The organism is Bacillus sp. 22475, assembly GCF_052044835.1.
GTDB lineage: Bacteria > Bacillota > Bacilli > Bacillales > Bacillaceae_G > Bacillus_A > Bacillus_A cereus.
In genome coordinates, this window is record NZ_JBQENW010000007.1 from 115,344 (window position 1) to 173,014 (window position 57,671).

Below are 57,671 nucleotides of genomic sequence, written 5' to 3' on the forward strand. Positions count from 1 at the left end.
GAACAAGCTGGTAGTTCTTTAACACTTTATACAAATAAATTTGTAGATCGTACAATTTTCGGTTGGGAAGTTCCAACATCTTGGTTCCAATCCGTTAATCCAGCATTCATCGTACTACTTGCACCATTTGTATCTATGCTATGGTTAAAACTTTCTAAAACAAAACGCGGTGATTTAAACGTGCCAACAAAAATGGCATTTGGTATGATTTTACTAGGTATAGGTTATCTTGTTTTAACATTAGCAGTTCTAAAAACTGGAAGTAGTGAAGCAGATATAACTGTAAAAGCGAATTTATTATTCATCGTTATCACTTATCTCTTCCATACAATTGGTGAGTTATTCTTATCACCAATCGGTCTATCAATGGTAAGTGCAATCGCTCCTGTAAAATTAGCATCATTACTAATGGGGGTATGGTTAGCTGGTACGGGTATGGCTAACTGGTTAGCAGGTAAACTTGCTTCCTTTACACAATCATTAGGATACCTTGAAGTATTTGCAAGTATCGGTATTATCGTTATCGTCTTAGGACTTGTACTCCTTCTCTTCTCTAAAAAAGTTGCGAGTATGATGGAATAACACACAAAAAGACGCTTCTAAAATTAGAAGCGTCTTTTTTATTATTTCTCCTCTAAAGCTGTCACGTCCACATGAACGCTCTCACCAGGATTAGATACATCATACACTTGAGCACTCCCCTTCTGCTCATCACAGCTCTCAATCCATACTGGTACGCCCTCATATGTAACGTCAATTCTACTTGAAGAAGATAAGATTTGTTTCACACGTTTCACATCCATACTAATATCCCTCCTTTTGCTTACTACACTCCTTTCTATTTTTTCTTTTCCTTTTAGAATATATTCCGTAAAGCAGCATGTTGATTAATAGTCATTTCTTCCTCACATGCTAATATTTACTCTCTCGCTACCTTTCTGACAAATAAAAAAAGACGTATATTCTACACGTCTTTTTCCATAATATTCAAATTTTAAGAAAATAATGTTTTTACTACCGCACTTACTTTATCATTATGGATTTGATAATACACTTCTAATCCTCGTCTTTCAAAGCGCACTACTTTATTTTGCTTTAACTTCGTTAAATGTTGTGAAACCGTTGATTGCGGAATTTCTAACACTTCCTGTAGTTGTGTTACATTACATGTCCCTCTTTGCATAAGTTCCATTACTAGACGTAGACGAAGTGGGTGAGCTAACGCTCTTAACATTTGTACATCTTCTTCTGAAATACGACATTCGAATTGATTTTGGCTCATAAAGTTCCCCTCATTTTCGTTTTTATTTGCGTTTTTATGTTCTTTTTATTTATTTATATATCTGTTCTTATATTTCCTGTTACGACATAACTTTATCAACCTATAAAGCCGAAAAATTTTTCCATTTTCATCAACAAAAATTCAGGAAAAAATCCTTGTTGATTTTGAATATTATACTATATGATATAACGAAAAAGCAAAATAATGGCCTACGAATACTTTGCCTGCAAACGTTGTTTTATCAGGCTTTTTGTTATATTTTCACCTCATTGAAATGCACAGTAACGGTATTGTAAAATACCGTCTATAATTGATAACCTATCGTAATGTAGCTGAACTATACTTAACCTCTTTGTTACGCTAAAAGGAATTTTCAGTAAAAAGAGATGATGTGGTATTAAAAATTTGTTTCTAATTTTTTATTCGTATTGCAAGCGGTTGGACTGTTGTGCAAAACTTCCTATTAAATCCACTCGCCATTCCTCCCTCACTAGATCAAACAGGACAGATCAGTTCATATATCAAACTTTATACTCGATATAAAAGATGGCATCTAATATACGCCTATAAGGAACATGCCATCTGAATAAGCAAAATAATATGCAAATAGTTTATACAGCACACTTAAATTCATTTGAGTGTGTTTTTTGTCTACTTTATGAACAAAGCTTTTCTTTTAACACTATTATGGAATAATTATACTTTTTTACGTTGACAATAGTGTTGAAGGAGAATATACTAAGCATGTAAGTTGATTGTGAATAGTTTCACAAATAATGTGAATTTCTTCACATATAATAGATAGGAGTTGTCATTATTATGAGTACTTGGACACAAATTTATGACCCATTAAACAATATTTGGTTATCTGCACTAATCGCAGCACTTCCAATCTTTTGTTTCATCATTTGTTTAATGGGATTCAAAATGAAAAGTTACATGGCTGGTCTTTATAGTGTGATTGTCGCTATTATCCTTGCAATATTTGTTTATAAAATGCCAGCAACAGTAGCTGTAGCATCTGCCGGGTTCGGTGTTTTATCTGGATTTTATCCAATTTGTACTATCGTTATCGCCGCAATTTTCCTTTACAAATTAACTGTTAAAACAGAGCAATTCAATATTATTCGCGATAGTATTTCAAGCATTACAAATGATCAACGTTTACAAGTATTATTAATCGCTTATTCTTTCGGTGCTTTCTTAGAAGGCGCAGCTGGTTTAGGGGTTCCAGTTGCTATTACAGCTGCACTACTTGTAGGTATGGGATTTAACCCATTAAAAGCAGCAGGTATTTGTTTAGTAGCTAATATCGCTGGTGGTGCTATGGGTGCTATGGGTATTCCAGTTACAGTACCAGCACAATTAACTGAACTTGACGCATTAACTATCGGTCGTCAAACTGTTCTTATTTTACCTTTCATTAGTATCATCTTACCTTTCTTACTTGTTTCAATGGTCGATGGAATTAAAGGTATTAAAGAAACTTGGCAAGGTATTCTTGTAAGTGGTGTTTCTTTCGCAATTACTCAGTTCCTTGTAACTTACTTCTTAGGCGCAGAACTTACTAACATTTTCGCAGCCGTTGTAAGTATGATTGCTCTTGCATTATTCTTACGTGTTTGGCAACCAAAATCTTCTACTAAAGAAGAAAAACAAGAAACTAAAGTATCACATACATTCAATCAAATTTTATATGCTTGGTCTCCATTCGTATTCTTAACTGCATTTGTAACAATCTTTAACTTAAAACCGATTAAAGCTTTATTTGCTCCAGATGGTGCGTTAGCAAACTTAGTATTTAACATTCAGTTCCCTGGTCTTCATAATGCTGTTATGAAAACTACACCAATTACAAAAGCTGATACACCTTTCGCAGCTGTTTTCAAATTCGATGTATTCTCTTCTACAACTACTGCGATTGTACTAGCAATTATCGTTTCACTTATCGTTTACCGCGTAAAAGGTAAAATGGTTAAAGAATTAATGATTGAAACAATGAAAGAATTAAAAGCTCCAGTATATACAATTTGTAGCGTTATCGCTTTAGCTTACGTAGAAAACTACTCTGGTATGTCATCTACACTTGGACTTGCATTCTCTTCTACTGGTAATGCATTCCCAGTTCTTTCTCCAATCTTAGGATGGATTGGCGTATTCATTACAGGTTCAGTAGTTTCAAGTGGTTCTTTATTTGCACCACTTCAAGCAGTAACAGCAGACCAGTTAAACATCGTTCCTTCTACACTCGTTGCCTTAAACGTAGTAGGTGGTACAATGGCAAAAATGGTTTCACCACAATCTGTAGCAGTTGCTTGTGCCGCAGTTGGACTAGTTGGTAAAGAATCTGCTCTATTTAAAACAGCAATGAAATACAGTTTAATCTTCTTAGCTGTTATTAGCTTACTTCAATTAAACGCTGTATTTAATATCTTTTAAAAATAAAACACCGATCCAAATGGATCGGTGTTTTTCACATTACATTTTTTTATTTTTTAATAAAGAAGCTCCAGCAATTTCAGGGTGAGTCATTTCGAATGGATCTAAAATAATATCCAATTCCTCTTCTGTCAGTACACCATGTTCTAAACATAACTCTCTAACAGATTTTCCTGTTTCAATTGCTTCACGTGCAATACGAGATGCTGCTTCATAACCAATATGAGGATTAACTGCTGTAATAATGCCAACACTTTTCTCAACATATTGCTTCAGTAATTCTTCATTTGCTGTAATTCCTTCAATACAATATTCACGGAATACACGGAATCCATTATTCATAATACTTATAGATTGAATTAAATTAAATACAAGCACAGGCTCCATTACGTTTAACTCTAATTGTCCTGCTTCTGATGCTAAGCAAATTGTATGATCGTTTCCGATTACTTGGAATGCGACTTGGTTAATCACTTCTGCCATAACTGGATTTACTTTACCTGGCATAATCGATGAACCCGGCTGACGTGCTGGCAATTGAATTTCAGCTAACCCAACACGTGGCCCAGATGCCATAATACGAAGATCGTTTGCAATTTTAGACATGTTCATCATACATACTTTAAGTGCTGCAGATACTTCTGTATATGCATCTGTATTTTGCGTTGCATCAACTAAATGCTCTGCACCAACAAGTGGGAATCCACTAAACGTTCTTAAATGTTTTACTACTTGTTCAATATACGTAGGATTTGCATTTAATCCTGTACCAACAGCTGTCGCCCCCATATTCACTTCATATAAATGTTGACGAGACTGTTTAATTCTTTTTATATCACGCGCAAGCACTCGGCTATACGCTTCAAATTCTTGTCCAAGGCGAATTGGAACTGCATCTTGTAAATGTGTGCGTCCCATTTTAATAACGTGATCAAACTCTTTTGCTTTTTTACGAAAAGCAGAATGGAGTTCTTCCATTGTAATAAGAAGCTTTTCTAACATCATAAGAGTTGCAATATGAATCCCTGTTGGAAACGCATCGTTCGTTGATTGGGCCATGTTCACATGAGTGTTTGGGCTAATTTTCGCGTACGCCCCTTTTTCATATCCCATACGTTCTAAAGCTCTATTCGCAATTACTTCATTTGTATTCATATTAATAGAAGTTCCGGCTCCGCCTTGAATAGGATCCACGATAAATTGATCATGAAACTTTCCATCAACAATTTCTTGCGCTGCTTCTGCAATTTCATGTCCAATGTCTTTAGCTAAGTAACCAGTATCTATATTCGCAAGTGCCGCCGCTTTTTTCACAATTGCCATTGCTGTAATGAGTGATGGATGAATGCGATATCCTGTAATTGGGAAGTTTTCTACGGCACGTAATGTTTGTACACCATAATAAGCTGCATTTGGTACTTCTTTTTCACCTAAAAAATCTTTTTCTATACGTATATCCTTCGTTGCTATCATTTTTATCACCTATACTTTTTCATTCTAAATCCTTATCCAAAAAATCCACCCTCTAAAAACACGAGTATCATTCAGAAGAATTTTTCAGTATCCACCTTCACTATATAGCACCTTTTTTGAAAGCGCAAACATTTATTTTTCTGTATATCCTTTTTATTAAAGTTTATAGAACATCATTCTTCTACTTTCCTTATTTCCACTCGTTTAATTTGATGCATATCCTTTTCAAGGACTCTAAAATAAAAACCGTGTTTCTCAATAACATCTCCTTCAGCAACGATTTGTTTTTGTACCATAATCCAGCCACCAATTGTATCTACATCATCAGCAATTAAATGTATGCCAAGCAAATCATTTACTTCACTAATAAGCACTTTTCCCTCTACGATTTTATACCCTTCACTTACATGCTCTATAGGCGGGTGTTCATCTTCATCGTATTCATCTCGAATTTCTCCAACAATTTCTTCTAAAATATCCTCTAGTGTAACAATCCCTGCTGTACCACCATATTCATCATACAATACAGCTAATGGTATGTGTTTTCTTTGCATTTGTAATAGTAAATCATGAATTGGAATATTTTCTAGCACTTCAATAACTGGCCTTGTATATGGCATAATCGAGCACTCCTCGTCCCGATTCCCATCCATATAACGAATAAATAAATCTTTTACATTAACCATCCCAATAATTTCATCTTTATCTTCACCAAATACAGGATATCTCGTGTACTTTTCTTGTGCGATTACTTTAATATGTGTTTCGAATGGTTCGTCCTCATATAAGCCTACAACTTCCGTACGAGGTACCATAATTTCTTTTGCTACTCTATTATCAAATTCAAAAATATTATTTACATATTTAAATTCCCTTTGGTTAATCTCTCCGCTCTCATAGCTCTCAGATAAGATTAACCTTAATTCTTCTTCTGAATGAGCTACTTCATGTTCAGAAGCTGGATGTAATCCGAATAAACCAGTTACAACCCTCGCTGAACCATTCAAAGCCCAAATAAACGGATACATAACTCGGTAAAAATAAATAAGTGGTTTCGATAACAATAAGCTAACTTGTTCTGCTTTTTGTATAGCAAATGTCTTTGGAGCAAGTTCCCCAATGACAACATGTAAAAATGTAATTACTGCAAAGGCAATAATAAATGAAACTGTACTGGAAATTGCAGGTGAGAATTGTAATTTTAAAAACAACGGCTCGAGTAAATGTTTAATAGTTGGTTCCCCTAACCACCCGAGCCCTAAAGCAGTAATTGTAATACCTAGCTGACAGGCCGATAAATATTCATCTAAGTTTGAAGTTACCTTTTTAGCTGCCAGTGCACCTCGTCTTTTTTCGCTAACGAGTTGATCAATACGACTGCTACGTACCTTAATAATTGCAAACTCAACAGCCACAAAAAATGCTGTTAACCCAATAAGAATGACTACCATCAATAATTTTAAAATATCCACATATGTCCTTTAGCTTTCTTAGCTAAAGTTACACCTCCTTTTAAAAAGAAGTTTCACTTTAGTTTCTTCAATTATTGGAAAGCAACTCTATATAAAATCCACCAATTTTCAAACCTCATACAATTCTAAAGGTAAACCATCGGGATCTTGGAAAAAGACGAATTTCTTCTCTGTTATTTCATCAATACGGATCGATTCTGTCTCAACACCACATTGATTTAAATGCTTCACAGCTTCTTCTATATTTGTAACAGCAAATGCTAAATGTCTAAGACCTGCTGCTTCTGGAAAACTTTTGCGCTCAGGCGGATTTGGAAATGAAAATAATTCGATTTGATACTCTTCTCCTACACATAAATCTAATTTATAAGAATCTCGTTCCTTTCTATATACTTCATTCAGTTCTTTAAATCCTAATATTCTAGTATAAAAATACTTTGACGTCTCATAATTCGAACAAATAATTGCAACGTGATGCACTCTACATATATTCATACTCTCTCTATTCCTTTCTTTACCAAAGATGCATATTCTCTCTTGAAATGAAAAACATATATAGCAGAATATCTCTTTTAGGGGGCTTATCATGAAATTCATTACTTTTTTCGTCGGACTAATTGTTGTTTTCTTGCTCGCTTATATTGCTAGCAATAATAAGAAGCATATTAAATTTAAACCAATTTTTATCATGCTTATTATACAGTTAATTTTAACCTATTTACTACTAAATACAGAAGTCGGCCTCATACTAATTAGAATCATTTCCAGTTTGTTTACCAAGCTACTCGAGTATGCTGCTGATGGAATAAATTTCGTATTTGGTGGTCTTGCAAATAAAGGTGAAATGCCATTTTTCCTTAATGTATTATTACCAATCGTCTTTATTTCTGTTTTAATTGGCATATTACAACATTTCAAAATACTACCATTTTTTATTCATTGGATCGGGTACTTTCTTAGTAAAATAAATGGTCTTGGGAAATTAGAATCTTACAACGCTATCGCCTCTGCCATTGTCGGTCAATCAGAAGTTTTTATTACAGTGAAAAAGCAATTAGCTCAAATTCCAAAACACCGTCTTTATACACTTTGTGCCTCTGCTATGTCAACCGTATCTATGTCTATCGTAGGTGCCTATATGACAATGATTGAACCTAAATATGTAGTAACTGCACTCGTTCTCAATTTATTTAGCGGTTTTATTATCGTACTCATCATTAACCCTTACGACGTTAAAGATGACGAAGATATTTTAGAAATCAAAGGTGAAAAACAAAGCTTTTTTGAAATGCTTGGAGAATACATTCTTGATGGTTTTCGTGTAGCCATTGTTGTCGGCGCTATGCTCATCGGATTCGTCGCATTAATTAGTTGTATTAATGACCTGTTCCTCATTATATTCGGTATTACGTTCCAACAATTAATCGGCTATGTATTTGCACCTATCGCATTCCTTATCGGTGTACCAAGTTCTGAAATTGTCGCAGCTGGCAGCATTATGGCAACGAAGCTTGTAACGAATGAATTTGTTGCAATGATGGACCTCAGTAAAATTTCTAATAGCCTTTCTCCCCGTACAGTTGGTATTATTTCTGTTTTCCTTGTGTCTTTTGCCAATTTCTCTTCCATTGGTATTATTTCAGGTGCGGTAAAAGGACTAAACGAGGAACAAGGAAACGTTGTTGCGAGGTTTGGCCTTAAATTACTATATGGAGCTACTCTCGTTAGCATTTTATCTGCAATTATCGTAAGCATTATGTTGTAATTAGGTAAAATTTTATCATTTTCTTATCCCTATCTTTTGTATACAATAACGAATAGATGTCTTATAAATAATCAAGACATCTATTTTTTATACATGTACAATCGCTTTTATTTAGCGTAAAATATTTTTTATGTGTTTGAATACACTTCTAAATGTATACACTTTGATAGTTTTAAAGGAGAAAAAATGATGAAATCCGACACGAACAACAATACGCGAGCCAAAAAAGGACGCTCAAAGAAAAAACGCCTACTTTGGTTCCTTCTTATTCCATTACTAATTGTAGCACTTGGAGCAGGAGGCTACTCCTTCCATATATACAGTAAAGCAAAGTCCGTCTTAAATAATGCTTATGCTGAACTAGGTCGAGGAGATAAGTCCAGTAAACGTGAAAAAGCTGTTAAACCTATGACCGACAACATTTCCGTACTTATTATGGGTGTTGATGAAAGTGAAATTAGGGAAAAAGGTTATGGAAAAGCGACTCGAACAGATGCGTTATTACTTGCAACAATTAATAAAAACGATAAATCCGTTAAACTTGTAAGCATTCCACGTGACTCACGCGTCTACATTAAATCACGTGATAAATACGATAAAATTACACATGCGCACGTATTCGGTGGTGTAGACAGCACAATTGATACGGTAGAGAACTTTTTAGATGTTCCAGTTGATTATTATGTAAAATTCAACTTTAAATCCTTTATCAAAATTGTTGATTCTCTTGGTGGTATTACTGTGGACGTTCCAGTTGAGTTCACAGAGCAAAATAGTAAAGATGAAGCAGATGCAATTCATCTAAAAAAAGGACGTCAACATTTAAATGGAGAAGAGGCACTGGCACTAGCTAGAACTCGTCATATCGATAGTGATTATATGCGTGGCCAACGACAACAGCTTGTATTAGAGGCCATTGCTGAAAAGGCACTATCTCTTAATTCCATTAATAAAATCGGTGGCCTACTAGACGCTGTCGATAAAGACTTAAAAACCAATTTAACGTTTGATGATATGATGACAATTACAAAAAATTCAATGGATTCAAATTTAAAGATGGAAAAAATGCAAGTAGAAGGTACAGATAAGTATATAGGTGGTATTTATTATTACGTTCCAAATGAAAAAAGCGTCGATACTATTTCAACTACCCTTCAAAAACATCTCGGTGTTACGAATAAAAATGAACATAAAAAATTATAATAAAAAGGCTGCTAGATCTTTCTAGACAGCCTTTTTATTATATTTTTCAACATATTTTTCATACACATTGTGACAAGAAGTGACAATTATTACAGCAATGTAACATTTTTTATGAAAACATTACACACACAGTAAAAATAATAGTATACTAGTACGTACATAATGTTATTTTCATGATTTTTATACAAAAAATGTAATACATATATTTATACATAAATTTCTGGGGGGAAATAAATGAAGCTAAGTAAAATACTGATTGGTTCTGCAATTGCTGGGGGCATATTACTTTGTGTAGGCGGTGTTGGGGGATATCAATATGTCTCCAAATTAAATAATCAATTAGATACTACTGCATTACCAAATACTACATTTGAAGGTATTTCTCTCGATGGAAAAAATAAGAAAGATATTCAAGCCATTATTAATCAAAAGGTAACTGAATTAGATCAAAAATCCCTTACCTACATATTCCAAAACGATAAACAAACTTACACATGGAAAGATTTAGGGATAAATTATAAAGAGAAAGATATTATTGACAAAATCTTTAAAGAACAAGAAGGAAACGTAATGAATCGTTACAAAATGCGTAAGCAAGCTGAAAACGGTGAATTAAAACGGGACTATAAATTAACACCACAATTAAATGCAACTGCTTATGAAACCTTTATAAAAGATAAATATAATGAAACATTAAAAAATCCTGTTAATGCAGAATTAAGTATTGAAGGCTCAACAGTAAATGTTAGCCAAAGCCAAAACGGAGAAAAAATTGATAAAGGGAAACTAAACGGTTTAACAAACGAAGCTATTACTACTGGTAAATTAGATGTTACATTGCCAGTTACATTCATAAAACCAGAACGTTCTACAGAAGACATACAGAAAATGGGGATTAAAGAAGTCATTGCTGAATATTCTACGCCAATGGCTGGCCGTAACGGAAATCAATCATTTAACGTAAATAAGTCAGCCAATACTTTAAGTGGGGTTATTGTCGCACCTGATGAAACATTTAGTTTTAATGGCCGCGTTGGCGTAACTGACGCTGCACATGGTTATAAATCTGCAGCAGTATATTCACAAGGTAAAGTAATACAAAGTGCAGGCGGAGGAGTTTGCCAAGTCAGTAGTACTTTATACAGCGCAGCTTTAAGGGCAGATTTAGGCATTGTTTCTCGAAGCAATCATTCTATGCCGGTAAATTATTTACCACTTGGGCAAGATGCAGCAGTAGCAGATTATGGTCCAGATTTAAAATTTAAAAATAATACGGGCAATCATATTTATATTCAAGCATTTTCAAATGGAGGTAGTATTACTACACGCATTTTCGGTACAAATACTGGTAAAAATGTTGAAGTTTCTTCTCAAGTAATTAGTAGGACTAGTGATAAAATCACAGCGGTTACGTATAAAAAAGTAACACAAAACGGGGCAGTAATATCAAATGGACAAATTTCAAAAAGCGTATATAAAAGCGCTCCAAAAGAATAGATAATATCAACCGAATAGCATAAAGAAAAAGGCGTGATTTAATCACGCCTTTTTCTTTTGCAGTAATAGTAAAAAAGTTTCAAGATGGTCTTTCGTTTCTTCTAAAGACCACATACGATTCCCTTCCTTCGCAGCTAATACACACGCCTCTTCCCACACGTTCTTTTTCTTCATATTTATTAATTCATCACGTAATTTCAAAACGATTTCTTCGTCTTCTTGTTCAATAAACTCTTCCATCACGCTTACTATTTCATCCTCATGAATACTTAACGTACAGTACGATTTAAGAAAGTATTGTAATGTCGTATACATAATGTACTCCCCCTTCTTATTTATCAGATGGATAAGAAGTAATAATCTTAAACCCTAATTCTCCTGACTTATCTCTTGCTAAAACAGTAACAGTTTTTACCAACTTGTCTTTTACACTCATATTTTTCTTTATTACCGTTTTTCCAACCGGGAATGAATGTGTTGTATTTAATACGAGACGAGCCTCTTTAGAACTTTTTAACCAGTCTTGAATTTCCTTATCATGCTGCTTCAAACTATCTTTTACAGCTTTCGTTGCTGTTTCCTTGTCATAGTATGTACTTGCTGCTGATACTTTATCTGTCTTCAAGCGATTCTTCAAATCTTCTTCTGATTTGCCTACATGTCTTTCAATCGTATGACCATTTTTAGGTGGCCCTTCCATTTCATCTAAAATATTATCACTAATTTTTTCTACTGATGTCGATTGATTCCCTGTTTGTTTCTCTGTTTTTTGTTCTTTTCCTGCACATCCACTTAAGATCAGCATTAGTGCCAATAAACCACTCAAGAAAAGACTACTTATTCGTTTCATCATATCACCTCTTTCATGATTATTATCGCAACTTCACTAAAAGTCAATTTCACAACGAAAAAATCTATCAGTTTTCATTTTTTTCATCTATTTTTCCATATTTACCCGCGCAATTTCATCAACCCTCTATTTTTCTACTTTTATAATATATACCCCCTATATTTTATGATTATTTCCCAGATGAAAACACTGATAATATAACTATAGAACTCTTTTATATAAAGGTTTTCATAGTGTTTTTCAAAATAATTTAAAATACCCCTGTTTTTATATACCCAATACCTATATAAGGTATAAAGACACCTTCTTATCAACATTTTTCTACATTATGTAAATTTACCCTTGCCTATACAAACGAAATATGGTGTAATGCAAAAAAAGATAAAGGATTTTAAACAATGGCTGAAACGATTCAAAATTTCTTAACAGAATACTATTCAATCGCAATTCCACTTAGTATCTTAATTAACATCATCATTAGTCTTTTAGGTGTTATTCCTAGCATCTTTTTAACCGCCATTAACATACAGCTCTTCGGTGTAACAAATGGCACAATCATTTCAATCGCAGGTGAGGCCTTAGGGGCTATTATCTCGTTTTATATTTATCGTATAGGCCTTCAAAAGTTCACTCACGATAAAGTAAATAAGTACCCAAAGGTAGAGCGTCTTCTTTATGTAGAAGGTAGAGAGGCCTTTCTACTCGTTCTATCGTTCCGACTGATACCTTTCATCCCATCAAGTATCGTGACTTTATTTGCAGCTCTAGGGAAAATGTCATTACTCTCCTTCAGTATTGCCAGTACAATAGGTAAAATACCGGCCTTATTGATTGAAGTATATTCGGCATACCAAGTCATGAACGGAACAAATGAAGCGAAGTGGGTTGTAACGATCGCCGGTTGCATTGGATTGTTTTATTTGTGGAAAAAATGGAGAAAAAAATAAAGAAGGAGCATAGGCTCCTTCTTTATTTTTGAGGTATTTTATTAATAACTATCCCTTAAAACCTTAGTTTACACCAACAGCACTAAATGATTGCTTAACTGCTGCTACTTCAGCAGAATTTGCACCATATAAGTCTGCAGCAGCTTGTACCGCACCAGCACGAGCTTGACTAAATGTAGTAGATTGTGTGAAATACTGTGTATTTGCACGGTAGTAAATCGCACCTAATTTATCTTTTCCGATACCAGTTACAGTTACACCAAAATGCGTACCGCCATTTGCTAATAAATAAGCTTGTTTATTAATAATGCCGCTGTTTGTATGAACGCCACCGTTATCACTTGAACCCGTGTAACGCTTAGAATAATGGTCTGGATCACCATACTTCGTAGGATCACTCATAGAGCGAAGCGCGTCTCCTGCTTTACCAGGTGTGTAAATATCTTCACCAATCTCCCAATCTGGGTTACGGTTATCATAGAATTCTACTAAAGTACCAAAGATATCAGAAATCGCTTCATTTAACGCTCCTGATTCATTTTGATAAATTAGATTTGAACTATTTTCCGTAACAGCATGCGTTAATTCGTGACCAATTACATCAATACCACCAGATAATGAAGTGAATGTTACACCATCACCATCTCCGTATACCATTTGTGATCCGTTCCAGAATGCATTATTATAATTACTTCCGTAATGAACTGTTGATTTTAACGGCGCTCCTGCATCATTAATAGAATTTCTATTAAATGTAGCTTTATAGTAATCATATGTTTTACCTGCATAGTAATGAGCATCTACTGCCGCTGCATCATACGCTGCATTGAAAACATTATCCGCATCTGCCCATAATGTCCCTGGTAATGTTGAACGGTTTTTCGCATCATATGTGAAAATCGTTGCCCCACGCGTATTATCTTGTAAGTAGTAAGATGATCCAGATAACGTTGTATTAAGCGACTTCGTATCTCCTAATACACCTTTACCAGTTCCAACTTTATTTGTTCCTGTTACAGGCTTTATAACAGCTTTCGCATCCTGTTTAGGAGCCTCTTGCTTAACTGGTGACTTATCATCATTCGTCACATGATCAATTGTATTAAACTTATTTAATACTTTACCGCTGTCTGCCTCAATGAAATAGTAGTAGTTTCCTGGACTTGGGTCTAGGAAGTTTAAATTCACAACATATGCATATGTTGTTTCCTCACCATTTTGATATACATATAAGTCCGCTTTTGGTTCTACCTCATATTTCGGTGTTACGCCTAAATCTTGCTGCGCAATTTCAATCGCTTTTGTGCCTTCAATCTTATTTTTATTTTTCAACTTTTCCTTTTTGTCTAAATCAGGTGCAACTGTTCCAGACAACACTTTTAAAGAACCGTCTTTACTTACGTGAGCTACTTGAGTAGAACCCCATACAGGTACTCCTTCGTAAACTTGTTGCATACGTACTACTGTTGAATCAGTTACAGCATCTTTCTTCACTTGTTTCACTTTGAAAGAATCTTGCGCACTCTTTTCCCCTAGCTTGTAATCACCTTTTGCTGCGTTTAAGTAATCAAACACAACAGATTCTGCTTTCTTACCAGTCGCTCCAGTTAAATCACCAGAAATAAACTCAGGTGACTGTACTGTCTCATTGTACTTCTTCGTAGAGAGTACATTTTTAGAATCCGCAAACGCAGAGCCTGTCCCTCCAAACGTTGTAACTGCCATTCCTGTCGCTAACACTAATGCTAAACTCTTCTTTTTCATATAACCTTCCCCCTAATAAAAAATTTTTTGAAAAAGAGTAGTTTCATATTAGCATTATGTTTCCACTATTAATATACTAAAAATTCAAATAATTTTTTTCTCAAGTTTTGTAGAATTTTGAGGAACAAATATTGAAAAAACCCTTTCCGATTGGAAAGGGGTTTTTCAATATTTTCTTAACCATAAATATCTGGATTAGAGTAATTTATAACCTTTTCTTCTGAAAATTTAAAACCGTAAATATCTGGGTTAGAATATTTTATACTACTTTCTTTTAAAGCGTTTAATCCATAAATATCTGGATTAGAGTAATTTACTGAGCCTTCTTTTAAAGACTTTACCCCATATATGTCTGGATTTGAATAATTAACGCCTAAAGAAAGAATCGCTACTATTCCAAGCCCTACTGCACCATAAATGCGCTTTTTCAATTCAATTCCTCCTTTTCTTCTAAAACTTTAATAACTTCTTTATAATATTTATTACTTTCCTCATACTTAAATTCATTCTCTAAATACATAGCTAATTCTAAATAAGCATTTTTTAATTCCTTCATACTACCTACACTCTTAAAAAACGGAATAGCCTCATTCTCTAAAAATCTCTTAAATTCTTGAGATTCTCCAAAATATTTATACTTAAATATACAGAATGAATAAATCATTTTATTGTATTTCTCATCACTCCGTGAGCAATCAATTCCTTTTTCTATCCATTCCTGCGCTTCTTCATAACGTTTAAGATGAATGTATTGCTTAGCCAGTCCATAAATTGTTTCAATATAATTCATATTGACAGTCTTCTGCAATTCGAAACTTTGAAGAAAATAGTCTTTAGATTTATCATGCTCATTTTTATAATGGTATAATTCCCCCATATTATTTAAAGTCATAGCTTTAATCATATCTTTTTCCGCAAAAGAATCTACTTCTCTTAATATACTCTCATAAATCTTTAGAGCTTCTTCATATTGTGCTTTTTCAACATAACTTAAAGCAATAATCGTTTGACAATTTATTACATAACGGAATTTATATTCGTTACGGAACCCCTCCATGGCAATATGAGCAAAATGCATGGCTAAATGTGGTATATTTAGATGACTATACGCAAGACTTAGGTTATAATATATCCCCGTTTCATAATATCCTTGCTCTTTAGCCATTTCTTCTGTTTCAATTAAATATTTTAAACTTTCCTTATGCTTATATTGCAAACTAAGTAATAATGCCTTACTGTACGTATACAATAACTTTTGAAAGGGTGAGTATTTCTTGTACACTTTCTTCAATCTGTCCAATTCTTCTTCAAGAGCAGGTAGATCTCGCTTCATCATTAAATAACGTGTATACAGCAGTTTATAATAATTTATAATTTCAAAATCCAACACATGCTTCATTTCACCTTGTAACTCTTCATATATACGTTCTACTTGTTGCTTGTCCAAATGAACTAGTGCATTCAGCCATTCATCCAGCTTCCCCTTCACATCTTCTTCTACATCTCTCAAATCCGTCACGGCAATTTCTAGTCTTGTGCAGAGCAATTGTAGAATTTCTTCTGATGCTTCGATCTTTCCATTTTCAATCTTACTTAAGTATGAGACAGAACAAATGCCCTGACATAATTCTTCTTGTGTCATTTTTTGCTGTAGCCGTTTATAAAAGACTTGTTTGCCTATTTTTTCTAATGTTTGTTGCATTGTCCTCCTCCATTCTCATTACCCCCATTACTCTAATAATACATAAAATCTGGAGAAATATAAATTGATAAATATAAATTTTCTAAAAAATATGCATAATTTCATTTTTTTCTCTCTTGACTTCACTTCAATATCTCTTCTTTGCTACGAATGGTGAAAAATTGGTATACTATAACCAAATTATGGAGGTGTTCTCGCGATGACTCATTATAAAGACGATAGTTATGCCTTACATACAGACCTATATCAAATCAACATGGCTTATACATATTGGAAAGATGGTATTCATAATCGCCGTTCCGTGTTTGATTTATACTTTCGAAAGCTTCCATTCGAGAACGGTTATGCTGTTTTTGCTGGCCTTGAGAAAATTGTAGAGTACATAGAAAATTTCAGTTTTACTGAAAGCGATATCGCTTATTTAGCAGAATTACAATTTGAAGAAGAATTCCTTCATTATTTACAAAATATGAAATTCACTGGGACGATTCGCAGTATGCAAGAAGGTGAAGTTGTATTTAATAACGAGCCTTTATTACGTGTTGATGCACCACTGGGTGAAGCACAAATTATTGAAACCGCCCTCTTAAATATTGTGAATTACCAAACATTAATTGCAACAAAAGCTGCTCGTATGAAACATGCTGCAAGTAATGATGAGCTTTTAGAGTTCGGCACAAGACGCGCCCATGAGTTCGATGCTGCCCTTTGGGGGACACGCGCTGCCTTTATTGGTGGTTTCTCCTCTACAAGCAACGTTCGTGCTGGAAAACGCTTCGGGATCCCTGTAGCTGGCACACATGCGCACTCGTTCGTTCAAGCATATCGCGATGAATACGTCGCATTTAAGAAATACGCTGAAACTCATAAAAAATGCGTCTTTCTCGTTGATACATATGACACATTGAAATCTGGTGTTCCAAATGCGATTCGTGTCGCCAAAGAATTTGGAGATCGTATTGATTTCTATGGTATACGTCTTGATAGTGGTGATATGGCTTATTTATCTAAAAAGGCAAGAAAACTACTAGATGAAGCAGGATTTACAAATACAAAAATTATCGCTTCTAGCGATTTAGATGAATACACAATTATGCACCTTAAATCTCAAGGAGCAAAAATTGACGTATGGGGCGTTGGGACGAAATTAATTACGTCCTTTGAGCAACCTGCATTAGGGGCTGTTTACAAACTAGTTGCGATTGAAGATACTGACGGAAAATTAAATGATACGATTAAAATTTCATCTAATCCTGAAAAAATTACCACTCCAGGACTGAAACGAATTTATCGTATTATCAATCGGGTTAACGATCATGCAGAAGGCGATTATATTGCGTTAGATTCTGAAGAACCTGGAAAAGAAGAGCGCTTAAAAATGTTCCATCCAGTTCACACATATATAAGTAAATTCGTAACAAACTTTGAAGCCCGTGAACTCCATAAAGACATTTTCGTTAACGGTGAAAGAACATATGAACTACCAAGTATATTAGATATTCAACAATATAATGAACAGAGTCTCGCTCTATTTTGGGAAGAATACATGCGAACTTTAAATCCCGAAGAGTATCCTGTCGATTTAAGCCAAGAATGTTGGGATCATAAAATGAATTACATTCAAACTGTTCGAGAACAAGTTGAAAAAAACATACAAAAGTAAACAGAGAAGTTTCTCCTTCTCTGTTTTTTTCAATACTATATGGATATTTGTAAAAAATATATTAAAATAATAAGACGAATGTTTTTTATTTGTAAATTTTAATATTATACTATTCAAAAGTAAAATAATATTTGATATTATTTTATTGAATCAATTTCAACAAAATCACTAGTAAAAAAGAGGACGCAGGTTACGTCCTCTTTTTTATAAATCCTTCACTCGTAATACACGCATTGCATTTAACACTGCAAGTAGTGTCACACCAACATCTGAGAAAACAGCTTCCCACATTGTTGCAATACCAAAGGCACCAAGTAATAGAACGATCCCTTTTACACCTAAAGCAAAGATGATATTCTGCCACACTATACTTCTTGTGCGTTTTGCAATTTTTACAGCTGTCGCAATTTTCGAAGGCTCATCAGTCATAATAACGATGTCTGCCGCTTCAATCGCTGCATCTGATCCTAAACCACCCATCGCAATACCAACGTCTGCACGGGCTAATACTGGTGTATCATTAATACCGTCACCAACGAAGGCAATTTTTTCTTTTCCGTGCTTCGCTGCATCAATTTTTTCAATCTCTTCTACTTTTTGTTGCGGTAGTAATTCCGCATGAACTTCATCTAAGCCTAATTCTTTACCGACAGCTTCACCAACTGTTTTTGCATCACCAGTTAACATTACTGTCTTTTTAATACCTAGTTCTTTTAACTTTTGAATCGCTTGTTTCGAATCCTCTTTCACCTCATCAGAGATAACAATATAACCTGCATATTTTCCATCTACAGCAACGTGAACTAATGTACCTACTGTTTCTGGTTGTTTAAATTCAATATTTTCTTTTCTCATTAATTTTGCATTACCTGCAAAAATTTCTTTTCCTTGTACTTTTACGACTGTACCGTGACCAGAAATTTCGTTATAATCATCGATTATTTTTTCATCAATTGATTTTCCATATGCCTTTCGAATAGATTGGGCAATCGGATGGTTAGAATACACTTCAGCAAATGCCGCATACTCTAATAACTCTTCGCTTGTAGTACCTTCACTCGGTTCCATTTTTGTAACTTTGAAAACACCTTTTGTTAATGTTCCTGTTTTGTCAAAAACAATATATTTTACATCATTTAAAGCTTCTAAATAGTTACTACCTTTTACTAACACACCACTTTTAGATGCACCACCGATACCTCCAAAGAATCCAAGGGGAATGGATACAACTAACGCACATGGACAAGAGATTACTAAGAACACTAAAGCTCTATAAATCCAATCAGAGAATGTAGCCCCTTCTAAAATAAGCGGTGGAATAAACGCCATGATAGCAGCTGTAATAACTACAACTGGAGTGTAGTAACGCGCAAACTTCGTAATAAAGTTTTCTGTTGGTGCTTTTTTACTGCTTGCATTTTGAACTAAATCTAAAATTTTCGATACAGTTGATTCACCAAATTCTTTTGTAACTTCAATTGTCAACACGCCGTTTTGGTTCACAAAGCCACTTAATACATCATTTCCAACTTCAACTTCACGTGGTACAGATTCACCAGTTAATGCTGAAGTATCTACCATTGATGTTCCTTCAATTACTTTTCCGTCTAATGGTACTTTCTCACCTGGCTTAACGATAATATAATCGCCAATTTGTACATCTTCTGGTGATACTTGTTTCGTTTCATTTCCAACCTTTACATTCGCATAATCAGGACGAATATCCATTAATGAAGTAATGGATTTTCGAGAGCGGTTTACCGCAATGCTTTGGAATAGTTCTCCTACTTGATAAAATAGCATTACTGCTACAGCTTCTGAATATTGCTGAATTGCAAAAGCTCCTACAGTTGCAATTGCCATTAAGAAGTTTTCATCAAATACTTGGCCACGAGTTATGTTTCTTACCGCTCTCCAAACGATATCTCCACCTATTAATAAATAAGCAAGGACGAATAACGGAATTGTTACCATTTGTGGTAAGCCCGCTAATGCAGCAATTGCTGTCAAAATTCCGCCGACCACTAATCTCCCTACCACCTTTTTCACGTTTGCTTCACCATGATCGTGACTATGTCCGTGGTCATGACCGTTCTTCTCTTCACGAACAACTTTCACATCTGGCTCTAACTTTTGAACGACATTTGTTATATTTGCTACAGTCGCTTCTAGTTCTCTTTTATTCGCAACTTCTACTCGTAGTTTCTTCGATACGAAATCAACAGTTGCTTCTGAGACAGCTGGCATTTCCTTAACTTTATTTTCAATTTTCATTGCACAGTTCGCGCAATCTAAACCTTCTAATATAAATACTTCTTTAGCAATTTTATTTTTTTGTTCTTCTTGTACTTTAATATGCGGTTCTAATTTTGTAACGAGTTGTTTTGCTTCCGTAACAACTTCGTTTTCTTTATTTTGTGCTGTTTCTAAGATCATTGTCTTTGTTGCGAAGTTTACAGAGCAAGAATTTACTCCTTCTATATTCCCAACACCTTTTTCAATTTTCATTGCACAATTCGCACAATCTAAACCTTCTAACATCAGTTTCTTTTTCACTAATGCTTCAGCCATCGTTCTCCCTCCTCGCGTTCTTTTTATTCTTCTTCGTTTACGTGTTCAAACGCTTGCTCGAAGATATGAATTACGTGCTGGTCAGCTAACGAATAATAAACAACCTTTCCTTCTTTACGATTCTTCACAAGTTTCGCTTGCTTTAACACACGAAGCTGATGCGAAATAGATGATTGTGTCATTCCTAATAAATAAGCTAAATCACAAACGCACATTTCAGCTTCAAATAGCGCATGTAATATTCTCGTACGTGTACGGTCACCTAATACTTTAAATAGTTCTGCTACTTTACTTAAACTTTCATCAGTTGGAATTGTTTGTTTTACTTGCTCAACAACTTCTTCATGAATTATCGTTTGAGAACATGTCTCTTGTGGTGTCTCTACTTTATTTCCAGCCATTATAGCTCACCTCTTTAATTGAACATATGAACAATCATTCATATATATTATACTCTTATTATATGAGCGCCTACTCATATGTGTCAATGAAATCTGATTTTTTTTTATGAACATTTCGTTCACATTTTAGTAAGGCATATACATATTTTCCGCATCCTCTATATTCTCATACAAAAAAGGATGTACAATTCGCACACCCCTTTTTACTTACTTTTCATTTTTCACCGCATCCACAATTAAAGAAACAAATCCTAACTGATTATCCCGATTTCTATGGTCAAAACGTTTCGATCGATATATAAATCCATCTTTCTCATTCCAATCATTATAGTGGAACTTACCATTCTCATCACAGTATTCCAAAAGCCTCACTTGAAAACCTGCTGATTCAAACATGGACGTGATTGTTTTGTAGTTATGAACAATTTTATGGCTTGCTGCAGGATGATCTAATGGACCAGGTCCACCTACTTGTACCCCTTGCTGATATTCTTCATCTGGGAAAAATGCATCTGGTACTGCACAACGAATATATCCATTCTCTATTAAAAATTCATAACAAATTTTTGCAGCTTCAATTCCTTCTTCATATGATAAATGCTCCCATACATGTTCTGCCAAAATTACTGATAAAGAATTAGGTTGAAATTTATCCCGCCAAGTTTCTCTTCGTACTAAATTTAATTCTTCTTCATTCGTATGTAACCAACCAGGGTTATTATTATAACCCTCTGCTCCAACAACAACTTTCGTTTTTAACATTTCTCTCCCACCCTTTTTCATATTCCGACATAAAATTTCAACAAAGTAATATACATTCCCTTTATTTCAACAAAAGAAAAAGCCTTGCGCGCTCCCTAGACGCACAAGGCTTACTATCTTATATCCCTTTAATCAGCTTTTAATTAGCTTGTTCTAAATTATCCTGCGAACTTCCATCGTCTTTTAAATGACTATGTTTTTTCGAATAAACAAAGTATACAACTACTCCAATTGCTAACCAAACACCGAAGTATATCCATGTTTTTAATGGTAGGTTTACCATTAAGAATAGACAACATGCAACTGAAATGATCGGCAAGATCGGTACAAGTGGTACCATAAATCCACGTTGTAATTTCGGATGCGTTTTACGAAGAATGATAACAGTTACACCAACCATGGCGAATGTTAATAACGCTCCAATATTCGCTAAATTTGACAATTCTTTTAAATCGATAAATCCAGCAATTAAAGCACTACCAATTCCTGTTAACCAAACTGAGAATGTTGGCGCTTCAGTCTTCTTGTTAATTTTCGCGAAAGATTTTGGTAATAAACCGTCACGACTCATAGCGAAGAATACGCGTGTCGTAGCGTAGATGTACGCGAAAATTACAGCCATAATACCAATTACAGCTCCAATAGCAATTACACCAGCCACTTTATCTTGTCCTACAACTTCTAGTACATAGGCCATAGCTTCAGGTACATCTAATTCCTTGTAAGAAACCATACCTGTCATAACGAGACAAACTACAACATAAATGATTGTACAAATGACTAATGAAGCAATAATACCAATCGGTAGATCACGTTGCGGATTTTTTACTTCTTCAGCAGAAGTTGCTAATGCATCAAATCCTAAGAAAGCGAAGAATACTGCTGCTCCCCCCGCGAAAACTCCACTTAAACCGTACGGTGCAAATGGTATCCAGTTTTCTGGTTTCACGTAGAATACACCAACTGCAATGAATAAAACAACAATACCAATTTTAATTAATACCATTATGTTATTCACACGCTTACTTTCTTTCGTACCTCTTGATAATAACCAAGTTATTACTAACGTAACGATAACTGCCGGTAAGTTTACCATACCACCTTGCGCTGGAATCGTTAACAATGCTTTTGGAATTTCAAGTCCCAATCCACTCACTAAGTTATGGAAATAACCCGTCCATCCGCCAGCTACTGCGGCAGTCGTTACGACATATACGGATAGTAATGTCCATCCCATTAAATGAGCAACAAACTCACCAATTGTTGCATACGAATATGTGTACACACTACCTGAAACAGGAAGTGTAGATGCAACTTCTGCATAACATAATGCTGCAAATCCACAAACAATTGCTGCAATCATAAATGAAAAAATAACTGCTGGACCAGCATCTCTTGCTGCTACTAATCCAGTTAATACTAGAACTCCTGTACCAATTATCGCACCAATCCCTAGCATTGTTAGGTCAAATGCCCCTAGCGTTTTCGTCAAAGTTTTACTTTTACTTTCCCCTAACAATTGCGTAACGGATTTCTTTTTAAATAGGTTGGCCACGATGTATGCCCCCTTTTACTAAGAAGAGCTAAGAGGTATTATCTCTTAGCTCTTATCATGTTGTATTATATATTGTTCGATTTTGTTTTGTATAATGCTTCTATTAGCAAGATACTGTTTCTGCTTCTAATAATTCTTTTGCACCTTTGTACTCTACACCGTGAGCTTCTGCAACTGCTTCGAATGTTACATAGCCATCTAATGTGTTAATACCTTTTAGTAATGCAGAGTTACCTAGGCAAGCTTCTTTGTAGCCTTTGTTAGCAATTTGTACTGCATATGGTACTGTTACGTTTGTTAATGCAAGAGTTGATGTACGTGGAACCGCACCTGGCATGTTTGCAACTGCATAATGAACAACGCCGTGTTTTTCATAAGTTGGGTTATCATGAGTTGTAATACGATCAGTTGTTTCGAAAATACCACCTTGGTCAATCGCGATATCTACAACAACAGAACCTGGTTCCATTGATTTAATCATTTCTTCTGTTACAAGTTTTGGAGCTTTTGCACCTGGGATTAATACTGCACCGATTACAAGATCAGACTCTTTAACAGCTTCTGCAATATTGTAAGGATTAGACATTAAAGTTTTTACTTGGTTTCCGAAAATGTCATCTAATTGACGAAGACGTTCTGCGCTTAAGTCGATGATTGTTACATCCGCACCTAGTCCAACTGCAATTTTAGCAGCATTTGTACCAGCTTGTCCACCACCGATGATTGTTACTTTACCACGTTTAACCCCTGGAACACCTGCAAGTAAGATACCTTTACCGCCTTTGTTTTTCTCAAGGAATTGTGCACCAATTTGTGCAGCCATACGACCAGCTACTTCACTCATAGGTGCAAGTAATGGTAGAGAACGGTTTTCTAATTGTACTGTTTCATATGCAATTGCAACAACTTTCTTCTCAATTAACGCTTTTGTTAATTCTGGCTCTGGAGCTAAGTGTAAGTATGTGAATAAGATTAAGCCTTCACTGAAGTGTTTGTATTCGCTTTCAATTGGTTCTTTAACTTTCATAACCATTTCCATGTTCCAAGCTTCTTCAGCTGTATCAACAATTTTTGCTCCCGCTTCAACATACTGAGCATCTGTGAAACCAGATCCTAACCCTGCACCCTTTTGAATGAATACTTCGTGATTGTTACGAATTAAATGTACAACACCTGCTGGTGTCATTGCCACACGGTTTTCGTTGTTTTTAATTTCTGCTGGTACCCCAATACGCATAATGAAATGCCCCCTTATAATTAACAGAAAAAAGAGATTCTTTTTTCTTTTTGTAATAATTAATAACTTATGTCCTTATTCTAGCATAACTTAAAAGTTATGAAAACGCTAACATAACATTTTTCTAAAGTTTATATATTTAGAATAGTGTAAATATATAAAACATTGATTCTATTAGGGGTTTCGTGGCATTTCACTATCTATCACTCTATTTTTATTATACTTCTTCAAAATAAATAGTAATCATTTATTATTCGACAATAATGTAACAATGTAAGAAACCTAAGTGACAACGTATACATATACAGTTATTACTTTACTTAATACTTTAGAGATATATTCTTTTCACAAAAAAACAGCTGCTAGCATTTAGCTAGCAGCTGGATAACTTATAAATAGTTTTGAAAACAAATCATCTGTCGTTTCAGTAATTTTATCAAACAGATCACTTTCTTCCGCTTCTTGCTCTTTTAACATCTTAATTGTTTCACGTGCATCTTCAGGGTAATCGGTTATGATACCATCTACGTTTAACTTATAATATGCCTTTAAATTTTCCATATCATTTACTGTCCATACGTAAATTGGTTTGTTTAACTTCCTTGCTTCTTTTACTAATTTCTTATTTAACATATATTCTTCTGCTACGTAAAAGTCAGCCTTCACATTCTTTAAGTTAGCTCTACTTGCATACAATATATACCCTACTTTTATATCTGGATTTGCACGCTTAAACTCTTTAATAAGCGGATAGTGTAACGTTTGAATTACACATTGCTTCTCAAATTCATTATCTTTAATCGTTTTTAAGACTTTGTTTACAAAATCTTTTTCGCCCCCATGAAGCTTCACTTCTATATTAAGTTTGATTTTGCCATTTGCTAGCTTAATGATTTCATCAAGTGTACTTATTTGTCCTGAAAGTCCATCTTGACTAAGGGTAAGCTGCCTTAACTCCGCCATCGTTAAATCTGACACATGCACATTGGCATTTGCGAGACGTTTCAGCTTCAAATCATGTATAACCGCTAGTTCACCGTCTTTCGTTTGTAATACATCTATTTCAGCGTAGTCTGCTTTTGCATCAATAGCACCTTGCACAGCTTCTTTCGTATTTTCTACGCCTTTTGATATATACCCGCGGTGCGCCATAATAATCGGTTCTTTATACGAATTTGAAATAAACGTTACAATGAAGGCAACGACCATTCCCGCAGTAATAATTCCTACAATGTATACGCCAATGAATTTCCAACGATGTTTTTGGAAGAAACATTTATCTGCTTTCGTTTTCGAATAATCTAATCCTTCTTCTAATAAAACATCCTCAACCGGAACCTTTTGTAAGTATAATCGCGTAATCGCCATAATATAAAACGGCGTCACGATAAAGCTGAATAAATACAATGTGCTCGTTAAAAATACAGAAATCGTTGATTCAGCTAATAATGCAAATGTTCCTTTCGGGTTTGTAAATTCATAAACACCCCATAGGCACAATAAATACATTCCCAAAAACACGACATATACAATTCCAATTGAAATAAAAAATCCTACTAAAAAGAGTAGTACTTTAAAAAAGCTTTCCTTTACTAAAGTTGCACTTTTACGTGCTGCCACGCGAAATGATTTTTGCTCTAAAACAACAATAGGTAGAACGAAAATCCATCGAAGATTCAAATACGCGACTACAGCAAAGAACGTGTAATAACCAACTTGCCCCATCGTCGTCTTAAACAGTTCTCCTGTAATAAAGTTAGGAATTTGAATTTGCGGGATTAATGCCGTTTCATATCCCATATTTAAAAGAGGCAACAATACGACAGCATATAAAATAAATCCTGGTAAGCAATATGTGAAAAGAGTAGGTAAATACGTTACCGTTTTATATAAAATCGGACGTAATTTTACCTTCTGTCTTTTATGAGCGAAATACGAAATAATAATAAGCACCGCAAATTCCGTAAAGATAAGAAACAGTGCTAACAATGACAAAATCACGATTGCTAAGATGCCATAAGGCGTCTTTAAAAACGCTAATAATTCATCATTTGTCGCATTTGCATAACCACCAAAATACAATAACTTATTAAAAATGATTCCAAATAGTGGAACAAACACAATCGCTGCTAATAATTTATAAGCAAGTTGAAAAGTTAATACATTCCAAAAAGCAAATTTAACTGTTTGAAAGGAATGTCTCATTACTCCTGGTATAGATAGTTTTTTACGGTGTTGCATATATTCCTCCAAATTCTAAAACGGTATTTGAGATGGATTCCATATTTCCAGTTCTAATCCATCTTTTTAATAATAATATATTCCGCTTAACATGAACACTCTTATACATATAATGAAAAAAGTGATGGCTACTTCCCATCACTTTTTCATTTATTCTATTTTTTCTCTAGCCCTTGTCCAAATGCTTTCAAGAAGCTAAAACCGAATGTAATAGCTCTATTGATATCTGGATCTTTTAATACTTTAAAGAAATCCATCACTTTTGTTTTTTTACCACTATTTAATTCATCTGTTGCAAATTGTAATCCTGTAACTAAACTTGACGTAATTTGCTTCGTTATTTCTGGGTCAACTGAAGATAACGCTTCTCCTGCCCCCATCATATTGTTTAACGCATTTTTAACGGGTTCACGATTTAATTGCTCCACAGCGATTTTTGAAACATCTTCCTTCGCAGCAAGTAAACTAATCGCTGCATCTAATATACCAGCCTTCTGCAACTGTGCTAAAAGCTGCATCGTTTCTTCTACTGCTTCACGATTATTAGATAGCTCATTTAGAAGTTCATCTGCTAATTGCTGTTTCTGTTCTTCCTCTGTTACAACTTTCTTTTTAATTATAGTAATTTCTTTCGCCACTATCTCCGCCCCCTAGTCCACAAGTGATACGTATTGTTTTCTTTGCCATTTTTGCTCGATTTCAACACCGTTTTGCGGATTACGCTTTTTATCTCTCGGGTTTGAAGATGGTAACGGACGCTTCCCTTTTTCACGTAATACACGCATTTTTACCATCGTTTGTTTATACGCTGGTGTACACGTATAAAGATCTGTCGCCGTTCCAGTTAAAATATTGATTGCCTCTTCATTTACCGTTGCATGCATCGGTAAATATAGCTCTTTCCCCGTTACACGATCTGTAACAAGTGCCTGTACTTTAATTTTCCCAAATGGTGATGCTAATTCTACAAGACCACCATCTTTCACATTACGCTCTAGGGCAAGTTCCGGCGAGATTTCAACGAACACTTCAGATACTTTAGATAAAATACCAGCCGATTTATTCGTCATATTCCCTTCATGGAAATGTTCTAACATACGACCATTATTTAAAAGTAAATCATACTCATCTGGTGCTACAACTGGTGGTACCCATTCATCTAATGATAGACGAGCTAGTTTATCCGGGAAGTTAAATCCGTCCACATATAATAGTGGTGTATCGCTACCATCATGGCTACCCCAACATAAACTATTCCATCCTTCTAAACGATCGTATGTTGCCTGAGAATATAAAGGTGCAAGCGATGCAATTTCATCCATAATTTCACTTGGATTTTCATAATTCCAGTCCCCGCCAAGTGCACGAGCTACTCTTTGTAAAATCCACCAGTCTGGCTTTGAATCACCAAGCGGCTTCAATACTTCATATAATCTTTGAATACGGCGCTCTGTATTCGTAAATGTTCCCTCTTTTTCTAAGCTTGGTGCTGCCGGTAAAATAACATCAGCAAAACGAGCTGTTTTCGATAAGAACATATCTTGAACAACAAGGAAATCTAAATTCGCTAAAATATGTTGTACATGGTTGGCATTCGAATCTACTAAAGCCATTTCTTCACCCATAACATACATACCATGCAGTTTTCCTTCATCTGCCGCAAGTAACATTGCAATATTATTTAAACCTGGTGCTTTCGGAATTGTAGTACCGTATGCTTTTTCAAATTTCGCACGGAGCGCATCATCTGAAACTGCTTGGTAACCTGGAAGCCAGTTTGGTAATGTTGCCATATCACAAGCGCCTTGTACGTTATTATGTCCGCGTAATGGATATGCTCCTGCACCAGGACGACGATAGTTACCCGTAACAAGCAATAGATTTGAAATTGCTGCTGAAGTTGTACTTCCTCCAGTATTTTGAGTTACACCCATTCCCCAAAGTACACAAGTACCATCTGCTTCATATACCATACGAGCCATTTCTTTCAGATTTTCTTTCGAAATCCCCGTAATTTCTTCTGTATAATCAAGCGTATACTTTTCTACCATTTTGCTATATTCATCAAAATTCTTCACATTTTCAGCTATGAACTTTTTATCGTGCCAATCTTGATCAATAATATATTTCGTAATACCAGCGAGCCATACGTAATCAGTTCCTTGGCGCGGATGAATGAATAAATCCGCACGCTCTGCCATTTCATGTTTACGAAGGTCTGCCACAATTAATTTTTGGTCATGTAATTTATGAGCACGTTTTACACGCGTTGCAAGTACAGGATGTCCTTCTGTTGGATTTGCTCCAACGATAATGACAAGACCTGCTTCCGCAATATCTTTCACTGTTCCAGCGTCCCCGCCCATACCGACAGTTTTAAATAAACCGTCTGTTGCTGGAGATTGACAATAACGGGAACAGTTGTCTACATTATTCGTTCCATATATTTGACGGGCTAGTTTTTGCATAAGATAATTTTCTTCATTCGTTACTTTCGAAGAAGAAATAAACCCAAATGCATCACTTCCATATTCTGATTTAATATGCTGCATATTGGATGCAACAACTTCCAGAGCCTCTTCCCATGAAGCTTCAACAAACGTATCTCCTTGGCGAATTAATGGCTTTGTAATACGATCTTCACTGTTTACAAAATCCCATCCAAATTTGCCTTTTACACATGTGGAAATACCGTTAACCGGCGCATCTGAAACAGGCTGCACTTTCAAAATGTGGCGGTCTTTCGTCCATACTTCAAATGAACAACCTACACCACAAAATGTACAAACTGTTTTTGTTTTATTCACTTTCGTCTTACGCATCGCAGCCTCTACTTCTGAAACTGCTAAAATACTACTATATCCCGGCTCTACATCCTTTACAAAATCAATCATCGGATCTAACACATCCGGTTTCAATCCTGTCATGAATCCAGCTTCACCCAGCATTGTTTTTTCCATTAACGCATTACATGGACATACTGTTACACACTGCCCACAACTTACACAAGATGAGTCATTTATACTTACACCATTGTCCCATATAACACGTGGACGGTCTAAGCTCCAATCAATCGATATAGTTTCATTCACTTGTAAGTTTTGACATACTTCTACACACTGCCCACAAGCAATACATTGATTTGGATCATATCGATAAAATGGATGTGACATATCCACTTCACACGCACTTACTTTTGGCTCATACGGATATTTCTGTTCCTCAATTCCCATCATATGTACTGTATTATGGACTTTACAGTTACCATTATTGTTATCACAAACGGTACAATACAATAGATGATTCTCTAATATTCGATCCATTGCCTCAGTCTGTGCCTCTTTTGCACGCTGGGACTGTCTTTCGATATGCATACCGTTCTCTAATTTCGTTGAACAAGCACGCAATAACTTTCCATTTACTTCTACAATACACGTATCACAAGTTTGAATTGGATCTACTTCTGGTACATGACAAATTTGAGGATGTTCCAAATTACTCTCGTTAAATAATTGTAGTATCGTCTTTTCACCTGATGCAGAAAATTCTTTACCATCGACGGTTACACGGACTGTCTGTTCTGCCATAGTTTCCCCTCTCCTTACAACCAACTGTACAACACAATTATGAATCCGTTTTCAAAATCGCATTACTGTACATATTTTTGAAACGCTCTACCCAAATACTTTCTTATGAAGTCGATTCTAGATGTTATAAGGTATAACTACGAAAGCTTGAAAATATCACTATTCTACAGTTCTATTATATCGTACATATACAATAATAACCAAAATAATCTGTGATCTTCTTGTTAATAGGTGTTTTTATTTTTTCCATTGTTTTATGATAAATGTGGGAGAGAAATACATATAAAAGGGGAATTAAATATGGGGCCTACGCAAGAGACTTATACAATTGTACGTTATCAATCTGGTACATTTTCAAAACAACTTGATGAGATTGTTACAGAATCTCCTATTACTATTAAATTGAATGGTGAAGAATATGTAACAGTCGTATGCACACCAAATTATATTGAAGATATGGTAATTGGTTTTTTAATTTCTGAGGGGATTATTTCTTCTTATAAAGATGTCGAAGAACTATGGGTTCAAAAAGATAACGGAATTGTCCATGTAAAATCGTCAAAAGTGAATCCGCTCTATCAAACTTTATATAATAAACGATACATCACTTCCTGCTGCGGAAAAGGTAGACAAGGTTTTATTTTCGTAAACGACGCAGCAAAAGCAAAAGACTTACATGATATACATGTAAAAATTACTCCTGAAGAATGCTTTCATTTAATGAATACCTTGCAACAATCTTCTACTACATTTCGCCAAACTGGCGGTGTTCACAATACCGCGCTATGTGATCGAAACAATATCCTCCTATCAAGAATGGATATTGGAAGACATAATGCATTAGATAAAATATATGGTCATTGTTTGCGTAACGATATATCCATTAAAGGAAAAATCATCGCATTTAGCGGACGTATTTCATCCGAAATTTTACTCAAAGTTTCAAAAATCGGATGTGAAATTGTTCTATCTAAATCCGCTCCAACAAAACTGGCATTGCAACTTGCCCATAATTTAGGCATTACAGTCGTAGGGTTTATTAGAAATGAATCTTGTAATATTTACACACATCCAAAACGAATTGATGGCTATCAATCCAATGTTTAAAAAATAACTCCTCAATCGAGGAGTTATTTTAGTTATAAAAATGTAACATATTAAACACTTGAATAGTTAACAAAGTTAATATATAATTTCATTACATAATCAAAACAAAACATTGTAGCATATATCTTTTCATTCTTTTACAAATTAAAAGAGAATACTAACAAAACATATACTCAATCTTATAAAAGTAATGGATTTATTTGAAATCCACCAGGGAGGTTACAACTATGGAAATTCGCTTATTAACGACAGAGGACGCAGAAATATATTTAAAAGTTTGTATGGAAGGTTTAACGAAGAACCCAGAAGCTTTTAGCTCTTCTTATGAAGATGTTCTTAAACATGAGGATCCTGTAGCTGCTATGGCTAAACGATTAAGCAATCCGGATAAGTATACTCTAGGTGTCTTCAAAGATAATGATTTAATTGGTATCGCTACTTTAGAAACAAAACCATTTATTAAACAAGAACATAAAGCAAAAATTGGTTCCGTTTTTGTTTCTCCAAAAGCACGTGGTCTCGGAGCAGGACGAGCTCTAATTAAAGCAATTATTGAAAATGCCGATAAATTACATGTAGAACAACTTATGCTCGATGTTGTAGTTGGTAACGATGCAGCAAAAAAATTATATGAGTCATTAGGTTTCCAAACTTACGGCGTACAAGAGCGTTCATTAAAACATAACGGTCAATATTGGGACGAGGAACATATGGTTCTGTTCTTAAATAATTAATACTTCAATATAAAGTGAAACTTTACTCAGTGGGGGATTTTTCCATCCCCCACTGAGTATTAGTTGAACCAATCGGGCTTTTACGGGCAGTTATCGCCCACCTAACTCCCTCGCATTCGCTGAATTTTAAGGTGGGAGTTACTGCCCACAAATAGCTTGTTAGTTTTCCAAAAGCATCTTTCTTAATAAGAAAGATGCTTTTTTTGCATTACAACAATGTAATCTTCATGTCACCTTTATCGATCGTACCAAACCTTTCCATTCATTATACTAAAAGTATAAAGTGAAACTTTAATTAGTGAAGTACCAATCACAAAATGAACGTATAGCATTCAATTGATATGTAGAGGAGAATGTGACATGAAACAAAACAAACGAGCTGTGCTTTTAATATTTACTACAGCAATTGTAACTTCTGGGTTAGCAATTTTGCCTTGGTTTATTATATAGGAATACTCCCCTCATAATGAAAAAAGCTGATTGCTTCTTAAGAAGCAATCAGCTTTTTTATTTTATAAAATCCCTAAAATTTTATTTACGCAACTTATAATAATAACCATAGATACGGCAACACACATGACAACCGTATTACGATCTTGCTTTTCTTTTTTTGAAATTTCTTCTTTTGGATTCATGTGTATGATCTCCTTTTAAAAAAAGTGTGAGATAGGAAATTTTTCTTATCCGATGCGAGGTGAATACGAAAACCCTCTCTATCTCACATACACAATAGAATGGAATTGTCATTTTATAAATAAAATGACATGACGTTATGTCGCAACATAGGGTATTTTGTGTCGCTACGTTTTTTATTATAAAAAATAGTTGTGCAAAACTAGTGCATTTTTTATGTCAATTACTCCGAGCGAAAAAATCATCCCTCCATTCAATCACATAAAAAGAGTTTTTTATTATTTTCATGTAAACTATACAAGTAGAATGAACAGTTTGGGGTGCACAAGATTATGGTAAAAATTTTATTAGTAGACGATGAAGAACGTATGTTACGATTATTAGATCTATTCTTAAGCCCTCGCGGCTATTTTTGTATGAAAGCTACCTCTGGCCTTGAAGCACTAAAATTAATCGAACAAAAAGAATTCGATATTATTTTATTAGATGTTATGATGCCGAATATGGATGGATGGGATACTTGCTATCAAATTCGTCAAATTTCCAACGTTCCTATCATTATGTTAACAGCTCGCAACCAAAACTACGATATGGTGAAAGGCCTCACGATGGGCGCAGATGATTATATTACAAAACCATTTGATGAGCATGTATTAGTCGCACGAATCGAGGCTATATTACGCCGTACAAAAAAAGATGGATTTGTTAGTTTTAATGGTATTGAGTGGGATAAAACGAAACATACCGTCACAGTGTACGATGAAAAAATCTCGCTAACTCCTATCGAATTTTCGTTACTCGGACTATTTTTGCAAAATACAAACCGTGCTTATAGCCGAGATGATTTAATCGAAAAAATTTGGGGCTATGAAACAGATATCGAATATAGAACAATTGATTCACACATTCGTAATATCCGTGATAAACTACGCAAAAAAGGATTTCCAATTGAAGATTACCTAGAAACGGTCTATAAAGTCGGATATAAATGGAAAAGTGAATAATTACTTCGGTCAGTGGGAAATCGTATACCACTGACTCTTTATTATGAATAAGGTATGGTGAAAAAATGAGTAAACTTTCCCTTAAAATTGGGACATACTTTTTAATATTAGCTTTATGTATTGAAACAATTGCTTTCGTATCTTTTTATAAAAGCCTTTCAACAATGCGTGTGAAAGAAGAAACCGATGCTCTATTAGAGAAAGGTAATCGGTATCGTGATAAGATTGTAAACCGTGCAAGATGGAATGAGCATTCTAAACAACAGCAATACACAGAACGTCCTAAACACCCTCGGTATCAGGATTTCACTATCGAGCATGCAGCTGAAGATTTAATCGGTTCCGAATTAATTGCTAATACTGATATCACAATCATTATAACTGACAATAACGGCAAAATTATTTCTAACTCAGAACCCATAACGAAAGAAATGCAAAAACAACTTATTTGTAAAACAAAATCTATTCCAAAAAGCGGGTTAATTGTAGAAAGAAACTGGAAAAAATCAAAATTCATCTCAACAGTAAGTCCACTTGAAATTCAAGGATTTCAAGGTAATTTACATATGTTATTAAAAACATCTTTCTTAGAAAAGATGTTACTTAAACTCCTGCATCAATTTCTTATCATTAGTATTTTGACGATTATTTTAACAACTATTTCTGTCTTTGTTTTTTCTAAATTTATTACAGATCCTCTTATAAAAATGAAGAGAGCGACAGAAAAAATGTCAAAATTAAACAAGCCAATTCAATTAGGTATTAAACGGAATGATGAACTCGGAAGTTTAGCAAAAACAATTGAAGATTTATCGAGTGAACTTACGTATATGAAAAAAGAGCGCAATGAATTTCTCGCTAGTGTCGCTCATGAACTATTAACTCCATTGACCTATATGAAAGGTTATGCAAAGGTAGCAAAGAGAGACTCTTTAACAAAAGAGGAGCGAGAAGAATACTTACAAATCATTGAGGATGAAACGGATAGTGTAACCGATCTCGTCCAAGATTTATTTATGCTTGTACAATTAGAACAACACCAATTTGTTATAAAAAAACAAAAAGTGCTTCTTCAGCCATTTTTAGAACGAATGGTTGAAAAAACAAAAACAACATTAACGAATAAGCAAATGCAACTTCATGTATATTGCAAAGATGATTTAGAAGTTTGTATAGACGAAAGACGTATGGAACAAGTTATGTTAAATTTATTACACAACGCTTATCAACATTCGCCAGAAAACACATCCATTACGATACGTGTACTTACAAAAACAGATTCTTTTACAATAAGTGTACAAGATGAAGGTGAAGGTATTCCTGAAGAAGATATCCCACATATATTTGACCGTTTTTATCGTGTCGATAAATCTAGAACACGAGCTACAGGCGGAAAAGGCATCGGGCTAGCTGTTGCAAAGGAAATTGTAGAATTGCATAACGGTTCTATTCTAGTAACAAGCCAATTAGGAGCGGGAACAAACTTTATAATCGAGCTACCTTTTGAATAATATGCGTGTGAAAACACCAGTAGTAGTAAACACTACTGGTGTTATTTTGTTCATAAAAACAGCTCATATAAGCTAAGCTTTTGAAATTATTCTTATTTCAATATAAAATAAAGTGAAACTTTAATCCTTGGAAAGGTTCACTCCATGGATTATTAGTTGAACCAATCGGGCATTTACGGGCAGTTATCTCCTACCTAACTTCCGCGCATTCGCCGAATTTTAAAGTTGGATTCTTACTGCCCGTTAATGCGGGGTAAAGGTACATTTGCAAAGATTTGGAGGGTGATATAATTGGATATCCATGTATTAACAAAAGACGAAGCAGAAATTTACTTAGAACTTCGCGTAGAAGGATTAAAGCAAAACCCTGAAGCATTCAGCTCTTCTTATGAAGATATTATTAATAAAGAGTGTGCGATTGAATATAAAGCACAAAAATTAGCACAAGATGAAAACTATACGCTAGGTGCATTTAAAGATGGAAAATTAATCGGGGTTGCAACACTGGAAACGAAACCATATGTAAAACAAGAACATAAAGCTAAAATCGGTTCTGTATATGTATCTCCAAAAGCACGCGGACTTGGAGCAGGAAAAGCACTTATTAAAGAATGTCTTGAACTTGCTAAATCTTTAGAAGTAGAACAAGTTATGCTTGATGTTGTCGTTGGCAACGATGGAGCGAAAAAACTTTATGAATCATTAGGTTTTAAAACATTTGGTGTACAAGAACGTTCATTAAAATATAACGGACAATATTGGGACGAAGAGCATATGGTCTTATTCTTAGATGAAAATAAATAATAAAAAACATCCTCATGTTTGGAGGATGTTTTTTACTTTCTTGTAAACCATGCCCTGTGTAATAATTGAATCGCTTTCGCAATTTCTTCCTCTGATAATATCGCAAACCCAAGTAAAACTACACTCTCAGGCGCCGTACCGTCTTTATAGTACGTAGACACAGGATATATTTTGATACTATACTTCGCAGCTTCTTGAATTAATTCTTCTTCCCGCATTCCATTATGCACTTTTAATAAAATGTGTAATCCTGAATCTTCTCCTATCACTTCAACACGATTAGAGAAATACTTCTCTATTTCAAAAACAAGTCGATCTCTCTTCTTTCGGTAGACGACACGCATTTTATGAATATGTTTTTCCCAATAGCCTTCATTTAAAAATCTTCTAATCACTTCTTGGTCTATTCTTGAAACACTTTGTGTGTAAAATAAATATTGCTGTTGATACTTTTTAATTAATTTCTTCGGCAACACCATATAACTCATCCGTAGCGATGGCAATAATGCTTTAGATAGCGTCCCCATATAAATAACTTTCCCCTCTGTATCTAACCCTTGCAGCGCCGGTATAGGCTTTCCAGAATAGCGAAATTCACTATCATAATCATCTTCAATAATATACCTGCTCTCTTCTTTCTTTGCCCATTGTAAAAGCTGCATCCTTCTCGTAATAGGCATAATCATTCCATATGGAAACTGATGGGAAGGTGTAACAAATACAACATTCGCATTGCTATTTTCTAAATCTGCAATACAAATTCCATCTCTATCTAAAGATAACATTTGGACTCTTGCTTCTCCCTGTTCAAAAACAACCATCTTTCTATGATACCCTGGGTTTTCAACTGCATAACTGCTTCCCTTTAACAATTGAAACAATAGTTTCACTAATATTTGTGTTCCCGCTCCTAATACAATTTGACTAGCTGAACAACGCACACCTCTAGATTCATACAAATAATTCGTAATCTCTTCTCTTAAGCTTGCTTCCCCTTGAGGGTGTCCTAGAAAGAGAAGTTCGTTATTATGCGGCTGCCATACTTCATTTACAATTTTCCGATACATATTGAATGGAAAAGCATTTGTATCAATTCCTGTTTGTGTAAAGTCAAATTTATAACTCTTCTCCTGAAACAGTACTTCTTCTATTCTCTCTCCGCTATCCTCTACATGAACCATTTGCTCAATCTTGCATACAAAATAACCTTTTCTCGATATCGACTCAATATAACCTTCTGCAAGTAATTGTTCGTACGCTGCCTCTACTGTATTTTTACTTACTTGTAAATGTATCGCTAACTTTCGCTTAGCCGGTAATTTCGTAAAAGGGACAATCGATCCATCTTTAATTTCTTTTTTTATATACTCATACAATTGCACGTACAATGCCTTTTTACTATTCATATTTAAATTAGGCGTTAATTCTAACATAATATCTGACCCCTTAATAAAACTAAAATCTGATACTTTTTACAGTGCCAGATTTTATATATAATTCCTTTTATCATGTCACACATAAAAAATCAAATACCGGAGAGGAGAAACATGATAATGAACAATGGGAGACGTATCGGACTTATTATGATTATTACAGGGGCTGCATTATGGGGATTATCTGGTCCAATGATTCAGTGGCTATTTCAGCATACTAATGTATCCTCAATTGATTTTTTAACAATTCGATTGTTGCTTGCAGGAATATTTATTTTGTCTTTCTTACTTATAAAGAAACAAAACATATTTCAAATTTGGAAACACCCTAGATATTCTATACAACTTATTATTTTCTCTATTCTCGGCATGCTTGGTGCGCAATACGCCTTTATTGAAACGGTTCATATTAGTAACGCGGTCACAGCAACACTATTTCAATTTCTAGGTCCTGTTCTTATAACCATGTATGTTGCATTTGAACAAAGAAAATTCCCTGCTTCCATGCAACTATTCGCAATTATAGCCGCACTAATAGGAACATACTTTATTATTACAAATGGCTCAATTGAAAATATTGTTTTATCTAAAGAAGCTCTTATTTTTGGACTATTAACAGCAATCGGATTTGCATTTTATACCCTTCATCCGGCTTCTCTCATTAAAGAATGCGGGACAACTGTAGTAATTGGTTGGGGGATGTTAATCGGAGGAATTGCACTACTTATTTATAATCGTTCATTCGGGTGGAATCAATTTTCACAAACCCTTACACTAAAAACTTTTTCTATGCTTATTCTTATCATTATTAGTGGTACCCTTTCTTTCCTTCTATATATCGGTAGTCTGAAATATTTAGCAGCAACAGAAACAAGCATTTTATCTAGCATTGAACCCCTTGTAGCTGCCATCGTTTCAATTACTTGGCTAAATGAATCTTTTGGAACATATCAATTATTAGGCGGCGTATGTATCGTTCTGTCCGTTATTTTTTTGACGATGCCTCAAAAAGAAACCGAACCAACCTATACAACTGAACAAGTATAAAGTGAAACTTTAATTAGTGGGGCTATCTCCCACTGATTATTAACCTACACCAATCGGGCTTTTACGGGATAAAAAATGTCAAAAGAGGTCGTACAAAACTTACGACCTCTTTTTATATACTTTAAAGGAATTGTCCCGCCTTCTAGCAAATACAATTACACTAACAATAAAAACTAGGAGTGTGGCACCATGAAAAAAATCGGAACTATGCTACTTCTCTCCTTCCTCATCACTGGATGCACACAAGCACAACCTGATTCAAAAGCATCTAAAACTGAAGCTGTCGCAACGTCATCCAATCAAGTGAACGCACCTTTCTTCTTTCATCTTAGTGTTTTAAAAGATGTAAATTGGGAAGAAGCCCCCTCATTCATAGACGGAAAAATACCTTTAAAAGGCATCGAAGGAAAAATCGCAATGGCTGATAGTCCTATTATCGCGAATGAACAAAATGAAATAATGTGGTACTTTCTAGATTCTGAAATACCAACTGGAAAATTGTCTATTATTGCGCTAAAACAAGGATCTGTAACTCCGACACCAGTACTCTTTCAAAAAGAAACTTCCAAACAAACTTGGACTACTTCAAATACAATCGATTCTACTACAAGCGAACTCCCTCTCGCTATGTCACTACCTTCATCTGGATTATGGTTATTAAATATATATGTGAATGAAAAATATTATAATCAGTTTGTAATCACCGCTAAGTAAAGTGACAAAGATAAATCACTTCCTTACAACAATGTAATTTCTACGTCATGTACTTCGATAGTTGAATTATCTCTCTTCTCTTATACTTAAAGTAAGAAATGAAACGAGGAGAGATGAGAGATGAAAAAAATGATAGAAGTGATCGTAGCAGTAACTGAGGTTTTAGTGAATGGTAAACAAGTTGCAATGGAATTAAATAAATAGTGAAGAAACATAAATAATTCTACACTTCTTCATTATTTTGATTTCTTATCTCATAAAAGCAGTGCCTTTTAGGCACTGCTTTTATCTATTAATAACGTGGTATTTTCGTAATTTGTGCCACGCCTGAATCAATAGCTGCTTTCGCTACTGCTTCTGCAACACTTGGAACAACTCTTTTATCTAATGGATTCGGGATTACATAATTCGCATTACGTTCTTCATCAGTAATGATGTTAGCGATCCCATATGCTGCCGCTAATTTCATCTCTTCTGTAATATCAGTTGCGCGCACATCTAACGCACCGCGGAATATTCCGGGAAACGCCAATACATTATTTACTTGATTCGCATAATCCGAGCGCCCAGTTCCTACTACAGCTGCCCCAGCCTCTAATGCATCCTCAGGGAAGATTTCTGGAATTGGATTCGCCATTGCAAACACAATTGCTTTCTCATTCATCGTCTGTACAAGTTCTTTCGTTAATACGTTAGGAGCAGATACGCCAATAAAAATATCAGCTTGGTGAATCGCTTCTTTTAACGTTCCACGTACATGTTCACGATTTGTCTTTTTTGAAACTTCAATTTGTGCTTCGTTCATCCATGTTTCACCTTCACAAACAATGCCTTCTAGGCTAACTAGCGTAATGTGCTTTGCACCAGCCTTTAATAATAATTTTCCAATTGCAATTCCTGCCGAACCCGCACCGTTAATAACGATTTTCACATTATCCATTTGTTTGCTAACAACTTTTAATGCATTAATAACAGCTGCTAAAACGACAATAGCTGTTCCATGTTGATCATCATGGAATACAGGAATATTCGTTTCTTCTTTTAATCGTTTTTCAATTTCAAAACAACGCGGTGCTGCAATATCTTCTAAATTGATCCCTGCAAATGTAGGCTCTAAATTTTTTACAAGGGTAACGATTTCATCCACATCCGTCGTCCCTAAACATAATGGGAAAGCATCTACATTCGCAAATTTCTTAAATAAAATACTTTTTCCTTCCATAACAGGCATAGCCGCTTTCGGTCCAATGTTTCCTAGACCAAGTACCGCTGTTCCATCTGAGACAACTGCTACCATATTGCCACGTGCTGTATAGTCATACACTGTTTCTTCATCTGCCGCAATTGCTTTACAAGACTCCGCTACACCTGGTGTATACGTCAGGCTTAAATCATCCGCTGTATTTACTTCTACTTTACTTGTAATTTCAATTTTCCCTACTAATTCTTTATGCAATAACAATGATCTTTCATTAATTTGATTTTCTAACATACTAATAATCTCCCCTTAATTTGACAAGCTAGCTATATGAATATAGCTAGCTTGTTTGATCATGAAAACATTTTTAATAAAATTGTCGCCGTTACAACCATTGCTGCCCCGCCTAAACGAGTCGAAATTTGCGCGAACGGCATTAATTCCATACGATTTGAAGCTGATAAAATAGCAACATCTCCAGTTCCGCCTAAACCGCTATGACATCCAGTTACAATCGCTGATTCAACTGGATACATTTTCATCACTTTCCCTACAAGAAAACCTGATACTACCATTGTCAGAACAACTGATGCACAAACAACAACATATCCTACAGAAAGAACTGCCGCTACATCTTTTAGCGGAATATATAGCAACCCTAATCCGACCATTAACGGCCAAGTTAAATTCTTCGAAATAAATTTATATAAATGGAATGCTCCTTGCTCCATTTTTGCTGGCATTAATTTAAAATATTTCACAAGTGCTGCTGAGAAAATCATAATGATTGCTCCAGGAATACCGATGAACTTAGAAGCAAATCCTCCGAAGATGAAGAACGTACACGCAATTAATAAACCTGCTCCCATTAATGAGAAGTCAATTGGCTTCTCTGTATTTTGTTCTTTTAATAATTCTGCTTGATTGTCTGTTTTCACTAATACACCGTTACCACTAAGCTCCGGTTTCTTCTCACCTAAACGCTTCATATACCCTGCACTCACGATTGCGAACATATTTCCAATAATAGCTGCTGGGATAAGCTGTGATACAAACGTTGCTGATGATTCATTTAAAATATCACTATAAGCTAGCGACAATGGTAAAATCCCTTCCCCGATACCACCACTCACAATTGGTACGATGATAAAGAAGAATGTGTGCTTCATTTCAAATCCAAATAATGAACCGACCAATAACCCTACTGCTACAGAAGCTAACGTCCCTACTACTAAAGGAATAAACATACGAACGAAACCTTGTACTAACACTTTACGATTCATTCCTAAAATACTTCCGACTACTAAACAAGAAATATATAAATATAAAAAGTTCGATTTTTTCATTAACATAGTCGCAGCTTCCATTGAAGCTGGATTCATCCAGTTAAAAAATACAAGTAATGATGGAATAAATAACGAAAGTATTGCTGGACCACCGATATTTTTTAAAATTGGAATTCTCATCCCAATATCGCCTAAGAAAATACCCATGATCATAATAACTGCAAATCCACCAATCATATCTGCTGGCAATTTATTATATACAGATGCCCCATAAATAATAGCAGCCAATACTACATATAACGGTAAAGGTATAACACCGATTTTTACATTCATAATTTTAGAAGCGAAAGATTCTCTTTGTGCTTCATTCCCTTCAGAAAATGATACCGCTTCCACATTCTTTTGAATTCCCATATGGCACCCCCTCGTTTTCTTAATAACAATATTAAAACGCTTTCAATAGTAAAAATAGTTTTTGTAAGTTTTGTAATTGATTTTGTAATTAAAAAAAGTATAAGCGACTTATAATAAGTCGCTTATACGTAAAACTCTATTTTATTTTGGTCAATACATCTTAATTTACTCACTGGTCTTCCCACATGTTGATACACCATTTCGTTTTCTAACACTCCAATTTCAGTCAAAAACATTACATACTTTCGAATAGAAACTCTTGAAACTCCTACTAATTGTGCCATTTCATCTGTTGTAAACGCTCGTCCATTCAACGACTCGATCTTCTGCCAAATTAATTGCAACGTTTGCTTCGTTAATCCTTTCGGAAGCTCTTTCGTGACAGTAGGCTCTCTTTTTTCTTTTTGTAAAATTAACGAATCTAATTCCGATTGACTAATTTTTTGTTGTTCTTTCATGAAAGTAAGTTTTTCTCGATATATAGTTAATGCCTCTTTAAATCGTTCGAATGTAAATGGTTTAATTAAATAATCTACAACTCCGTATTGTAATGCTTTTTTAATACTTCCCATATCATGTACAGCTGAAATCATTATAATATCGATTTCTTTTTCTTGGTTCCGGATATACATTAAAAGCTCAAAACCAGTCTCTTCAGGCATAAAAATATCAAGTAATACTAAATCTACTCGTGATTTCTCTAATATTTCTATCGCCGACTTTACTGAGTTAACTGCTTGAACAAGCTCAAACCCTCCTACTTGCTCTAAATAATGCGTATTTAACATTGCTACCATCGGGTCATCTTCTACAATTAAAACTTTAATCATATTTGCCTCTCATCCCTACCTTTAGGTATTTCAATTGTTATCGTTGTTCCCTTTCCTACTAATGAATGCATATGAATTTCCCCATTTATTCGCTGTATACTTTCTTTTACAAGATACAAACCATAACCGCGGTTATCTCCCTTTGTGGAATAACCTTTCGTAAATAATTCCTCTATTTCTTTTTCTTTTATACCTTTTCCCGTATCTTGTACTGTAATAGTTAGTATATCCCCATGTTGTATCTTAACTTCAACTTGCTTCTTTTCACAATTCGTAACTGCCTCTAATGCATTATCAATTAAATTTCCGACAATCGTAATAAGTTCATGAGTAATACTTTCATCATCTATTTCCGGCATATAAGAATCTTCACTTATAATTAATTTTATATTTTTCTCTCTAGCATAGCTAAGCTTACCTAGTAAAAAACCAGCAAATACTGGACTTTTTATTCTTTTCATAACTCCACCAATTTCATATTGATGCTCTGATACCATGCCGCTTATATACTTCTGTAATTCTTCATACTGTTTCATATGTGTAAGCCCTAATACGACATGCATCTTATTCATAAACTCATGAGATTGTGCCCGTAATGCTTCTGCATATAGTCTAATACCAGTTAGTTCCTCTGCTAGTTTTCTAATCTCTGTTTTATCACGAAATGTTGCAATTGCACCAACTATTTCTCCTTTTACATATAAAGGAACTCGATTCGTCACAATCGTAATTCCGTAAATATTTTGTTCTTCGTTTAATTGTACTTCTCCCGTTTGCAATACTTCTTTTATACGTGAATTTGGCATATACAACTCAACATCTTTACCGATAAAATCTTCTTCAAGTCCGCTTTTTTTAAATAGACGTTTCGCTTCATTATTAATTAACGTTACTCTAGCCTCTTTATCTACAGCAATAATACCTTCCTTTACAGATTGTAGCATCGTATTTCTTTCTTCAAGAATTTTTGCTATCCTGTGCGGCTCAAGACCGAATAAACTTTTCTTTATATGTCTAGCTAGCAATATTGCTCCTATAATTCCGACTAATACACCAACTCCGACACCAATATAAATGATATGTCTACTTTCCTTAACTCTCTCTTTTACATTATCTGCTGAAATACCAACAGCCACTGCTCCAAGTTGTTCACCTGTTTCAGAAAATATTGGTACAAACACTCGCATGGAAATACCTAAAGTTCCTTCTGCTAACGATACATGTTCCTTTCCTTTCAATACAGGCCCTTCATCCCCGCCAATAAAATGATGACCTATTTTTTGAGGATCTGGATGAGATTTTCTTATTCCATCCATGTCCATAACTACAATAAATTGAACACCTGTGTTTTTTAATATCCTATTTGTATACGTTTGGATTGCAGAGGTATCTGCTTTCCCAACCAAACCATCAATTACAATCGAATCATTCGCCACAATGTGTGCAATTGTTTTTGCCTTCTCTGCTTGGCTATCCTCCGTCGTCCGTTCTACATTATGACTAATTAATATATCTGTCACAAGTAAAGAGAAAATTACAACTGTACAAACTAACAATGTAATCGTTTTCCATAAATTCCATAGTCTTTTTCTTTTTTTCATCCCGTTAATGACTCCCCTAATTGCTGAATAGAAAAATAAGTAAGGTGATATTATTTTCACCTTACTTATCTGCTGTTATTATACTTTAAATTTACTAGTCATCGCTTGTAGTTCTTCTGCCATCTCAGCTAAGTTTTGCGAAGCTGAACTAATTTCCTCCATGGAATTAACCTGTTCTTCTGTTGAAGCTGCAACACTTTGCATACTAGCTGTATTTTCTAATGCTGCAGCTGCAATTTCATCAATAGCATTTGTCACTTCATTTGCATCTCCAGCAATTCTCTTCGTTGTTTCTACCATTTGATTAACTTGAGAAACAATGTGTGTAGTAGAACTTAAAATTTCCGTAAAACTTACTTTCGTTTTTGTTACAACATCAAGGCCTTGTTGAACTTCTCCATTCACATTATCCATTGCCTTAACAGTATGTTCAATATCCGCCTTAATTTCTGCGATTAAATTTGCAATCTCTCCAGATGACTCTCCTGATTGCTCTGCTAATTTTCTAACCTCATCTGCTACAATAGCAAATCCTCGTCCCTGTTCACCTGCTCTTGCTGCTTCAATAGCCGCATTCAAAGCTAATAAGTTCGTTTGAGTAGCGATGTTTTGAATTGCTTCAGAAATAGCTCCTACCTGCTTTGATTTCTCATCAAGAAGTTTAATAATAGCATCTGACTCGGATACTGATTTAGAAATAGACTGCATTTGTTTTGCGGTTTGTTCAACTAAATCTTCTCCCTCTTCAGCTCTTTCTCGCGCATGTAATGAGGAAATAGAAATTGACTCTGCACTTCCAGTTACATCTTGAATTGCTGTATTTACTTGTTGCAATGTAGCCGCACCTTCTTCAACACCTTGACTTTGTGATTCAGCCCCACCTGATACTTGTTCCATTGCAATTGTAATTTGGTCTGTCGCATCATTTGCTTGCTGTACGCTCGCTGTTAACTCTTCTGCCGATGCTGCAACATGTTCTGCTGAAAAGCTAATTTGGGTAATAACATCTTGTAAAGACGTAGACATTTCATTAAATGAATTCCCTAATTTTCCTATGTCATCCTTGGAATGGATTGTAATTTTCTCTGTTAAATCTCCCTTACTAATTTTATATGCCGATTCAGCTATTTTTCGTAATGGCCTTGTAATAGACTTTGTAATGAAATAAATTAATACACTACCAAATGCAATAGCAATAGCAATGACAATCAAAGTCTTATAAAACACTGGACTGGCAGCTTGGGTAATTTCTTCATCGAACATAACGCCAACTACTTTCCAGCCCGTTTTCTCATTTGTTGCAAAGATTAAATTCTTTTTATCATCTTGTTCTGTATAAGACACATTTCCTTGTTTATCTTCATAAATTGGTTTAATCCAAGGATCAGTAACTTTTGCACCTGGTTTTCTAGATGGATGACTAACAATTTGCTTATTTTGATCTAAAATAACTGCATAACCTTTTTCACCAATGTTAATCATTTTGGAAATTTTTAAGATGTTATCTAAGTTTAAATTAATTCCTATAACACCTTTACCATCTTTTACTTCTTTTGCAATCGTCACTACCATATTTTTTGTAGATGCTGACTGATATGGCGCAGTAACAATTACTTTCCCTTTATTTTCATGTGCTTCTTTATACCAAGATCTATCTGTTGGATTATACCCATCAGCCATTTGAATAAATGGTTCTCTTATAAACTTTCCCGTCTCTGTTCCAATATAAATACCTTCTACTTCTGGATGAAGCTTTATATATTGTGCTAACTTCGTTCTTACTATTTCTTCTTGTCCATTTGGATATGTATCCTCTGTTAAGATGTCTGCAAAGTACGTCGCATCAACAAATTTCTCTTCTATATTTTGAGAAATAACAGTATTTAAAATCGAAATATTCTCCTTTGCTTTATCTGTCATTTGATGTTCAAAATTTGTTTTGGCAGTTTGATATGAAACACCACCGATAATAATTCCTGGTATAGTTAAAATAATAAAAAATGAAATGATTAATTTTTTATTGATACTCATACATTTAACCCAGTTAAATATTTTTTGCATAATAAGCCTCCTTTATGTAATGTGGATACTTGTGTCATTTTATACAATTAATATATATAAAACAATATATAATGATAAAATGCAATTTTTTCTTCAATTATGCATTTTTACATATTTACTCCCTATAAGTATTTTAAACATAAAAATAAGAGAACTTTAGCATTATATATGCTAAAGTTCTCTCATTTCTTAACAGCTTCTACTCTACAAAACTTCTCTTATAATCCTCAAATCTTTACCCTTCGCCTTATAGTCATATTACTAAAACTCTTCGTCCTAATTTATTTGGCGCTCTTTACATAACTAATTGCCTGACTTCCCATTTGTACCCATGCCTGTTCAAAGGTTTCTCTCGGTACTTTTACATCTAAGCTATCCTCAAGTGGATCTCGAATATATACAGATTCCTGATCATATCCAATAAGTACAACACAATGTTCATTATACGTAATAGAAACATCTCCACTATTTGTTTCCCATGTAGTAAATTCATCTTCATCTAATGGTACAAATGTTGCATTCGTAATCATGACTACCGGTTGTCCTGCTTTTACACTCTTATAAATTTTTTCTATATTCTTCCCTGTTAAGTCTACAGCTTTATTAGGTAAATATTTTTCCGCCAACTGAAAAAGTGGCCCATGATATACAGCGTATCCTGATTCAGAAAATGTGTAAATATTACCTACAAATCCTTCATTCGGATTCCCGCGCACACCATCATCTATAAAATCAACTTTTTTTATTTCATTTGCTAATGTCATCTTATCCACTGAAACACCAGCGTATTGTAACATCATCGCTAAGCTTGTCACTTCACAGCCTCTATCTAGCTCTGGTAGTTGCTGAATTAATGGTACACCTGATAAAATGGCCTTTTCATCATTATTACTAAATTCCGGTTCTTTTCCATTTTGTATATTGAAGAATGTCAACTTCTCCACATACTTTGTAATTCCATTTGTATATACACTCCATACAGCTATAGCTAGTAATGCTATACATATATACCACTTAAACCTCCGTATCACTCTCACGCCCTTTTTAGTTCGTTAAATAAGAATAAAATGCGTCAGCATCCGTTCGAATCATCGGTACAAAATTTAGTTCTTTTCCTTTTTCAGGCTGATCTTTTTTTATCTTTTCCGCTAACTCTTGAATATTCATATTCATTTTATCCATATTAAGCTCATCTGCCATTTGTAGCACCTTTTGTTCATTAATTTCTCTTAATACTTGATATATATCTTTACCGTACAAATCAATATGATATTTTTTCGCTTCTTCCTGTACTTTTTGTTCGTACACTTCTTGTGCTAACTCTTCGATTTCCTTCCCTTTTTGCGAAATGTCTAACTTCCCTGCTTCTTCTCTTACTTTCGTTCCGTAGATTTCTTCCGCAATGTCTTCGATTTCTTTTCCATTTGTTGAAATACCTAATTTATCCGCTTCATTTTTAATTTTAATCGTATTAATTTGATTAATTAAATCTACAATTGATGTATTCTCTATCGATATGCCTAGCTTTAAGGCTTCTTGTTTTACTTTTGTTTCATAGATTTCTTCAGACAGAGTTCCAACATCTTTTCCTTCAATCGATATGCCTAACTGCTCTGCTTCTCTTCCTACTTCTGTTTCATGAATTTCTTTTTCTAACGTAATTTGTTCTTTCCCTTCCGTTTCAATACCTAGTTTCCCTGCTTTTTCTTCTGTATGCACTGCATGTATCTTACCATTGTTCAATTGTTCCTTACTGCGCTGCGTGTAATCAGTCTTTCCTTTTGATGTTTCAGAAGGAGAGGCACCCCCTAATATACTTAAACTCATTACTCCAATAGCGAATACCGTCATCATTTTCTTTTTCAAAGTTATTTCCTCCCTCTTACACTTTCTTTTTCATCATTCCCATAATTTTTTTAATACTATACATACATCTCATCGCTGCTTGAGATAACATTATGATCATTAAAATTCACTCACGTACACCTCTATACTCTCTTCTTCACGTAACGAAATTTCTTTATGCCATACATAATATAAATAGTTTCTTAACTTTATCTTAAAAAAAGACGACCTTGTAAAAACAAGATCGTCTTCTTACTTATATTCTTTGATTTTTAGGGAATATCACTTCAAAGCAAGTTCCATCTCCCCATTTGCTCTCTACTGATATTTTTCCATAATGCTTTTCTACAATCCAATTTGCGATTGAAAGACCTAATCCAGCTCCTTCTGACGTACTTCTTGCTTTATCCCCTTGATAAAAACGATTAAATAATTTCGGAATATCCTCTTCTTTCACTCCTATCCCGTCATCTTTCACCTGTATACGAATTGAACTACTCGTTTGCGTGCAATCGATTTGAATATGCCCACCTTCGTTTGTATACTTCATCGCATTATCTAACAGTATGACCATCATTTGATGAATCCTCTCTCTATCCCCCATAAAAGATACACCACGTTCTACTTTTAGCATCATTTCTTTTTCTTGATAAGAAGCAATCTCCTTATATGGAGCTACTATTTCTTCTAACAATTTATCAAGTTCAAATGTTTTCTTATCCATCTCAATTTGATTAGAATCAGAACGTGCTAGCAATAATAAATTACTAACGAGTTTCGATAACCGCCTACATTCTTTTGAAATTGTAGAAATATCCATCGCTTTTTCTTCTATCGTAGCGGATGGTGACTGGAATAAAACATCCGTTTTTGATTGAATAACTGCAAGTGGTGTCCTGAGTTCATGTGATGCATCAGAAACGAATTGCTGCTGTTTCTCCCATGAATTTTGAATAGGTACAAGTGCTCTACCAGCTAGGAAAAAGCCGATACCTATCGCACAGAGGCTTCCTATGCTACAACCTATAACAAGGATTAAAAATAAAGTATTTAACATTCTTTCTTCCGCTGTTATATCTCGCACGATTTGAACTATTTCTCCATCTTTTTGAAGCGAAAATACTCTAAAATATCGTCCTTGTACTTCAATATCTTGTAACTCCTCTAAATTTTTTGGAGAAAACTTTTCCAAATTCTCTTCAAAAATAGAACGGAATTTACGGTTATCGCCCTCTATTTTCACTATTTTTCCATTCCAAGTTATTCTAGTTACTCGCGGATCTCCAATTTGGATATTCTCCATGCGTTTTCTTGGTGGTATTTTCACATCTAATTTTTCTCTATACTGAGCCATCATTTTTATAGATTGATCCACTTCATTATAAATACGCTTATATGTATATGAATAAATAATACTACCTAATATACCTATTAATAGGATAAATACTAATGAATTCACTATAGTCAAACGAATGCGTGTCTTTTGAAACATACTTCCCTTTTTCATTGTTCTTTTAATATATATCCAATACCTCGAACGGTTTGAATATCTTTCTGATAACCGAATGGTTCTAATTTTTTACGTAAATGATGCACATACACTTCTACAATCGCTACTGTCGTATCTGAATCAAATCCCCAAACACGATCAAAAATTTGTTCACGCATTAAAATCTTCCCGCTATTTTGAATGAGGTACTCTAGTAGCTCATATTGTTTCAATGTCAACTTAATACTTTGTCCATCTACTTGAACGTCTTTATCTTTTCCGAACAATTCAATCCTTTTATAACGAATCGTTTGCTGCGTTGTTAAACTACCACTTCTGCGTAGTAAAGCACGAATTCTCGCTTTTAATTCAGGGGCCTGGAATGGCTTAACGATATAGTCATCTCCACCAAAATCCAATCCCTTCACCCGATCTTCTAAAGAATCTCTCGCTGTCAAAAACAGGACTGGTGTTTCAATCTTTTCATCACGTATTTTTTGAATTACTTCAAATCCGTCCATCCCTGGCATCATCACATCCAGCAAAATTGCATCATATATATTTTGAAGCGCTAAAAACAATCCATCTTCTCCATTTATTGCCGTATCTACTTCAAATTCATCACGCAAAATTTGTACGATAGACTCTAATAACGAGGCATTATCTTCTACTACAAGTAAGCGCATGCTCTCACCTTCCATCATGTAGTTCAATTATATTTGTTATTACGTTTCTTCTCTTCATAGCAAAAGAATGTAGTTACATTACGTAATTTCATTTTTAACTATTTCCTTCTAAAATTTTGAAGTTTTATTATAAAAGCTTTGTCTTAAATTTACCTTAATAAAAAATTGAAAGAAATAAGATTCCTCTTATCTCTTTCAATTTTTTATTACATATACCTTTTTACTCGGCAACTCCAAACAATTTAGCTGACCACCATACACAGCTCCGCCATCAATTCCAATAATACGATTACTACCAAAATACACTCCGCACTCCTCACTACCATGAAGTGTTTTTGTTTCCGTATGCCCAAATACAACAACCTTTTCACCGCTATATCCATTATGAAATTCATTACGGATCCACATTAACGTATATGGTTCAGATTCAGAAACTCGTTTCATCGGTTCAACCCCAGCATGTACAAATATATACTCTTCTGTTTCAATGTAATGATCTAATTCTTGAATAAACTTTATATGTTCCTCTAATACACGAGATTGTAACATCGGTTTTTGGAAGTCTTTCTCATTAACCGCAATATCCTCTTCTACAAATCCATAGCTATATAATGTCTTATCTCCACCATTTCTTTTTACCCAATGGTTCCATGAACGTTCCTCATTTGTCGTTAACGCCTTAATCATCATATCTTCATGATTTCCTTTTAAAATGAGTGCTCCCTCTTCTTTTAATTCTCTTACCTTTTCAATTACAGCACGCGCATTTGGACCACGATCCACATAATCTCCCAGTAAGATTAATTGATCCTGTTTCGCATCGTATTGAGCTTCTTCCAATAACTGTTCGAACTTTTCTATCTCTCCATGAATATCACTAATAACAAGAATTCTTTTCATATTATCCCCCCTCTTTCTAATTATAGTTCAAAACAACGGAAAATTCCGAATCTTAATCTTGAATCAAATTTATCCCGCATTAACGGGCAGTAAGCCCCCCCCCACTGATTACAGTTTCACTTTATTACAAACTAAACTATTATCCTTACAACAATGTAAGTCTCTTGTCATCCAATTCGATAGTTGTAATTACTATATTTCCTTATACTGAGAGTAAGAAATGAAACAAAAACAAGGAGAGATGAGAGATGAAAAAAGTAATGGAAGTTATAGTAGCGGTAGTAGAGGTTTTCGTAAATGGTAAACAAGTCGCAATGGAGTTAAATAAATAATGAAAAGGACAACATTCACTCTAGACCCTTTACTCATATAAAAGAGATAAGACTTCATCATTTCTTTGATCCCTTATCTCCCTATAGAGAAAGCCGTATCCCTTTTAAGGATACGGCTTTCTCTTATTTTTGACTCGTACGAGCTGAAATGCTAATTGCTCTATCTGTTGCTTTGGCAGCTTCATCTAACGCTTCTTTACTATTCTTCCCGTCATACATTGCTTCTAATGCTTTTACAACTGCATCTCTTGATTCTGGGAATACACTAATTAAAGCACCTTGTGTTGCCGGAGTTTGCTTCGTCGCTTGCAGTTGATCTACTGTTACTTTCAACTGCGGATATTTTTCATATTGCTCTTTTACTAATGGCTCATTATATGCATCTGGATTAATTGAGAAATAACCTGTTGCAGTATGCCATTTTGCTTGTACGTCTGGCTTCGTTAAATATTTCATAAAGTCCCAAGCACCTTGTTGCGTTTCTTCTGAAACCATATTCGTCATCCATAATGATGCTCCACCAATAACAACACCATTTTGTTTCGAATCCTCTGGATACGGAATATATGAAACACCTACATTAAACTTAGATGCATCAATTAAATCACGAACACCTGCTGAAGAATCTAAATACATAGCAACTTGTCCAGACTGGAACGCAGCACGAATATCATCCCAACTTGCTCCATACTTTCCAAGGGCGCCAGCTTTATTTAAATCATCTAACATTCCAAATACTTTCTGTCCTTCTTTACCGTTAAATACCGCCTTCTTTGCAGCATCCTTACGACCGTTTTCGTTATCTACATATAAAGCACCTTGTGTCGCTAACAATTCTTCAAAGAACCAGCCGTAGTTAAGCATGGAGAATCCATATTGTTTTACATTTCCGCCTTCTTTAATCGTTAACTTTTTCGCTGCTTCTTGTAATTCCGCATATGTTTTTGGAGCTTTCTCTGGATCTAAGCCCGCCTTTGCAAAAGCATCTTTATTATAAATTAATACTGGTGTAGATGAATTAAATGGCATAGAATACATTTTTCCATCAACTGAATAATAATTTGTAATTGCTTTTTCTAATTTTGACGTATCGTACTTATCTTTTTTTATCCAGCTATCAATTGGTGTGATTTTTTTGCTATCAATCATATATTTCGTTGTAATTTCACTCGATTGAACAAGAGCTGGCGCTTCTTTCGTTGCAGACATTGTTCTAAATTTCGTTAAAGACTCTTCATATGTCCCTTGGAACTCTGCCTTTATCTCGTATTTATTTTGCGACTTATTATAGTCTGCAACAAGACCATCTAGTACTCCTTGTGTTTTTCCACCCATCGCATGCCAGAAGCGAATTACAGTTTTATCACCATTTTTTTCAACTGGTGCTACTTTTGCCTGTGCTTCAGGTTTTCCCTCTGTTTTACTATTTGAACAAGCGGCACTAGATAATGCCATTGTTGCTGCCATTAATAAAGCAGCACCTTTTTTAACTAGACTCATTTAAAGCTCACCTTCTCTTAGTTATTTAATTGCACCTTTTGTTAATCCTTGTTGTAATTGCTTTTGCCCTAAAAATAGTAAAATCAATGTTGGAATAACGATAACCGTAACACCGGCCATTACGCTTCCCCAATCAGTTGCAACTTCTTGTGACTGAAGCTGTTTCACACCAATTTGCACTGTTCTTACTTTTTCATCAGTGGTCACTAAAAGTGGCCATAAATACATATTCCATGTTGTTAAAAAGCTATATACTCCAAGCGTAATAAAACTCGTTTTACAATACGGAATTACAACGCTGAATAAAAACCTTACATTTCCAATCCCTTCAATAAAAGCAGCTTCTTTCAATTCATTCGGAAGTGTCATAAAATGTTGACGTAATAAGAAAATACCAAAAGCTGTTGCAAAAAACGGCACTGTCATCCCAGCGAAACTATTGATCCAGCCAAAGTTTTGAATCGTTAAAAAGTTAGGTACCATCGTTGCTTCCCACGGAATAAGCATCGTTGAAATAAACAGGAAGAAAATTAAGTTTCTCCCTTTAAATTGAAGAAAAACAAAAGCATACGCCGCTAAGCTTGATACGATAAGTTGTCCAATCATAACGACTGTCGATACAATTAAACTGTTATATAAGTATGTAAAAAGTGGTACTTTTTGAAAAATATTAATGAAATTATCAAAAGTAAATTGAGTTGGAAATAACCTTCTCATTTGAATATCGTCTGGTGTCATAAAGCTTATTAAAAACGCATACAATACAGGAAAAAACACCATTACTGCACTAATTATGAGCAGCATGTATAATAGGAAGTTTTGCTTCCACTGTTTAACAATCATTTATAATGCACCTTTCTCTCAGCAAACTTAAATTGAAGTAATGTAGCAATGAAAATGAAAACAAATAATACCATCGCTTGTGCACTTGCTGTTCCAAATTGATGATTGACAAACGCCTCTTTGTAAATCGAGTACACAATTAAATTCGTTGCATCATTCGGTCCACCATGCGTTAAAATATCAATTTGTCCAAAGCTTTGGAACGCACTAATTAACGTTACTGTTACAATAAAGAATAAAGTTGGCGATAGCATCGGTAATGTAACACGGCGAAGCTTATATAAATAACTAGCACCATCTATAGATGCACTCTCATATAAAGACGTATCGATATTTTGTAAACCACCTAATATAACTAAAAATGCAAACCCTGTATTCACCCAAACTGTTGTAACTGATACAGAGAATAGTGCCCAGTCCGGACTCGTTAACCATGCGATTGCAGGAAGATTCATAGCGGCTAATATATTATTAAATAATCCTACACTTGGATGAAATAAAAATAGCCAAATCACTGCACTAGCAGCTACTGAAATTCCCATCGTCGAAGAAAACAGAACTCGGAATAACCCAATACCTCTTATCTTTCCATTTGCAATCAATGCAAGAAACAAAGCAAATATAATACTCGTAGGCACTGTATATAAAACAAATAGTAAAGTTGATTTTATACTTTTGTAGAAGGCTTGATCAGAGAATAAATATTGATAATTTTCTAAGCCAACGAAAAGATTAGCTTCTCCATGTATATCGGTTAAATAAAAACTATAGTAAATCGTCCTAAACAATGGATAGAACAGAAAAATCGAAAATAGCAAAATAGATGGCGCCAAAAACAATAATCCTATTCTTAAATCTTTCGTTCTCCCCCATAATTTTTTCTTTTTTGACACCTTTGTTTGAACTGGTAACTTACTTACTTCGATCATTATTTCGCCACCACTTTCAACTCTTCTTCAGCTACCACTTTTAAGCGTTCATTCGTGTTTTCGTTAAAGAAGCATAACTTTTCTTGCGAGAATAATAATTTTACTTTGTCACCTTTGTTCAAGAGTAACTGTCCGATGACTTTCGCACTCCAAGTTGTTCCATTTACCGCAAAGTTTAATATAGATTCATTCCCTAATACTTCTACAGATTGCAGCGTCACTTCTTGTCCTTCCTCAGACAGTGCAATATGCTCAGGACGCATGCCTATACGAATTATTCCTTCTGGTAATTGCTTTAACTGTCCAATAGATAATGGAATTTGCAATTTCCCTATATGTAATACACCTTTTTCTTCATCCACTTCTCCATCATTTATATTCATAGAAGGAGAACCTATAAAGCTTGCAACAAATTCGTTTGCTGGTTCGTTATATATGTCAAGTGGTGTTCCAACTTGCTGTATACTTCCTTTATTTAAAACCATGATACGATCTCCCATAGTCATCGCTTCTATTTGATCGTGGGTAACGTAAATCATCGTAATTCCTAATCGTTGCTGAATTTCTCTAATTTCAATTCTCATTTGCGCACGTAATTTCGCATCTAAATTCGAAAGTGGTTCATCCATTAAACAGATTGGTGCTTGACTCACGATCGCCCTAGCAAGCGCAACACGCTGTCTTTGTCCGCCTGATAATTGACCTGGTTTCATTTTCACATACTCTTTCAGTCCTACCATTTCAATCGCTTCCATTAATCGCTTTTGTCGCTCTTCTTTTTGTACTTTTCTTACCTTAAGTCCAAATAAAATATTTTCTTCTACAGATAAGTGTGGGTATAATGCATAATTTTGAAATACCATGGATAGATTACGGTCTTTCGGCTCTAGATCATTTGCAACACGTTCATTAATAATTAAATCTCCCGAAGAAATCTCTTCTAAGCCAGCGATCATTCGTAATAATGTGCTTTTCCCGCATCCCGAAGGTCCAACTAAAACAAAAAATTCGCCCTTCTTAATATGAACCGATACGCCTTTAACCGCTGTCTCTTCTGCATTTTTATATAACTTTGAAACATTTTTCAATTCAATCACAAAGTTGCACTCCTTTTTTCTTCATGTATCCATACTTCATAATGACTTGTTGAAATCGCACTTGCTCCTGCACGAATTGCAATTTCCGCATCTTCTCGCGTTTGAATCAACCCGCCTGCAATAATAGGAAACTCTATTTCCTCTACTAGCTGTTTAATTATAGAAGGCATAATCCCCGGCATAATCTCTACTGCATTTGGTTTAGTCGTTTTACAATTTTCAATTGATTTAGTAAGAGATAAAGTATCTACAATAAAAATACGTTGAATTGTTTTCAATCCAATTTTATTAGCATTTCGAATTGTCGAACCCTTTGTTGAAATAATACCTTGTGCCCCGATAACATCTTGAATATACAAAAGCGCTTCCTCTGTATTCGTATTTAAACCTTGTATAAAATCACAATGAAGAAATACATCATGTCCATGTTTCTGCAATTCATATACACGCTCTGGTAATTCCAGCATTGAACCAGTCATAAGAAAAACTGTTTTCGGCAATTTTTTGTATGCTTTGTATCCTTTCCAATCCTTTATCATCGCGATATAAGGTTCTTTAAACATTCATTCCACCTAACTGTTCTATTTTTATCCAAACTAAAAACACCTACTTACATAGAACGCCTTTCTCCTTATTTGAACTCTAGGGAATAGAGCACACCTAAGAAAGTGGCACATTATATGTAAGTGGGTGTTCTCAAATGTTCTCTACCCTAGTTATTTTGTTACCTTTACTATATTACGCATTTATTAAGTCAGTTTTGATAGATTGTTAATTAGTTGTTAACCGAATGTTAATATTCACCATATCACTATTTACATTAATCTATATATTAGAATACAAGCAAATAGAACGAAACAATACTTAAAATTCAATCAATATGTAAATTCATTCCATAGTTAATAAGTTTTAGTTTGCTTGCCACTGCTTGCGAAGCAAAGTTATCCCAAGCAGTACTATAAAGTGGAATGCGCTTTTCCTCTTGTATTGATAAGGCCCAGGCTGTAACAACATCAGTACCATATCCATTCCCTTGAAATTCCGCTAAAGTTTCCACACTTGCCTCAGCAGCTACGGGCGTACTTCTGGCACTGCAACAAACAGAAACTACCTTTTCATTTTTTACAATTGCAAAATAAGGTTTCCTCCATTCCATCTGTTCTATTAGATTAGGAAAATTTTCTCGCAAAAGCTCTCTATTCTTCTCAGTTATTTGTATTGTTCTAGTCGGCTTATGTAAATTACTATGAAACATGAAAGCA

Annotated in this window: 50 protein-coding genes and 1 pseudogene (2 of these 51 cut by a window edge); 14 read left to right on the plus strand and 37 right to left on the minus strand. The window is 34.7% G+C overall.

What is annotated here, in order from left to right:
* Positions 1-582, plus strand: the 3' end of a protein-coding gene (locus ACTJJY_RS13725; protein WP_016083560.1) for a peptide MFS transporter. The gene continues 804 nt to the left of window position 1, outside the view; only the last 582 of its 1,386 coding nucleotides appear in the window; its start codon lies beyond the left edge, outside the window; the stop codon is at positions 580-582.
* A gap of 41 nt (positions 583-623) precedes the next feature.
* Here the strand turns inward: ACTJJY_RS13725 and ACTJJY_RS13730 are convergent, their stop codons facing one another.
* Both ACTJJY_RS13730 and ACTJJY_RS13735 read right to left on the minus strand, forming a co-directional pair.
* On the minus strand, positions 624-803 hold the full coding sequence (locus ACTJJY_RS13730) for an acid-soluble spore protein H (RefSeq protein ID WP_000382679.1): 180 nt from the start codon (positions 801-803) through the stop codon (positions 624-626).
* A 191-nt stretch (positions 804-994) separates the two neighbouring features.
* Positions 995-1,282 (minus strand): ArsR/SmtB family transcription factor, encoded by a 288-nt coding sequence (locus tag ACTJJY_RS13735; RefSeq protein WP_000081428.1) that lies wholly within the window; start codon positions 1,280-1,282, stop codon positions 995-997.
* 819 nt (positions 1,283-2,101) lie between these two features.
* Between ACTJJY_RS13735 and ACTJJY_RS13740 the strand changes: the two genes are divergently transcribed.
* On the plus strand, positions 2,102-3,721 hold the full coding sequence (locus ACTJJY_RS13740; protein WP_016083562.1) for an L-lactate permease: 1,620 nt from the start codon (positions 2,102-2,104) through the stop codon (positions 3,719-3,721).
* A gap of 39 nt (positions 3,722-3,760) precedes the next feature.
* On the opposite strand, the gene aspA is transcribed toward ACTJJY_RS13740, so the two are convergent.
* From aspA to gloA2, 3 genes are all read right to left on the minus strand, one after another.
* Positions 3,761-5,194, minus strand: coding sequence for an aspartate ammonia-lyase (aspA, locus tag ACTJJY_RS13745; protein ID WP_440605734.1), 1,434 nt, complete (start codon positions 5,192-5,194; stop codon positions 3,761-3,763).
* A 173-nt stretch (positions 5,195-5,367) separates the two neighbouring features.
* The gene (locus ACTJJY_RS13750) at positions 5,368-6,666 is read right to left on the minus strand and encodes a hemolysin family protein (RefSeq protein WP_440605735.1); all 1,299 of its coding nucleotides are present in this window, start codon (positions 6,664-6,666) and stop codon (positions 5,368-5,370) included.
* A 108-nt stretch (positions 6,667-6,774) separates the two neighbouring features.
* Positions 6,775-7,161, minus strand: coding sequence for an SMU1112c/YaeR family gloxylase I-like metalloprotein (gene gloA2, locus ACTJJY_RS13755; protein WP_001017682.1), 387 nt, complete (start codon positions 7,159-7,161; stop codon positions 6,775-6,777).
* Positions 7,162-7,252: 91 nt separating this feature from the next.
* On the opposite strand from gloA2, the gene ACTJJY_RS13760 reads away from it, so the two are divergent.
* The 3 genes from ACTJJY_RS13760 to ACTJJY_RS13770 all read left to right on the plus strand — a co-directional run bounded on the left by ACTJJY_RS13760 (position 7,253) and on the right by ACTJJY_RS13770 (position 11,131).
* A complete protein-coding gene (locus tag ACTJJY_RS13760; protein WP_000668875.1) occupies positions 7,253-8,431 on the plus strand; it encodes a NupC/NupG family nucleoside CNT transporter in 1,179 nt (392 codons plus the stop codon).
* A gap of 186 nt (positions 8,432-8,617) precedes the next feature.
* The gene (locus ACTJJY_RS13765; protein ID WP_002153524.1) at positions 8,618-9,634 is read left to right on the plus strand and encodes an LCP family protein; all 1,017 of its coding nucleotides are present in this window, start codon (positions 8,618-8,620) and stop codon (positions 9,632-9,634) included.
* Between the two features lie 234 nt (positions 9,635-9,868).
* Positions 9,869-11,131 (plus strand): VanW family protein, encoded by a 1,263-nt coding sequence (locus ACTJJY_RS13770; protein WP_440605736.1) that lies wholly within the window; start codon positions 9,869-9,871, stop codon positions 11,129-11,131.
* Positions 11,132-11,173: 42 nt separating this feature from the next.
* Here the strand turns inward: ACTJJY_RS13770 and ACTJJY_RS13775 are convergent, their stop codons facing one another.
* A complete protein-coding gene (locus tag ACTJJY_RS13775; RefSeq protein ID WP_000288806.1) occupies positions 11,174-11,446 on the minus strand; it encodes a hypothetical protein in 273 nt (90 codons plus the stop codon).
* A 16-nt stretch (positions 11,447-11,462) separates the two neighbouring features.
* Entirely contained in the window at positions 11,463-11,981 is a 519-nt protein-coding gene (locus tag ACTJJY_RS13780) for an RNase A-like domain-containing lipoprotein (protein ID WP_440605737.1), read from the minus strand.
* A gap of 398 nt (positions 11,982-12,379) precedes the next feature.
* Between ACTJJY_RS13780 and ACTJJY_RS13785 the strand changes: the two genes are divergently transcribed.
* The gene (locus ACTJJY_RS13785) at positions 12,380-12,928 is read left to right on the plus strand and encodes a TVP38/TMEM64 family protein (protein ID WP_213746248.1); all 549 of its coding nucleotides are present in this window, start codon (positions 12,380-12,382) and stop codon (positions 12,926-12,928) included.
* A 63-nt stretch (positions 12,929-12,991) separates the two neighbouring features.
* Here ACTJJY_RS13785 and ACTJJY_RS13790 read toward each other — a convergent pair whose 3' ends face one another.
* The 3 genes from ACTJJY_RS13790 to ACTJJY_RS13800 form a co-directional block, all read right to left on the minus strand.
* Complete coding sequence (locus ACTJJY_RS13790) at positions 12,992-14,692, minus strand: M4 family metallopeptidase (protein WP_440605738.1); 1,701 nt, start codon at positions 14,690-14,692, stop codon at positions 12,992-12,994.
* A gap of 176 nt (positions 14,693-14,868) precedes the next feature.
* Positions 14,869-15,123: a hypothetical protein gene (locus ACTJJY_RS13795; RefSeq protein ID WP_000746247.1), complete on the minus strand. Its 255-nt coding sequence runs from the start codon at positions 15,121-15,123 to the stop codon at positions 14,869-14,871.
* Positions 15,120-16,394, minus strand: a complete 1,275-nt coding sequence (locus tag ACTJJY_RS13800) for a tetratricopeptide repeat protein (RefSeq protein WP_440605739.1) — start codon at positions 16,392-16,394, stop codon at positions 15,120-15,122. Before ACTJJY_RS13800 ends, ACTJJY_RS13795 begins: the two co-directional genes overlap by 4 nt.
* Before the next feature lie 199 nt (positions 16,395-16,593).
* On the opposite strand from ACTJJY_RS13800, the gene ACTJJY_RS13805 reads away from it, so the two are divergent.
* Positions 16,594-18,057, plus strand: coding sequence for a nicotinate phosphoribosyltransferase (locus tag ACTJJY_RS13805; protein ID WP_000150186.1), 1,464 nt, complete (start codon positions 16,594-16,596; stop codon positions 18,055-18,057).
* A 204-nt stretch (positions 18,058-18,261) separates the two neighbouring features.
* Here the strand turns inward: ACTJJY_RS13805 and ACTJJY_RS13810 are convergent, their stop codons facing one another.
* From ACTJJY_RS13810 to fdhF, 8 genes are all read right to left on the minus strand, one after another.
* On the minus strand, positions 18,262-20,628 hold the full coding sequence (locus tag ACTJJY_RS13810) for a heavy metal translocating P-type ATPase (protein WP_440605740.1): 2,367 nt from the start codon (positions 20,626-20,628) through the stop codon (positions 18,262-18,264).
* Positions 20,629-20,651: 23 nt separating this feature from the next.
* Entirely contained in the window at positions 20,652-21,029 is a 378-nt protein-coding gene (locus tag ACTJJY_RS13815) for an ArsR/SmtB family transcription factor (RefSeq protein ID WP_000918378.1), read from the minus strand.
* Positions 21,030-21,236: 207 nt separating this feature from the next.
* Complete coding sequence (locus ACTJJY_RS13820; RefSeq protein ID WP_440605741.1) at positions 21,237-21,791, minus strand: class I SAM-dependent methyltransferase; 555 nt, start codon at positions 21,789-21,791, stop codon at positions 21,237-21,239.
* Positions 21,792-21,930: 139 nt separating this feature from the next.
* Positions 21,931-23,346 carry an amino acid permease gene (locus tag ACTJJY_RS13825; protein WP_001284886.1) on the minus strand — a complete coding sequence of 472 codons (1,416 nt, stop codon included), beginning with the start codon at positions 23,344-23,346 and terminating at the stop codon, positions 21,931-21,933.
* Positions 23,347-23,449: 103 nt separating this feature from the next.
* The gene (gene ald, locus ACTJJY_RS13830) at positions 23,450-24,583 is read right to left on the minus strand and encodes an alanine dehydrogenase (protein WP_001219741.1); all 1,134 of its coding nucleotides are present in this window, start codon (positions 24,581-24,583) and stop codon (positions 23,450-23,452) included.
* A 369-nt stretch (positions 24,584-24,952) separates the two neighbouring features.
* Positions 24,953-26,824 (minus strand): glycerophosphodiester phosphodiesterase, encoded by a 1,872-nt coding sequence (locus ACTJJY_RS13835; RefSeq protein ID WP_023521026.1) that lies wholly within the window; start codon positions 26,822-26,824, stop codon positions 24,953-24,955.
* Between the two features lie 155 nt (positions 26,825-26,979).
* Entirely contained in the window at positions 26,980-27,462 is a 483-nt protein-coding gene (locus ACTJJY_RS13840) for a DUF1641 domain-containing protein (RefSeq protein WP_001040507.1), read from the minus strand.
* Between the two features lie 12 nt (positions 27,463-27,474).
* Complete coding sequence (fdhF, locus tag ACTJJY_RS13845; protein ID WP_440605742.1) at positions 27,475-30,411, minus strand: formate dehydrogenase subunit alpha; 2,937 nt, start codon at positions 30,409-30,411, stop codon at positions 27,475-27,477.
* Positions 30,412-30,711: 300 nt separating this feature from the next.
* Here fdhF and fdhD point away from each other — a divergent pair, with 300 nt between their 5' ends.
* Together fdhD and ACTJJY_RS13855 are read left to right on the plus strand one after the other, a co-directional pair.
* Positions 30,712-31,518, plus strand: coding sequence for a formate dehydrogenase accessory sulfurtransferase FdhD (gene fdhD / locus ACTJJY_RS13850; protein ID WP_440605743.1), 807 nt, complete (start codon positions 30,712-30,714; stop codon positions 31,516-31,518).
* Positions 31,519-31,745: 227 nt separating this feature from the next.
* Positions 31,746-32,252, plus strand: coding sequence for a GNAT family N-acetyltransferase (locus ACTJJY_RS13855; protein WP_098430523.1), 507 nt, complete (start codon positions 31,746-31,748; stop codon positions 32,250-32,252).
* Positions 32,253-32,764: 512 nt separating this feature from the next.
* Here the strand turns inward: ACTJJY_RS13855 and ACTJJY_RS13860 are convergent.
* The gene (locus tag ACTJJY_RS13860; protein WP_001068392.1) at positions 32,765-32,887 is read right to left on the minus strand and encodes a hypothetical protein; all 123 of its coding nucleotides are present in this window, start codon (positions 32,885-32,887) and stop codon (positions 32,765-32,767) included.
* Between the two features lie 330 nt (positions 32,888-33,217).
* Between ACTJJY_RS13860 and ACTJJY_RS13865 the strand changes: the two genes are divergently transcribed.
* The 3 genes from ACTJJY_RS13865 (at position 33,218) to ACTJJY_RS13875 (ending at position 36,204) form a co-directional block, all read left to right on the plus strand.
* On the plus strand, positions 33,218-33,889 hold the full coding sequence (locus tag ACTJJY_RS13865) for a response regulator transcription factor (protein WP_000238956.1): 672 nt from the start codon (positions 33,218-33,220) through the stop codon (positions 33,887-33,889).
* Positions 33,890-33,954: 65 nt separating this feature from the next.
* Positions 33,955-35,400 (plus strand): HAMP domain-containing sensor histidine kinase, encoded by a 1,446-nt coding sequence (locus tag ACTJJY_RS13870; protein WP_440605744.1) that lies wholly within the window; start codon positions 33,955-33,957, stop codon positions 35,398-35,400.
* Positions 35,401-35,691: 291 nt separating this feature from the next.
* Entirely contained in the window at positions 35,692-36,204 is a 513-nt protein-coding gene (locus ACTJJY_RS13875) for a GNAT family N-acetyltransferase (protein ID WP_000351212.1), read from the plus strand.
* A gap of 32 nt (positions 36,205-36,236) precedes the next feature.
* Here ACTJJY_RS13875 and pdxR read toward each other — a convergent pair whose 3' ends face one another.
* Positions 36,237-37,637: a MocR-like pyridoxine biosynthesis transcription factor PdxR gene (gene pdxR, locus ACTJJY_RS13880; RefSeq protein WP_440605745.1), complete on the minus strand. Its 1,401-nt coding sequence runs from the start codon at positions 37,635-37,637 to the stop codon at positions 36,237-36,239.
* 120 nt (positions 37,638-37,757) lie between these two features.
* Between pdxR and ACTJJY_RS13885 the strand changes: the two genes are divergently transcribed.
* Positions 37,758-38,684, plus strand: coding sequence for a DMT family transporter (locus ACTJJY_RS13885; RefSeq protein WP_440605746.1), 927 nt, complete (start codon positions 37,758-37,760; stop codon positions 38,682-38,684).
* Between the two features lie 189 nt (positions 38,685-38,873).
* On the plus strand, positions 38,874-39,398 hold the full coding sequence (locus ACTJJY_RS13890) for a DUF4871 domain-containing protein (RefSeq protein WP_440605747.1): 525 nt from the start codon (positions 38,874-38,876) through the stop codon (positions 39,396-39,398).
* A gap of 292 nt (positions 39,399-39,690) precedes the next feature.
* Here ACTJJY_RS13890 and ACTJJY_RS13895 read toward each other — a convergent pair whose 3' ends face one another.
* The 17 genes and pseudogenes from ACTJJY_RS13895 to ACTJJY_RS13975 all read right to left on the minus strand — a co-directional run.
* Positions 39,691-40,890 carry an NAD(P)-dependent malic enzyme gene (locus ACTJJY_RS13895; protein ID WP_440605748.1) on the minus strand — a complete coding sequence of 400 codons (1,200 nt, stop codon included), beginning with the start codon at positions 40,888-40,890 and terminating at the stop codon, positions 39,691-39,693.
* 59 nt (positions 40,891-40,949) lie between these two features.
* A complete protein-coding gene (locus ACTJJY_RS13900; protein ID WP_440605749.1) occupies positions 40,950-42,296 on the minus strand; it encodes a 2-hydroxycarboxylate transporter family protein in 1,347 nt (448 codons plus the stop codon).
* A gap of 122 nt (positions 42,297-42,418) precedes the next feature.
* Complete coding sequence (locus ACTJJY_RS13905) at positions 42,419-43,126, minus strand: response regulator (RefSeq protein WP_440605750.1); 708 nt, start codon at positions 43,124-43,126, stop codon at positions 42,419-42,421.
* The gene (locus tag ACTJJY_RS13910; protein WP_440605751.1) at positions 43,123-44,727 is read right to left on the minus strand and encodes a sensor histidine kinase; all 1,605 of its coding nucleotides are present in this window, start codon (positions 44,725-44,727) and stop codon (positions 43,123-43,125) included. Before ACTJJY_RS13910 ends, ACTJJY_RS13905 begins: the two co-directional genes overlap by 4 nt.
* Before the next feature lie 78 nt (positions 44,728-44,805).
* Positions 44,806-45,753: a methyl-accepting chemotaxis protein gene (locus ACTJJY_RS13915; protein ID WP_440605808.1), complete on the minus strand. Its 948-nt coding sequence runs from the start codon at positions 45,751-45,753 to the stop codon at positions 44,806-44,808.
* Positions 45,745-46,788 (minus strand): annotated as a pseudogene (locus ACTJJY_RS13920) (cache domain-containing protein); the annotation flags it as partial. The gene ACTJJY_RS13915 and the pseudogene ACTJJY_RS13920, both read right to left, overlap by 9 nt.
* A gap of 281 nt (positions 46,789-47,069) precedes the next feature.
* The gene (locus ACTJJY_RS13925) at positions 47,070-47,819 is read right to left on the minus strand and encodes a C39 family peptidase (RefSeq protein WP_440605752.1); all 750 of its coding nucleotides are present in this window, start codon (positions 47,817-47,819) and stop codon (positions 47,070-47,072) included.
* Between the two features lie 13 nt (positions 47,820-47,832).
* On the minus strand, positions 47,833-48,654 hold the full coding sequence (locus tag ACTJJY_RS13930; protein ID WP_440605753.1) for a transporter: 822 nt from the start codon (positions 48,652-48,654) through the stop codon (positions 47,833-47,835).
* A gap of 235 nt (positions 48,655-48,889) precedes the next feature.
* Positions 48,890-50,140, minus strand: a complete 1,251-nt coding sequence (locus ACTJJY_RS13935) for a sensor histidine kinase (protein WP_078401632.1) — start codon at positions 50,138-50,140, stop codon at positions 48,890-48,892.
* Positions 50,137-50,808 carry a response regulator transcription factor gene (locus ACTJJY_RS13940; protein ID WP_440605809.1) on the minus strand — a complete coding sequence of 224 codons (672 nt, stop codon included), beginning with the start codon at positions 50,806-50,808 and terminating at the stop codon, positions 50,137-50,139. Before ACTJJY_RS13940 ends, ACTJJY_RS13935 begins: the two co-directional genes overlap by 4 nt.
* A gap of 195 nt (positions 50,809-51,003) precedes the next feature.
* Positions 51,004-51,708 (minus strand): metallophosphoesterase family protein, encoded by a 705-nt coding sequence (locus ACTJJY_RS13945; RefSeq protein ID WP_327904921.1) that lies wholly within the window; start codon positions 51,706-51,708, stop codon positions 51,004-51,006.
* A 455-nt stretch (positions 51,709-52,163) separates the two neighbouring features.
* Positions 52,164-53,540, minus strand: a complete 1,377-nt coding sequence (locus ACTJJY_RS13950; RefSeq protein WP_000060580.1) for an ABC transporter substrate-binding protein — start codon at positions 53,538-53,540, stop codon at positions 52,164-52,166.
* 21 nt (positions 53,541-53,561) lie between these two features.
* A complete protein-coding gene (locus ACTJJY_RS13955; protein ID WP_000635948.1) occupies positions 53,562-54,383 on the minus strand; it encodes a carbohydrate ABC transporter permease in 822 nt (273 codons plus the stop codon).
* Entirely contained in the window at positions 54,380-55,312 is a 933-nt protein-coding gene (locus ACTJJY_RS13960; RefSeq protein WP_440605754.1) for a carbohydrate ABC transporter permease, read from the minus strand. The genes ACTJJY_RS13955 and ACTJJY_RS13960 overlap by 4 nt, the downstream gene beginning before the upstream one ends.
* Positions 55,312-56,409, minus strand: a complete 1,098-nt coding sequence (locus tag ACTJJY_RS13965; protein WP_440605755.1) for an ABC transporter ATP-binding protein — start codon at positions 56,407-56,409, stop codon at positions 55,312-55,314. The genes ACTJJY_RS13960 and ACTJJY_RS13965 overlap by 1 nt, the downstream gene beginning before the upstream one ends.
* Entirely contained in the window at positions 56,406-56,972 is a 567-nt protein-coding gene (locus tag ACTJJY_RS13970; RefSeq protein ID WP_000472002.1) for a glycerol-3-phosphate responsive antiterminator, read from the minus strand. The genes ACTJJY_RS13965 and ACTJJY_RS13970 overlap by 4 nt, the downstream gene beginning before the upstream one ends.
* Positions 56,973-57,280: 308 nt before the next feature.
* Positions 57,281-57,671 carry the 3' portion of a GNAT family N-acetyltransferase gene (locus tag ACTJJY_RS13975; RefSeq protein ID WP_440605756.1) on the minus strand. 290 nt of this gene lie beyond the right edge of the window, so the window shows 391 of its 681 coding nt (coding positions 291-681); its start codon lies beyond the right edge, outside the window; the stop codon is at positions 57,281-57,283.

Excerpts from the sequence above, each read along its gene's own strand:
- ACTJJY_RS13730 (WP_000382679.1), bottom strand. The coding sequence starts at position 803 with ATGGATGTGAAACGTGTGAAACAAATCTTATCTTCTTCAAGTAGAATT.
- ACTJJY_RS13735 (WP_000081428.1), bottom strand. The coding sequence starts at position 1,282 with ATGAGCCAAAATCAATTCGAATGTCGTATTTCAGAAGAAGATGTACAA.
- ACTJJY_RS13740 (WP_016083562.1), top strand. The coding sequence starts at position 2,102 with ATGAGTACTTGGACACAAATTTATGACCCATTAAACAATATTTGGTTA.
- aspA (WP_440605734.1), bottom strand. The coding sequence starts at position 5,194 with ATGATAGCAACGAAGGATATACGTATAGAAAAAGATTTTTTAGGTGAA.
- gloA2 (WP_001017682.1), bottom strand. The coding sequence starts at position 7,161 with ATGAATATATGTAGAGTGCATCACGTTGCAATTATTTGTTCGAATTAT.
- ACTJJY_RS13760 (WP_000668875.1), top strand. The coding sequence starts at position 7,253 with ATGAAATTCATTACTTTTTTCGTCGGACTAATTGTTGTTTTCTTGCTC.
- ACTJJY_RS13765 (WP_002153524.1), top strand. The coding sequence starts at position 8,618 with ATGATGAAATCCGACACGAACAACAATACGCGAGCCAAAAAAGGACGC.
- ACTJJY_RS13770 (WP_440605736.1), top strand. The coding sequence starts at position 9,869 with ATGAAGCTAAGTAAAATACTGATTGGTTCTGCAATTGCTGGGGGCATA.
- ACTJJY_RS13775 (WP_000288806.1), bottom strand. The coding sequence starts at position 11,446 with ATGTATACGACATTACAATACTTTCTTAAATCGTACTGTACGTTAAGT.
- ACTJJY_RS13780 (WP_440605737.1), bottom strand. The coding sequence starts at position 11,981 with ATGAAACGAATAAGTAGTCTTTTCTTGAGTGGTTTATTGGCACTAATG.
- ACTJJY_RS13785 (WP_213746248.1), top strand. The coding sequence starts at position 12,380 with ATGGCTGAAACGATTCAAAATTTCTTAACAGAATACTATTCAATCGCA.
- ACTJJY_RS13790 (WP_440605738.1), bottom strand. The coding sequence starts at position 14,692 with ATGAAAAAGAAGAGTTTAGCATTAGTGTTAGCGACAGGAATGGCAGTT.
- ACTJJY_RS13800 (WP_440605739.1), bottom strand. The coding sequence starts at position 16,394 with ATGCAACAAACATTAGAAAAAATAGGCAAACAAGTCTTTTATAAACGG.
- ACTJJY_RS13805 (WP_000150186.1), top strand. The coding sequence starts at position 16,594 with ATGACTCATTATAAAGACGATAGTTATGCCTTACATACAGACCTATAT.
- ACTJJY_RS13810 (WP_440605740.1), bottom strand. The coding sequence starts at position 20,628 with ATGGCTGAAGCATTAGTGAAAAAGAAACTGATGTTAGAAGGTTTAGAT.
- ACTJJY_RS13815 (WP_000918378.1), bottom strand. The coding sequence starts at position 21,029 with ATGGCTGGAAATAAAGTAGAGACACCACAAGAGACATGTTCTCAAACG.
- ACTJJY_RS13820 (WP_440605741.1), bottom strand. The coding sequence starts at position 21,791 with ATGTTAAAAACGAAAGTTGTTGTTGGAGCAGAGGGTTATAATAATAAC.
- ald (WP_001219741.1), bottom strand. The coding sequence starts at position 24,583 with ATGCGTATTGGGGTACCAGCAGAAATTAAAAACAACGAAAACCGTGTG.
- ACTJJY_RS13835 (WP_023521026.1), bottom strand. The coding sequence starts at position 26,824 with ATGCAACACCGTAAAAAACTATCTATACCAGGAGTAATGAGACATTCC.
- fdhF (WP_440605742.1), bottom strand. The coding sequence starts at position 30,411 with ATGGCAGAACAGACAGTCCGTGTAACCGTCGATGGTAAAGAATTTTCT.
- fdhD (WP_440605743.1), top strand. The coding sequence starts at position 30,712 with ATGGGGCCTACGCAAGAGACTTATACAATTGTACGTTATCAATCTGGT.
- ACTJJY_RS13855 (WP_098430523.1), top strand. The coding sequence starts at position 31,746 with ATGGAAATTCGCTTATTAACGACAGAGGACGCAGAAATATATTTAAAA.
- ACTJJY_RS13860 (WP_001068392.1), bottom strand. The coding sequence starts at position 32,887 with ATGAATCCAAAAGAAGAAATTTCAAAAAAAGAAAAGCAAGATCGTAAT.
- ACTJJY_RS13865 (WP_000238956.1), top strand. The coding sequence starts at position 33,218 with ATGGTAAAAATTTTATTAGTAGACGATGAAGAACGTATGTTACGATTA.
- ACTJJY_RS13870 (WP_440605744.1), top strand. The coding sequence starts at position 33,955 with ATGAGTAAACTTTCCCTTAAAATTGGGACATACTTTTTAATATTAGCT.
- pdxR (WP_440605745.1), bottom strand. The coding sequence starts at position 37,637 with ATGTTAGAATTAACGCCTAATTTAAATATGAATAGTAAAAAGGCATTG.
- ACTJJY_RS13885 (WP_440605746.1), top strand. The coding sequence starts at position 37,758 with ATGAACAATGGGAGACGTATCGGACTTATTATGATTATTACAGGGGCT.
- ACTJJY_RS13890 (WP_440605747.1), top strand. The coding sequence starts at position 38,874 with ATGAAAAAAATCGGAACTATGCTACTTCTCTCCTTCCTCATCACTGGA.
- ACTJJY_RS13895 (WP_440605748.1), bottom strand. The coding sequence starts at position 40,890 with ATGTTAGAAAATCAAATTAATGAAAGATCATTGTTATTGCATAAAGAA.
- ACTJJY_RS13900 (WP_440605749.1), bottom strand. The coding sequence starts at position 42,296 with ATGGGAATTCAAAAGAATGTGGAAGCGGTATCATTTTCTGAAGGGAAT.
- ACTJJY_RS13905 (WP_440605750.1), bottom strand. The coding sequence starts at position 43,126 with ATGATTAAAGTTTTAATTGTAGAAGATGACCCGATGGTAGCAATGTTA.
- ACTJJY_RS13910 (WP_440605751.1), bottom strand. The coding sequence starts at position 44,727 with ATGAAAAAAAGAAAAAGACTATGGAATTTATGGAAAACGATTACATTG.
- ACTJJY_RS13915 (WP_440605808.1), bottom strand. The coding sequence starts at position 45,753 with ATGTCTACGTCTTTACAAGATGTTATTACCCAAATTAGCTTTTCAGCA.
- ACTJJY_RS13935 (WP_078401632.1), bottom strand. The coding sequence starts at position 50,140 with ATGAAAAAGGGAAGTATGTTTCAAAAGACACGCATTCGTTTGACTATA.
- ACTJJY_RS13940 (WP_440605809.1), bottom strand. The coding sequence starts at position 50,808 with ATGCGCTTACTTGTAGTAGAAGATAATGCCTCGTTATTAGAGTCTATC.
- ACTJJY_RS13945 (WP_327904921.1), bottom strand. The coding sequence starts at position 51,708 with ATGAAAAGAATTCTTGTTATTAGTGATATTCATGGAGAGATAGAAAAG.
- ACTJJY_RS13950 (WP_000060580.1), bottom strand. The coding sequence starts at position 53,540 with ATGAGTCTAGTTAAAAAAGGTGCTGCTTTATTAATGGCAGCAACAATG.
- ACTJJY_RS13955 (WP_000635948.1), bottom strand. The coding sequence starts at position 54,383 with ATGATTGTTAAACAGTGGAAGCAAAACTTCCTATTATACATGCTGCTC.
- ACTJJY_RS13960 (WP_440605754.1), bottom strand. The coding sequence starts at position 55,312 with ATGATCGAAGTAAGTAAGTTACCAGTTCAAACAAAGGTGTCAAAAAAG.
- ACTJJY_RS13970 (WP_000472002.1), bottom strand. The coding sequence starts at position 56,972 with ATGTTTAAAGAACCTTATATCGCGATGATAAAGGATTGGAAAGGATAC.